This window comes from Labrys neptuniae (assembly GCF_040797145.1).
Classification (GTDB): Bacteria; Pseudomonadota; Alphaproteobacteria; order Rhizobiales; family Labraceae; genus Labrys; species Labrys neptuniae.
On record NZ_JBFNQD010000026.1, the window covers coordinates 1 to 56,065 of the forward strand.

The window sequence follows — 56,065 nt, forward strand, 5'->3', positions numbered from 1 at the left end:
TCGCTCGGGACCCTCCTCAAGCGATCAGCATTGATCAGATAACTTAACAAGCACTTAATCTGCCAAAGTAGTGCTAGTCCCCATGCAGTTTACTTCAGTGGCGGTAAGTTCGCGCACGTTTTTCATTGTAAGCGAACTACATGGAAACTAGACCGCTGCCACGACGATGTGCGCCTGAATCTTGGCGGCAACCTCTCCATGGCCGTGCCGGGCTGCGATCGCGGCTGCCGCATGATCGGTTGCCGCGTCGAGCGTTCCTGCCGCCCTGGCCTCGATTTCGGTGCGAAGCAGGGTTCCGTGGCAATAGGCAAGGGCCGGCAGTCGCGGTGAGGAGGCACGGCTTTGCTCGGCCCTCGTCTCGATCAGCACGCGGGCGAAGCCGGCGCCCTCCAACTCCCTTCGGATCAATCCGGTATCGTGATAGCCATGCGGCGTGCGCGCCAGGAAGCGCGGCGGATCGTCCGGGAAGATCCCCGCCAGGGCCTTCGTCACCTCATCGGCAAAGACATTTTCCTCGATCCGATCCCAGACGTTGAACAGGAAATGGCCGCCGGGTCTGAGCAGCCGCCTTGCTTCGCGATAGGCGGCCGGCCGGTCGGGAAAGAACATCGCGCCGAACTGGCAGCAGACGAGATCGAAGGCCGCATCGTCGAAAGGCAGGGCCAGGGCATCGGCCTGGCGCCAGGTGATGCGGCTGTCGGGAGCCTGCCGCGAAGCGGCGTAGTCGAGCATCGGCTGGTTGAGGTCGGTGACGACATAGTGGGCGTCGGGAGACAGTTTTGGCGCGAGTTCGCGGGTGACGACCCCCGTGCCCGCGGCGATTTCCAGGACCGAAATGGGCGACAGGGACGCGGCCCGTCGCGCCAGGTCGACGGCAAACGCCTCGAAAATCAGCGGCACCATATAGCGGTCGTAGTTTTCCGGAATCGAGCCCGTGAACAGCTTGTCCGCTTCCAACATGGCGATCACCCACCGTCGGTTCGGTTGCGCCAGCTTAGCATGAATGGCGTGTCCCTGCCTGTTTTCGACCGAGCGGCCTTGGGCGTCAGGCCGGTCCCTCCGCCTTGCGCTCGCCGCCGCGCAGGGCCTCCAGCGAGCGCAGCATCTTTCGCTTCAGCGGCGGCGTGATGTTGACGAGGCGCATGGCGGTGCGCTGGCAGGCCAGCAGGATGCGTCCGATCACCGGCTTGTGGATCGCCGAGCGCCCGTCCATCTGCCGGCGTGACCGTTCGACCGCTTCGGCACTGTATCGCCGCATCTCGGCTTCATAGGCGCCGATCGCCGCCACCAGGCCCGAACGGCCCTCCTGCACCGCCTGCAGATGGCGGGTCAGCAGCGCGGCATCGCGCAACGCCGTATTGGCGCCGACCCCGCGTCCCGGGGTCATGGTGTGGATGGCATCACCCAGCAAGGTGACATTGGAAGGCGCCCAGGGTTCGATGGGCACCGAGGTGCGGATGACAACCGGAAACACCGAATTCGGATCGGAAGCGGCCAGCAGCTTGCGCCAGTCCGGATGCCATGTGGCGGTGAGGCGCCGGCTCAGGGCCAGCAGGGCTTCCCCGTTCATCGTGCGCAGGTCTTCGGGAAACTTGTCGGCGGCTGCCCAGATGCCCCAGCTGATATAGTCGCGGCTGTTGTCGAAGCGCAGGCCGGGCCATTGGGCGATCAGGTCGGCATCCGTCGCGCCGATGCCGTGCTTGGGGGCACCAGCCTCGTCCCAGGGAAACTCCATGACATGGAGAATGCCGCCGAAACCCCTTGGGGCCAGGATCAGCGTTACGCCGCGGTGAATCTTGGGGGTGAGAAGTGCCAGGGTTTCCGGCGTGGCGGGCACCTTTCCGCCGATCGAGCGGATCAGCGTGTCGTCCATGCCGGCTTGCGGCAGATATTGCCGGCGGATGCGCGAGTTGGAGCCGTCGGCCGCGACCAGCACGTCGGCGACCGCGCTCGATCCGTCTTCGAAGAAGGCCTCGACCTTGCCGTCCGCCCGCTGCTCGTAGCGGGAAAACATCTTGTCGAAATGGGTGACGTCTTCCAGCCCCGTCAGCAGGACCTGGCGGAGCGTCATGCGGCTGACGGAACGTTCGCCATGCCGGGGATCCCTGGGCGGGCTGGGCTGCAGGCTCAGCAATTCGCCATAATGCTCGCTGAGCATGTTGAACCATTGCGGGGAGATGGCGCAGGTCGCCAGAAAGGTCTCGTACAGCGCCGGCGGCAGGTTGGCGTCGAGCGCGCGGCAGCCATCGGGGTCGATGCCGACCCGGAAGCCCTGCAGCCCGTCCTTGCGGGTGCGGTCGCGTTCGAACACGTTGACGGCGATGCCGGCCCGCTTGAGGCCATGGGCAAGGCAGAGGCCACCGGTGCCGGCGCCGACGATGATGACGCTCAGATTTCGCTTCTCGGGGACATTGGGCATGGTTCCTCCTTTCCCGCGCGGGGCGCCCCGGCGGGTGGCTGGCGGTCGATGAAGGCCGCGCGACATCCGCCTCGAAAGAGGCTGGCCGCGGTTTTCCTTGGGATTATGGGTGGAGCGCCGGGGAGCGGGCTTATCCGGGGCGGGGCGGCTGTTCGCCCTCGAACTGGGCGGCGGCCTTTTCGAGTTCCTCGATCGACCAGGCAAGTCGGCCCGAATGGAGATCGGCGACGACCCCCTCGATCCAGTTTCGCTCCGCGCTCACGATGGCCAGCATATACTGGCTTTCCAGCAGCACGACGCGTGGCAGCCTGGCGAGATAGGTCTCCAGCTCCGCTGCAAGCTCGAATTCACGCCTGCGCAAGGCGGTCAGCCTGGTTTCGAGCAGCGGCACGACTTCCTCCGGCGAAAGCAGGGGAAGGAAGGACATGGCGACCGGGAATTCCGGGAATTCGTTATGAGGTTCGGCCAGCATGGTGCGCAGCCAATCGACGGCAGCCGTCCGCCCGAGCGGGGTTGCTTCATAAATGGTCCGCTCCGGCCGCCCCTCGCTCTTCTCGGTGCTGCCGGGGGCGATCAGGCCTTCGCGTTCGAGCCGCTCGATGGTCTGATAGAGCGAGCCGCGCTGGCGGATATTGATGACCTCCTCCTTGCCGCGCGATTTCAGCAATTGCTGCATGCGATAGGGATGCATGGGCGCTTCGATCAGAAGCGCGAGCACGGCGAGGGCAAGCGGCGAGCGTTTGAAATTTGCCATAGTCATATTATTACTAGCTTTGGTAAGGCTAGTCAATTTATAACTATATGAACATCCAAGAAAGTGGCCTGGAATGCGCAACGCCCCGGCATTGGGGCCGGGGCGTCGAGCAGAAGGGCGGTGGGGTGCCGCGTGCGATCAGTTGGCCGGCAGGCTGACCGAGACGGGAATGGTCTTGATCGTTACCGTCCTGCTGGCAGGCGCCTTCACGGTCACGGCCTTGACGCTCGCAGGCTTGACGGTGGCCGGTTTGGCCGGGGCGGCAGGCATGGAGGAGGAAGCTGGTTTGGAGGCGGAAATCGGTTTGGCTGCGGCGGGCTTGGACGCCGCCGGCTTTGCCGTCTTGGGCGGTGCAACCGGCACCGAGCCGGTACGGTCCACCGGGGTGGGCTGGGCATTGGCGTCCTTGGCCACGAGCTGATCGGCCGGCGTGTCGAAATTGTAGACGTCCGGGCGGAACTGCACGCTGCCGTCGGGGCCGCCCCAGCCCGTCAGGTAGACCCAGGCGACGGGAATCGGCTTGGCCGGCTTGATGGTCTTGGGTTCGCCGGAATCGATCTGGTCCTGGATTGCCTGACCGCTCCAGTCGGAACCTTCCATGATCCAGGCAGCGAGATCCTGTGCGCCGGCGACGCGGATGCAGCCCGAGGACTGGAAGCGAACATCGTTGCGGAAGAGCTCGCGGTGTGAGGTGTCGTGCATGTAGACGGCATCGGAGTTGGGCATGTCGATGCGCAGGAAGCCGAGCGAGTTCCACACCCCGGGATCCTGCTTGGCGAGGAAATCGGAAGCGCGCGCCTTGCTCCAGTCCACGGTGGTCGGATCGATCTCCTGGCGGCCGCGATAGAGCCTGAGATGGTTGGCCTTCAGATAGCCCGGGTCCTTCTGAAGCTTGGGCATGATGTCGGCCTTGAAGATCGACTGCGGCGCGTTCCAGTAGGGCAGGATGTTGACGGCGATGACCCTGGTCTGCAGCGTCGGCGAGGCGCGGTCGGGCCGGCCGACCACGGTGGTGTAGGTGCGCGCCACCACGCCATTGTCGACCGCCTCCAGGGCGGCGGCGGGAATGTTGGAGACGATGTAGCGTTCGCCGAACTTGAACTTGAGGGCGGCCAGGCGGTTGGCGGAGGCGTCGAGCTCGCGCAGCCGCTGCTCCACCGGCACGTTGAGCGCCAGCATGGTGAGGCGGCCGACCGAGCCGGTCTCGCTCAGGCCGTGTCGGGCCTGGAAGTGCTTGAGCGCATCCTGCGTGGCCTGGTCGAACTCGCTGCTGGGCGGCAGGGACGGATCGAGGTCGCGGGTGGCGGTGAGCCGGTCGCGCAGGGCCTTGGCGAACTTGCCCTTGGCGCCGATCCTCAGGCCCGCAGCGGCCGGCGGCAAGGCCTGCCAGCCGCCACTGTCGGCGATCTCCTCATAGGCGGAGATAGCCCGCAAGGTCAGTTCATAGGTGCGCGGGGAATAGTTGGGTTCCTCGTTGGCGAAAGCCGGGATGGTGAAGGCGACGACGAGGGCGGAAGTCAGGGCGCTCAGGCGGCGCAATGTGGCGCCGGACCAGGAAGAAGGGCAGGGGGACGATGTCTCCCGGTCTTGAAACGAATACGAAAGCCAGGAGGAGGTCATGAAATCACTCAAACGCAACTGGAGACACTTTCAGGCCCGCAGACTAGCGCGAGGATAGTGAATCTTTCCTTACGGGAGGTCCCTGGCCCGTTAACGATGATCCGATGGCCGTCATTGCGGGCTCTGCCAATCCGCAGGATTGGCATGGCGAAGCAATCCAGGCTCTGCGCCATGGGAGAAACTGAATTGCTTCGCTGCGCTCGCAATGACGGCGCGCCGTCGATGGGAGTGGCGAGCCGGCGGCATGACGCCGGTGATCGTCCCCGTCAGGGGCAGGCCTGGCGCAGGCGCGCCATCGCCTTGGTCACGCCGTCGAGCGAAAAGACGTAATGGGTCTTGTTGCCCCGGCCCGAGACCGCGTCGACGGTCATGGTGCGCTCCTGCTTCAGCGCGGTGAGGAATTCCGTCTCCCGCGTGCCCGTCCGGCGCAACCAGGCGCCATTGCCGGACGAGATCATGTGGAAGGGCTGGGCCCCCACACTGACCAGGATGTCGGCATTGCCGGCAAGGGCATAGCCGGTCTGCAGGCTTGCCTCGCTGCGGGCTTCCGTCTGCCTGGCGGCACGAATGAAGAAGGAAACATCGCCGTGATTGAGCGATGCTGGCTCCTTGCTGATCGGGCTCGAATAGATGAAACAGTGGTTCCCAGAGTTATCACTATAGGACCACGTGCTCCATTTGCCGAATACACCCAAAGATTTTGGTGATGATGCAAGTACACCTGTGGTCGAAAGAACGAAAATGACCAGCGCGAAAATCGATAGTTGAGTCATGTTTGCATGAATTCCTCGTTTCTTGCCCCCGCACGACAATGTTTGGGCACAGGTGTTAACGAGGAGCTAAGGTATCATTACAATTAGATTACTTTTGAGCGCTCCCATTCATGGCGGTTTCAGTCATGGCGACGAGATCGGGGAAGAAGGCGTCGAAATCGTCGAGAAATCCCTGCTGCTGGCGTTCCAGCGCAGCCTGGAGCCCGACGAATTCCACTGGCCGGCGCAGGCGCTTGCCAAGTTCGGTCATGGCGGTGCTGACGCCTGCCATGGTCTCGTAGTCGCCGAGCCATTGCGTGAGGGAATCGATGCGCCGATAGGCCTTGTCCGGCAAATCCTCGCGCAGCTCGGGCAAGGATGCCCGCACCTCGGCCAGGAAGAGCGGCAGGGGCTGTTCGTGATAGTGCTCCCAGCGCTGGATCAGGCAATGGTCGTAAACGACATCCACGATCACGCCGGAAAAGCGCCTGAAAGTCGGCCACAGGCGTTGCCGGCTGCGCCGCGTGAGGGGATGGGCATCGGTGAAGGCATCGATGCGCCGATGCAGCGCGATGCCGTCACGATAGCGGCCGTCGAACTGTTCGAGTTGCGGCAGTCGCAGCAGGTCCGGCAGGAGATTGCCGACCCGGAACGCCGCATCGGGCGGCGAGAGCAGGAGATGGGCGAGATAGTTCATGCGGATCCGGGGGCGAAACAGATGCCCGTTTGCGCAAGATATGAGGGCCGGCGCGCTGGGACGCAAGACGCGCCGGCCCTCGGGCAGGGTTCCCCTCTGCTTGGGAGAGAAGACGAGGGACGATCCCTGCCTATGCTTTGACCTGTTGGACGGAAGATCGGAGCCGCCCAAGCAGGAAAACGCTGCTTGGGGGCGATAGAGTTGACTTGGGCCTTGTCGGGCTTGCACGACCTTTGTCATTGCCGGGCTTGACCCGGCAATCCAGCCTCGACCCCGGTTGTGCGGGCGGCTTCCGGATAGCCGGGTCAAGCCCGGCTATGACAATTCGGAGTGTTTTTCTCTCTCAGCGAGCCGCCTTCCTGCTTAGGGCCTTATTTGCGATAGCCCGGCGTCAGCAGCACCTTGATCGAGTCGGTGGAGTTGGCGAGCTTGAGGGCCTCGTCCCAGTCGGCCAGGTCATATTGATGGGTGACGATGCCCTTCGAGGTCACCAGCCCCCGCGTCAGCAGGTCGATGGCGATCGGGTAGCAATAGGGGCCGAGATGGGCGCCGCGGATGTCGAGCTCCTTGCGATCGCCGATGATCGACCAGTCCGCCGAGGTCTCCTTGCCGAAGACCGAGAATTCGACGAAGCGCCCGAGCTTGCGGATGATCTGCAGGCCCTGGGTAACGCCCGAGGGATGGCCGGTGGTCTCGATATAGACGTCGCAGCCATAGCCGTCGGTGAGGGAGCGCACGACCTCGTCGACATCCTGCATCTTGGGATTGATGGTGACGTCGGCCCCGAAACCCCTGGCGAGCTCCAGCCGGTCTTCCATCAGGTCGACGACCACCAGTTTCCTGGGCGTCTTCAGCCGGGCGACCTGGGTCATCAGCAGGCCGAGAGGGCCGGCGCCGGCGATCACCACCACGTCGGCAAGCTGGATGTCGCCGCGCTGCACCGTGTGGATGGCGCAGGACAAGGGCTCGATCACCGCGGCATCGGCCAGCGGCATCTCCGCTGGGATCTTGTGCACACGGGCGGTGGAGGGGAACTTCATATATTCGCTCATGCCGCCATCGGCGACTTCACGCTGGAAGCCGAAGATGTTGTGCACCTCGCACATCCAGTAGCTGCCCGAGCGGCAATAGCGGCAGCGGTCGCAGGGCACGATCTGCTCGGCGATCACCATGTCGCCGGCCTTCACGCCGAAATGCTCGGCCGCTCCTGCGCCCAGCTCCTCGACATAGCCGAAGAATTCATGACCGGGGATGACGGGCGGCTTCACATAGGGGTTCTTGCCGCCCCAGAACATGGCGGCGCCCGACCAGCATTTGCAGTCGCTGGCGCAGATGCCGCAGGCGCCGATCTTCACGACCAGCTCGTTCTGGCCGGCCACCGGACGGCCGACTTCCTCGACGCGGTAGTCCTCGGGGCCGTGGCAGACGATGGCCGTCATTCTCGAATTGCTGGCAGGCATGGCGTTCCTCTGGGCTGGGGTATCGATTGTTCGTGGTCGCGGTCTGCTGATGGAACCGCCGTCACGCCGCGAAATTGGCGGTGCGGTTTTCGTTGAACAGGGCGCGGAAACGGCTCGGCGACATGCCCTTCTGCAGGGCGAAATGCCGGTTGAAATTCGACAGGTTGTTGAAGCCGATCCGGAAGCAGATGTCGGTCACAGGGCTCTTCTCGCTCATCAGCAGCTGGCAGGCCAGGTTGATGCGCATGCGGTTGACATAGTGCACGAAGGTCATGCCGGTGTGGCGCTTGAAGGCGCGCGAGAAGCCGCCCGGCGTCATCCCGGCAATGGCGGCGATCGCGCCTTCGCTCATATTACCCTCGAGATGTTCCCCGACATAGGCGAGCGCCCGGTTCATGCCGCCGGACATATAGGCCGAGGGGTCGGGGAGATAGCCTGCGCTGGTGAGGTTCTTGCGGCCCCTGTCGGCGGTGAGCAGGCCGAGCAGCTGCACGAACAGGGCGATGCGCTCCGCCCCATGGGCATTGAGAAGCGCCGTCAGGACCTTGCGGGCAGTTTCGCCGGCCTCGGGCCGGAACAGGAGGCCGCGCCGGCTCTCGTCCAGCAGGGTGGCGACCGGTTCGAGTTCAGGGAACACGCCGATGCAGGATTCGATGAAGGTCTGGGTGAATTGCAGCACGATGCAGCGGCGCGGGATGGTGGTGCCCTCGGGAACGTCGCTGATCCAGTTGTGCGGCAGGTTGGGGCCCGTCATCACCAGATTGCCGGGCACGAAGTCGCCGATGAAATCGCCGACGAAGTAGTGCCCGTTGGTATCGGTGATCAGGTGAATCTCGTATTCGGGATGAAAATGCCAGCGAACCGTACGGAAGGGGTAGCCATGCGCCCAGACGATGAAGGATTCGCCGCTATGGATCTGCACCAGTTCGAGCTGTGGCTCCATCGCCTTCGCCTCCCCTATCCCGGAGCTTGGCATCTTTCTTGTCGAAGCTTGCCCGGTATGAGGAAGCCTACTGCATGGCGGTGGCGCCAGCTACCAGCCATCGATGTGAAGACCGATACTTTTTTGATCGACGATGCCGGCCAACGGCCGAACGCATGCCGGTCCGGCCCCGGCGATCAGGCGTGACGCGACCATGACATCCGCAAAGGTCAAGCGCAAAATCTGCCGTATGATTTGAAATAATTCAAAGCTACCCACTTGCGATTGAAACAAAAAAAAGGTGCTATTCGCCACCGCGTCGTTTTGCCCATGTGAGGGAGAACTGTATGAAACGTTTCGTTATTGCCGCCGCTCTGGTTGCTGTCGGCGCCGCCTCGGCTTTCGCCGGCCCGATCGAGGATCGTCAGGCCTTGATGAAGACCATGGCCAAGAACACCAAGGAACTGGCGGCGGTCGCCAAGGGCGAGACGCCGTTCGACGCGGCCAAGGTCAAGGCGTTGCTGCAGGTCTATATCGACGACTCGGCCAAGCTGCCCACGCTCTTCCCCGATGACAGCAAGACCGGCGGCACCGATCCGACCACCGCCGCGCCGAAGATCTGGGAGGACCAGGCTGGCTTCAAGACTGCAGCCGCCAAGCTCGGCACCGATGCAACCGCTGCTCTCGCCGCCGCCGACCAAGCCAGCTTCGCCAAGGCTTTCGGCACGGTTGCCTCCAATTGCAATGCCTGCCACGGCACCTACCGCATCAAGAAGAACTGAGGTTGGAGCAGACCTGCCGGGATGCTTCACCGAAAATTGATCTCAAGCTGACATTGCCGGGCTCGTCCCGGTAATGTCGTTTTGAGGCGTCTTCGCGGTGGCTGGCGGCTCCGCCACATCACACGACGCCTCGATGACCCGGGGACATGCCGCAACGGGACGGCCGGGTCAAAAGACGATAAGGGCCGGGAATCCTGCGGGCGGGTGCGGACCGGGAATAAAACCGGGGCGGCGGCTGTCGGGCGAGACAGGCCTGGACAATGGCGTTCAAGCCGGAAAAGGGGGCTTTCCCGGATGTCACTCAAGCGAATACTCGGTGGGTTGGTGGTGCTCGGCCTGATCGGGCTGGGCGTATTCTGGTTCGTCACGCAACCCTCGCCCTTGCCGGCCTCCGTTCTCACGGCCGACTACAAGCCGAACCTTGCCAATGGCGAGACCATTTTCAACGTCGGTGGCTGCGTCTCCTGCCACAAGTCGCCCGGCCAGGAAGAGCGGCTCAAGCTCGGCGGTGGCCTGGCTCTGGGCTCACCCTTCGGCACCTTCTACGCCCCCAATATTTCCCCCGATGCCAAGCAGGGTATCGGCGCCTGGAGCGAATTGGAGTTCGTCAACGCCCTGCAGCGCGGCGTCGGGCGCGAGGGCGAGCATCTTTATCCGGCTCTTCCCTTCACCTCCTACGCCAAGCTGAAGCTGGAGGATGTGCGCGATCTCTATGCCTATATGAAGACGCTGCCGGCGGTCGATACCGTCGACAAGCCGCATGCGATCGGCTTTCCCTTCAACATCCGCCGGCTGCTCGGCGGCTGGAAGTTCCTGTTCTTCGACGACAAGCCCTTCAAGCCCGATCCGTCCAAAAGCGCCGAGTGGAATCGCGGCGCCTATCTGGTGCTCGGTCCGGGGCACTGTTCCGAATGTCACAGCCCGCGCAACGCCTTTGGCGGTATTGAAGCGGATAAACGCTTCTCGGGCGGGCCCGATCCGGAAGGCAAGGGCTGGGTGCCCAACATCACCCCCCATGCCGACGGCATCGGCAGCTGGACCGAGGCACAGGTCGCGAGTTTCCTGAAGGATGGCTTCACGCCTGACTACGATTCGGCCGGTGGCAGCATGGCTGAGGTGATCCAGAATACGGGCCATCTCAGCGACGACGACCGCAAGGCGATGGCGGCCTTCCTGGTGACGCTGCCGGCGATCCCGGGCAAGGCGCCGAAGAAGCCCTAGAACATAGTCCCAAGAAGCTGCACGGCTTTTTGGATAGGATTATGCGTTGAAACAAAGGCTTGGAGCCTGATCCGATCGATTGATCGGACCAGGCTCCAAGCAGGTTTTCCGGGGCGGGGCGCTCCTGTCCCGGAGGAATCACGCAGAGCGCGTCAAAACAAAGAGTAAGAGCCAGGCGGCGTTTTTCATAAGCGCGCTTTGCTTCAGGCAGGGACGACACGTGGTGCGAGCGCCGAGAATACTGACGTCGATCAGGGCGGTTCTGACCGGGGCGGGGCTGGTTCTCGCTTCACCGGTGCTGGCTGCCGATTCCTATGCGCTGGTGGTGGGTATCGACGCCTATGACGCGCCGATCAACTCCCTGCACGGCGCCGTCAACGATGCCAAGGATATCGCCCAGGCGCTGACCAAGGCCGGCGTCAAGAAGCTGACCCTGATCACGGACAAGCAGGCGACCAAGCCCAATATCCTGGCCGCCTGGAAGGAGCTGATGGATCAGGCCCAGCCCGGCGACACCTTCTACTTCACCTATGCCGGCCATGGCTCGCGCGAGCCAGGCAAGCCGAACGATCCCGATTCACCCGACGGCTTGAACAACATCCTGGTGATGACGGATTTCGCCCCCAAGCTGCCAGGCGCTCTCAACCGCATCGTCGACAAGGAAATGGCCGTGCTGCTCAAGCAGGCTGCGGCCAGGCAGGTCTATCCCATCGTCGTCATCGATGCCTGCAACTCCGGCACGATGTATCGTTCGGTCACCTTGGGCCTGACCTACAGAGCGACGCCCCAGGCCAAGATCTCGCGCGAAGAATTGCTGGAATTCGCCCCGCCCGTGCCCGACGTCTCCACCAAGATCGCCGCCAACGATCCCTTCACCTTCCTGGCGGGCGTTGCCGACGACAAGCTGGTGCCGGAGGTGGCGATCGACGGCCAGCCGCGCGGCGCCCTGTCCTATGCCTTTTCGCGCGCGCTGGAGGGCAAGGCGGACGCCAATCATGACGGCGTGACCACCGAGAAGGAACTCGTCGCCTTCGTACGCGCTTTCGTGCTGCAGGCGACGCAGAGCCAGCAGGTCTCGCAGTCCTTCCCCGATATTAGCCGCGACATTCCCGTCTTCCGCTCCGTCGCGGCCGGCCCGGCGGGGAGCCAGGACGATATCGTGAAGGCGATCGCCGTTGCCGAACAGGTCGCGGCCAATACCCAGCTCAAGCTCGCCGTGCGCAATGGCAACCTCGCCGAAGCGCCCCCTGGCGCGACGCTGGTGAGCGACGAGGCCGGGGCCGACCTCGTCTATGATGCGGCGGCCGGCACGGTGGAAAAGCGCGTGGCCGGCGTGGTGGCCGAGGGCGTGCAGCCTTCCGGTCTCGGCGGCATCGTCGCCAAATGGCGTGCGATCTCTTTCCTGCAGGCCATGGCGGGGGGCTCGATCCAGCCTTTCGAAGTGGCGGGCGGCTCGCGTACCTTCAACCGCGGCGAAAAGCTGACCGTGGGCCTGGCCGCCTCCAACCACCATTTCATGACACTGTTCAACCTGCCGCCCAACGGCAAGGTCGAATTCCTCTATCCGACCTCCCAGGCCGAACGCGACGAGGATTGGAGCGGCAAGCCGTTCACCCTGCCGCTGCAGGTGCGCGATCCTCCTTTCGGTGCCGAGCATCTGGTCGCCATCCTGTCCGACCAGCCACTGGACCAGCTGCATACCGCCCTGCAGAAATTGTCGAGCCCGCAGGCCGCCCAGGACCTGCCCGACACGCTGAAGAACGCCCTTAGCGGCCAGTCGGTCACGGTCGGCATCGCCAATGTCTTCACCAGCGCGGGGACGCCATGATGCGCTTCATGCGGCACCTCCAGATCGCTACGGGCCTGATCGGTACGGGCTTGGCGGCCCTGGTGACCGCCGGCCCGGCCTTGGCCGACAGGGCCCTGATCGTCGGCATTGACACCTATCGGGAAAGCAAGCTTTCGGCCGAGCTCGGGGGCGGGGCCCGTGCCGATGCCCTGCGCATGCAGGCCCTGCTGACGGGCACGCTCGGCTACGGCCAGGACGACATCCGGCTCCTCGTCGACGATCGGGCCACCACGGCGGCCATTCGCACCGGCCTGCAGGACTGGCTTGGCCGCAGCAAGCCGGGCGAGCGGGTGTTCTTCTATTTCGCCGGCCAGGGCCAGTCCGCCAAGACGGGCGGCGGGCGCGAGGACATTCTTCTGCCGTTCGACGCCACCACGAAGCCGGGCGGTTTCGGCAATGCGCTGAGTCGCAACGAGATCGACCGGCAGCTCGGCAGGCTTGCCGGCCGCCGGATCACGGAAGTGATCGATTCCAGCCATGCCGGCACCGTGACGCGGGCGATCAGCGTGGAAGCCGGCGTCGGGGGGAACCCGGCGGCCCGCTCGCCGCAGCTCGATGGCTCCACCCGTTCGATCGTGGTCGAGCCCGCGCTCGGTGAGGAGCCGGTGGCTGCCCCTGAGCCGGCAGGAGCGGATTTCGTCAAGTGGCAGGCGGTCTCGCCCGCCCAGACCGCCCTGGTCGACGAGGAAGCCGCACCTGCCTATCGCGGCGTCTTCACCACGGCCTTTGCCGATGGCATCGAGAAGGGACTGGCCGACGCCAATGGCAACGGCACCGTCTCGAACCAGGAACTGCTCGACTATGTCAGGGCGCAATCCTCGGCCTATTGCGGGCGTCATCGCGACCGTTGCGAGATGGGCCTGACGCCGATGCTGTCGGGGGAGGGCGCTGCCCTCAAGGTCGCGGCCGACAAGACAGGCAGTGGCGAGGCGCTCAACCAGGGCAAGCCGACGGCAGACAAGATCCTCGATCTCCTGGGCGCCAAGCTGTCGGACAGTGTCACCGTCGAGCAGTTTCCACCTTCACCCGTGCGTTTGGGCACCAAGGACATGCGCTTCAAGGTGACCTCGTCGCAGGACGGCTTCCTGATTCTGCTGTCGATCTCCGACGAGGGCGAGGTGGTGCAGCTCTTCCCCAATGCGATCGCCGCCGCCCACGGCAAGGATGGCCGCATCCATGCCGGCAGCCCGATCATGGTGCCGGATGCCAGCTACGGCATGCGCTTCGATGCGACCTCTGTGACAAAAGGTACAGTCCTGGCGTTGGTTGCGATCGATCCTCTGAAGCTGTCGAAAGGCTTCGTCACGCGCAAGATCGATGTGATCCCGCAGGATGAGGTCAATGAGCAGGTGCTGCCCGAACTTGCCGACAGCCTTGCCAGGCCCGCCAATGCGGACAGTGTCAAGGCCAATGCCAAGGCGGTTGGACGCTCCGTCGCGACCATGCGCTATGAAATCGTGCCGTGAGGAGCTCGCCATGACCTGCAGCCAGAACGACTTTACCGCCGGTCCGATGGTAGCAATCATGCGGCCGAAACCGTCGACCGGCAGGGCGCTGCCCGGTTCGGGCCGCTGGCTCGTCCTTGCCGGGCAGGCGGCAGACGCCGAGGCCAACAAGCAATTCGGATGGCGCGGCTTCGCCGCTCCCTTCCGCCAAATCGTCCCGTGAGGAGACCGTCATGTTTTACCGCAATCCCTTGCGCATCGCCGGCCTGATGGTCGCGGGCGCCCTGTTGACGGTGGGGCTGGCGGCCTCGACCTCGCAGGTCTTTGCCCAGACCAGTACCCAGAATAGCGCCGCTCCCGCGCCTGACGAGACACCGGCACAGGCCAAGCCCGCCGCTCCGGCCGCTGCCGCCCCGGCACAGGCCGAGGCTCCTGCCCCTGCGCCGACCGCAGCCGCGCCCGAGACGCCCAAGCCCGCCCCGGCACCTGCGGCGGCGCCTGCCGCACCGGTGGTGGAGCCCGAGCCCGAACCGGCCACTGCCCCTGCCGTGACCCCTGCGCCGGCTCCTGCGCCCGCCGCCGCTCCAGCAGCCGCTCCTGCAGCCTCTCCTGCACCTGCCGCACCGGCTGCCGCGCCTGCTGCCGCACCGGTTCCAGAGCCGGCACCTGCACCGGCGCCGACCCCGGCTGCGGCTCCCGCCCCCGCGGCACCTGCGCCTGCGCCTGCGCCCGCCCCGGCCGCTGCTGCCGGCATCCCCGCGGACATCAAGGTGCCGAGCGATCCGATCGCCAAGGCCGCCTTCGACGTCCTGGACAAGCATTGCTCGCGCTGCCACCAGAACGGCATGCTCAACCGCGAGAAGCCGGCCAAGAATTTCGGCAATATCCTGCATCTGGACGAGATCGCCGCGGATCCGCATCTCGTTCAGGCCGGCAATCCCGAGGGCTCCAAGCTGTTCCAGCAGGTGCTCAACAAGGAGATGCCGTATGACGTGAACTACGAGTTCGACACCACGAAACCGGAAGTCACGACGGCGGATATCGAGGCGCTGCGCACCTGGATCAAGGCCACCGGCGACCAGGAGGCCGCCGCCTGCACCGGGCGCAAATTCGTCACGTCCGAGGACATCGTCGCCGCGATCTCGGCTGATCTGCAGAAGCAGGACGATCATCGCGTGCGCGGCATGCGCTATTTCACGCTGACCAATCTCTACAATGCCTGCGCCAGCGACGAGGCGATGAACGTCTATCGCCAGGGCCTGGTCAAGCTGATCAACGGCCTCGGCCGGCGCTCCGACGTGGTGAAGCTCGCCACCGTCGACGAGGCCAAGACCATTGTGGCGGTCAATCTCGAGGACCTGGGCTGGCAGGAAAGCGACTGGAACACGGTGCTCGCCAACTATCCCTACGCCGCCAAGCCGGATGTGCGGGCTTACGATTTCATCGCCCAGCAGACCAATACCGAACTGCCCTATGTCCGTGGCGACTGGTTCGCCTTCACCGCGTCCCAGCCCCCGCTCTATGACACGCTGCTGCAACTGCCCAACGACTTCCCCGGCCTGACCGACAAGCTCGGCGTGCCGATGGCGGACAACATCAACAAGTTCATCGCCCAGCGTGCCGGCTTTCAGAAGTCGGGCGTGTCGCAGAACAACCGCCTGATCGAGCGTCATCCCATCAGCACCGGCTATTTCTGGACCTCCTACGACTTCGCCGGTTCGAAGGGCAAGCAGAGCCTCTTCTTGCATCCGCTCGGTCCGGAGCAGGACGGCATCGCCAACGGCTTCCATCATGATGGCGGCGAAAGCATCTTCTCCCTGCCCAACGGCTTCCAGGGCTATTACCTGAACAAATCCAACGGCGAGCGCCTCGACAAGGGACCGACGCAGATCGTGCGCGATCCCTCGCGGCGCGACCTTTCGGTGACCAACGGCATTTCCTGCATGGGCTGCCATGACCAGGGCATGCGCAAGGCCAAGGACGAGGTGCGCAAGGCGGTGACCGCCGACCGTTCCTTCTCCAAGGACATCCGGGATACCGTCGCCTCGCTCTATCCCGACAATGCCAAGATGGATGCGATCATCGAGGACGACTTCCAGCGCTTCAATTCGGCGATGAAGCGGGCCGGGCTCGATCCGACGCTGAAGCTGGCCGGCGTCGAGATGACCAATGCCCTGTTCAAGCGCTATGAGGACGACCTCTCGCTGCGCCGCGCGGCAGCCGAATACGGCTATCCGCCGGAAGAGTTCAAGCAGCGCTTCATCGATGCCGGTCCCGAAGCCATCGCCCTGATGCGGCGCCTGGAGCAGGGCATCGTGCCGCGCGACCAGTTCGAGCAGCTCTTCCTGAAATTCGTGGAAGGCGCCACCGAGGATCGCGTACTCGATACCTCCAAGCTCGAAGGTGCCCAGGCCGTGGCGCCGCCGATCGACAAGCCTGCGTCCGGCGGTTCCTTCGATCTGCAGCTGACCTCGGACAAGAGCGCCTATAACATCGGCGACAAGGCGGTGTTGCAGGTGATCTCCACCCGTGACTGCAACCTTTTCGTGGTGAATGTCGACAAGATGGGCACCGGCACCATCATCTTTCCCAACAAGTTCCAGACCGAAAATGCGGTTCGGGCGGGAGAGCGGGTGGTGCTGGGCGGTTCCGGCTCGAAATTCGCCTTCAAGCTGCGCGATCCCGGCCAGGAGAAGGTGGTGGCTGTCTGCCGCGTGGGCAATGCAACGCGCAGCATCGCCGGCACGACGGTCGATCCGGTGGCCAACAGCTTTGCCTCGATCCCCAATTTCGAGCAGGGCCTGACCCGCCAGATCATCGTCGAAGCCAATGAGGACCGCCAGGAAGCCTCCGGCCTCGACAATGACAGCCGCAAACAGGCCCAGTTCGCCAAGATCCAGCAGGCCCTGGGCAACAAGGTGGCCCCCGGCGCTCCCGACGCCGCCAAGCAGTCGGTCGCGTCCACTGCCATCGTGATCCCGGTGCGGTGAGGGAGGTGAGGATGGGCGTCTCCTTCATCCTGAAGCTCGGCGCCGCCACGGCCATCGGCCTGGCGGCGGCAAGCGCGGCCCTGGCCGATTGCGCCAGCCTGGATGCGCAGGTGAAGGCGGCGATCGGGGCCGGCAAGGCCGATGCCCTGCCGGCGCTGGCGGATGCCATCGCCAAGGATACGACCTGCGACAGTGCCTATGTCGCCAAGGCGCGCCGCTCGATCGCCCTCGCCGTCCTGCTTGGCGGCGAACAGGCGGGGGGAGGCTACAGCCCGCAGGCCGTCGCCAGTGCGGCGGCGATCGCCCGGCCCTGGCAGGTGGCGATGGCGCTGGGCGACGTCAAATATGACGGCAAGGATTATCCGGCCGCGGTGGAGGCCTATGAAGCGGCCATCAACGACATCCGCAACGTCAAGGACGTGCCCAAGGCGCCGCCACGCGAGATCGAGGAATATCTGGCCAAGCGCGCCTATCAGGCCAAGTCGCTTGCGCCCAGCTATATTTCCTCGCGCGGCGTGCGGGGACAGGCCGAGGGCGTGATGGTGCCGACCTTCCGCAATTTCACCGCGGTGTCCGTGCCGGTGCCGATCCGCTTCAACACCAATGAGGCGGTGCTGACGCCTGACGGCGACAAAGCCGTGGACGACCTCTTCAATTTCCTCAAGACCCAGAGCGCCGGCGCGGTGATCCTGACCGGCCATACCGACGAGCGCGGCGATCCCCAATATAATATGGACCTGTCGCGGGCCCGGGCCCGGACCGTGGCCGACGCCCTGCGCCATCGCGGCCTGACCCTGGTGATCCGGGTGGAAGGCCGCGGTGCCCGCGACCCCTTCGCGGCGGACGATCGCTCCAAATACAGCCGCGACGACCTCTATTCCTTCGATCGCCGGGTGGAATATCAGGTGAAGTGACGGAGCGGCGGGGCCTCCATGGGCCCCGCAGCCGGCGCCGGCAGCTCGGTCTTGCATTTGTCCGATTATTTCGCTGTCCACCCCGCCGGTACGCTTGACTTTGGACCGGTGCTCCCGGACCTTTTGCCTCCCTGACGGTTCAGAGGCCGCAGGAGGAGGAAGGGTTTCCAGAGGAGAGCCATATGAAGTTTTCACGTCGCATTGCAGGCGCCGCGTTGACGGGGGCCGCCATGGCCCTAGCGCTGGGGCTTGCCGGCCCGGCATCGGCCCAGAGCCTGAAGAAGGTCGGCATTTCGGTCGGTTCGCTCGGCAATCCCTTCTTCGTCGCCACGATCAAGGGCATTACCGACAAGGCCAAGGCCATCAATCCCAACGCCGAAGTAACGTCGGTTTCCTCCGATTACGACCTCAACAAGCAGTTCACCCAGATCGACAATTTCATCGCCGCCGGTGTGAACGTCATCATGCTCAACGCCGTCGATCCGCAGGCGATCCTGCCGGCCGTGAAGAAGGCACAGGCTGCCGGCATCGTGGTGGCGGCCTTCGACGTCGCCGCGGCTGGCGCCGATGTCACGGTGATGACCGACAACGTCAAGGCTGGCTCCGAAGCCTGCCAGTACATCGTCGACCAGCTCAAGGGCAAAGGCAGTGTCCTGATCGTCAACGGGCCGCAGGTCTCCTCGGTGACCGATCGCGTCAAGGGCTGCAAGGAGGTGTTCGCCAAGAGCCCCGACATCAAGATTCTCTCCGACGACCAGGACGCCAAGGGCTCGCGCGATGGCGGGCTTGCCATCGCCCAGAGCCTGCTCACCCGCTTCCAGAAGGTCGATGCCGTCTTTGCGATCAACGACCCCACTGCCATCGGCGTCGAACTCGCCGCCAAGCAGCTCAACCGCAGCGAATTCTTCATCACCAGCGTCGATGGCGCCCCGGATATCGAGGTCCAGCTCAAGAGCGGCACCTCGATGATCAAGGCCTCTGCGTCGCAGGATCCCTATGCCATGGCCGGCAAGTCGCTGGAACTGGCGGCGGGGATTGTCGATGGCAAGAAGCCGGATCCGAACGTCATCCTGCTCGATCCCGTGCTGATCACCAGCGAGAATCTGGCGAACTACAAGGGCTGGGAAGCCGCTCGCTGAGCGATATCCCGGGAGCGGACATCCTGGCGACAGAACTTCCTGTCGCTCCGTCCGCTCTTCCTTTCCCGAAAACAAGACCCGGGAGCGCCTATCGCGACATGTGGCATGTCGTTGAGATATCCGTTCCCGGACCGGCGCTCTCGTCTCGGCTCCTTGACACCACCGGGTTCGTAACACAGAGTGAAACCGGTTTCACTTAGCAAAGAAGCGGGCATGCGCTTCGATCTCGCCATCCTCACGCCCTATGTCGGTTTCCTCGCCCAGGGGGCGCTGCTGACATTGGAGGCCTGTGTCCTCGCTCTCGCCGGCAGCCTTGTCTGCGGGGCGCTGGTGGCGATCGCGCGCACGTCGGCCTCGCCTTGGTTGCGGCGGGTTGCCTTCGTCTATGTCGACCTTTTCCGCAACATCCCCTTCATCGTGCAGCTTTTCTTCTTCTATTACGGGCTGCCCGAGATCGGCATCTATCTCAACGCCTTCGCCACAGGGGTGATCGCGCTCTCCATCGCCGGCGGCGCTTTCGCCTCCGACGTGATCCGCTCGGGGATTCTCGCCATCGACAGCGGCATCCTGGAGGCGGCGGAAGTGAGCGGCCTGTCGAAGCGCGCCATCTTCACCCGCATCGTCATGCCGATCGCCCTGCGCACCTCGATCCGACCGCTGGGCTCGGTCTTCGTCAATCTGGTCCTGACCTCCTCGATCCTCTCGGTCATCACGCTGAACGAGTTGACCGGCACGGCCAAGATCGTGGCCTCCAACACCTTCCGCCCCTTCGAGGTCTATGCGGCGCTGCTCGTCCTCTATGCTGCCATGACCTACCTCATCTCGCTCGCCATCGGCCTCATCCATCGCCGCCTCAACCGCGACATGATGGAGGCGGTCCGCTGATGCGCTACACCGAATTCACGCCCTACGACCTGGTATTGCTGGTGCAGGGGCTGGGCGTTTCCCTCGGCCTGTTCGCCGGCACCACGCTGGCCGGGCTCGCGCTCGGCGCCTTGCTGGCCGGGCTGCGCTTCTATCGTCTGCCCGGCTTGAACCCCGTCCTGACGGCCGTGACCGAATTGCTGAAGAACTCGCCCGTCCTCGTGCAGCTCTTCCTGGTCTTTTTCGGCCTGCCGGCCTTCCTGAAGATCAACGTCACGCCCGTCACGGCGGCATCGATCACCCTGACCGGCAACACGGCCGCCTTCGTCTATGTGATCGCCACGGCGGCGATCGACGCGGTGGGGCGCGACCAGCTCGAAGCCGCCAGGGTGTTCGGCCTCTCTCGCTGGCAGGTGCTCAAGCATGTGGTGGCGCCCCAGGCCACGGCCTTCGCCATCGGGCCGCTGACCGGGCTCCTGGTCAACCAGCTCCAGGTCACCTCGCTGATCTCGGTGATCGGGGTGATGGACCTCACCAAGGTCGGCAACATCCTCAACCTGCGCACGCTCAAGCCCTTCGTGGTGTGGAGCGTGGTCGGCCTCTTCTACTATGCGGCGGCCAAGACGTTGGCCTGGCTGGGTGCGCGTTACGAGACGAGGCTCAGGGCCCATAGCGCCTGGAGAGGTATCTGACGTGCTGAAAGTCGAGAAAGTCTGCAAGGATTTCGGCGCACATAGGGTGCTCGACGGCGTGGACCTCGCCATCGAGCCGGGGCAGGTCGTCTCCGTGCTCGGCTCGTCCGGTTCGGGCAAGTCCACCCTGATCCGCTGCATCAACGGGTTGGAGAGGCTCGACGCCGGCCGCATCACCATCGACGATTTCGACGTGTCCAGGCCGCGCGACCTCGTCGAGGCGCGCAAGCGTTCGGCGACCGTGTTCCAGCTCTTCAATCTCTATCCGCATCTGACCGTGCTGCAGAACATCACCCTGGCACCGCTGGAAGTGCTGCGCCAGGCTCGGGCGGAAGCCGAGCACCGCGCTATCGTCCTGCTGGAGCAGGTCGGCATGGGCGACAAGGCGGGTGCCTTTCCGGCCCAGCTCTCGGGCGGCCAGCGCCAGCGTGTCGGCATCTGCCGGGCGCTCGCCATGAATCCGCGCTATCTCCTGCTCGACGAGGTGACGAGCGCGCTCGATCCGGAAATGACCGCCGAGGTCCTCACCATTCTGGCCAAGCTCGCCCGCACCGGCACCACCATGCTGTTCGTCACCCATGAGGTGGAATTCGCCCGGCGCATCTCGGATCGCATCGTCTTCCTCGAACATGGAAGGTTGCTGGTCGACCTGCCGACGGAAGCCTTTTTTGCTCCCGAAGTCGGGCGCGACCATCCGCGCATCGCGCAATTCCTTTCGAAAATGCGGAAAGATTAGGCTCCATCATGCTGCTCCTTGCCAATGCCGAAGCCTGGCCTGGATTCCCGCTCGCGGTCGAGATGCTGCGGGCCGGTGCCGATAGCCTCGATGCCATGGTTGCCGGCATCGGGCAGGTCGAGGCGGAACCGCGCGTGCGCAGCGTTGGCTATGGCGGCTGGCCCAACATGCTTGGCGTAATGGAATGCGATGCCGCCGTGATGAACGGCACCACGAGGGAGGTGGGGGCGGTCGGCGCCGTGCCCGATACCATCCCGGTCGCCGCCTTGGCCCAGGCGGTGATGCAACGCCTGCCCCATGTCATGCTGACAGGAGCGGGCGCCCGGCGCTTTGCCAGTGAAATCGGTTTCTCCGTCGATGAGGTGCTGATCGACGATTCCAGGCGCGTCTGGCGCGAACGCCTCGAAGTCGAGCTCGAAGCCGAGCAGCTGGCTCGCTTTCCCGATATACCGCTCGCGCCTTTATCGCATGCGATCACAGATCCGGAGCGAGTGAGGGATACCACCGTCTTTCTCAGCACCGACGCAAGGCGCGGTAGCCACACGGCGACCTCGACCTCGGGCTGGGCCTGGAAATATCCGGGCCGCCTCGGCGACAGCCCCATTCCCGGCGCCGGCTTCTATGCCGACAGCCGCTACGGCGCCGCCGCCTGCACCCATACCGGCGAGATGACCATGCGCTGCGCCACCGCGCGCACCATCGTGCTCGCCCTCAAGCTTGGCCGCTCGCTGCGCGAGGCTGTCGATCTCGCCGTGGAGGAGCTCGCCGAGCTCCGCGAGGGCTTTCTCGGCGGCGTGGTCATCCATGCGGCCGATGCCCAGGGCCGCCACGAGGTTGTCAATTTCCGCTGCGAGGGCGAGATCCGCTACTGGCTGTGGGACGATACCATGGCCGAGCCCGAGCTCCGGCCAGCAAGAACAATCTGACAGAGGGGAGTGCACAATCATGAAGAAGATTCTGTCTGCATTATTGGGATTGGCGATCGCCGCCTGCGCCGCCCTGCCGGCATTTGCCGGCAAGCTCGACGACATCCGTTCGCGCGGCAGCGTGCGCATCGGCGTCTCGCTGGGCGGCGAGCCGATCGGCTTCCGCGATGCCCAGAACAATCCGGTCGGCTACGACGTCGACGTCGCCAATCTTCTCGCCGAGAAACTGGGCGTACCGGTGGAATTCACCGATGTCTCCGGCGACGCCCGCATTTCGATGCTGGTCTCCGGACAGCTCGACATCGTGGTCGCCAATACCTCGGCCACGCTGGAACGGGCGAAGACGGTGAACTTCTCCATTCCCTATAACCGGGCGGGCCTACGCATCCTGGTGCAGGCCGATGCCGGCATCACCAAGCTGGAAGATCTCGGCGGCAAGTCCGTGGTGGTGGGGCGCGGCACCACCGGCGAAAGTTTCCTCAAGAAGGCGGTGCCGACCGCCAATCTCGTCTATGTCGACCAGTTCGCGCCCGATGGCGTGCTGCAGCTCCAGCAAAAGCGCGTGGATGCGGCGATCGAGGATTCATCCCTACTCGACTATCTCGCCACCAAGAATCCCTCGCTGGTCACACTGCCGGGGCTCTATTCCAACGATCCCATCGGCATTGCGGTGGCCAAGGGCGATCCCGAATTCGTGCGCTGGCTCGACATGTTCGTGTCCGACTATATCCAGTCCGGCGCCTATGAGGCCAATTACAAGAAGTGGTGGGGCGAGAAGGCCAATCCGCCCAAGCTGACCCCTCTTTGGTGAGGGGGCGGCTATCACCCCGTCAGGCGTGGCACGTAGCGGGTCGGCACCAGCTCCGGCGCGAACGTGCCTTCGCCGGCCGGCGGTTCGTTGAGCAGGCGCAGCATGCGGGCGACGTAGGCGGCCTTGTCATAGCCGATCGAGGAGATCGGATAGGCTTCGAAATCGAGCAGCGAGAGATTGTCGAAGCCGTAGAGGCGGAAGCGCGCCGGCCGATTGTCTGGAAAATCCGTCCGAAAGACGTCGAGGATGCCCATCGCCATGGCATCGGAGGTGCAGAAAACGGCGTCGGGCTGGCCACCATCGAGCAGACCCGGTGCCAGGGCGTGGCCGGAACGATAGGAATAGTCGCCCTGCCAGGTTCGCAGCAGCTGGATGTCGTGGAACTGGAAGGCTCGGCGATAAAGGCCGATGCGCGCCTGCTCAACCAGGGAACTCGCGCGCCCGGTGACAAGGCTGGCACGCTTCACGCCCTTCGCGGCGGCATCCGCGACAGCCTGGCCGATGCCGACGGCCTCGTCCGGGATGATGGCGGGCGAGCGATGATCGTGGCGTCCGTTGAGCATGATCACCAGATCGGAGCGGAACATGCGCCTCACCGTCGCGGCATCGGCGAAATCGGAGAATACCAGGGCGGCGTCGACATGATAGGCCACGCCCTGGCGCAGGAATTCCTCGACCTTGTCGGTAGAGCCGACCCGCACCAGGATGACCTGCCGGCCGCCCGCCTGGATCTCGGCCAGCAGCAGATCGAACAGATCGAGGTCGGAAAGGTCGTGAATGTGGTTGACCAGGACGGCGACGAGATTGACGGTCTTGGTCGTCAGGCTCTGTGCCAGGAGGTTGACGCGGTAGCCGAGTTCGGCGGCAGCGGCCAGGACGCGGTCGCGCTTGTCACCGGACACCGGCCGCTTGGAGGCGGAGAGTGCGCGCGAGGCGACGGCCCTGGAAACGCCGGCAAGCGCGGCCACGTCGCTGATGGTCGGTGCTGCCTTGCGCCTCATGCGGCCTTATAAGCTCCTCCAAAGCGTTTTGCGATTTGGCGGCGTGGCCAAGAATCGCAAAGACGCGTCGAACCAAAGAGTCAGAGCAACGCAGCGTCGGTGTGTAAACGCGCTTTGCTCCATGGGAGTGCGAAATCATAGCTGACGCCACGCCCTAATACAGGAAACAACGGTTTGGAAGGTCCCTTCTGTCAATGACGATCTGCTTCGACATCGGCGGCTCCGCCATCAAGGCGGCCATCGCCTCGCCGCGAGGCGAGATCAGGCCCTTTGCGCGGGTTGCGACGCCGCTCGGCGATTTCGAGGCCTTCGTAGCGGTGCTTGCGGATCTGAGGCGGCAAGGCGGAGCCGGGGATGTCATCGCCTTGTCCATCACCGGCGTCGTCGATCCCCGCAGCGAGATCATCACCTGTGCCAACATTCCCTGCATCGATGGGCGGCGGCTCGCTCCCGACCTGGCCGAGCGGCTTGGCGTGCCTGTGCACGTCGCCAACGATGCCGATTGCTTTGCCCTCGCCGAAGCCGTGAAGGGGGCCGGGCGCGGGCATCGCATCGTCTTCGGCATCATCATCGGCACCGGCATCGGCGGCGGCCTCGTCATCGACGGGCGGATCCTCGCCGGGGCTGGCGGTTTTGCGGGCGAGTGGGGGCATGGACCGGTCGCGGCGACCGAGGCGGGCGATCCGCCGGTCGCGATTCCACGCTTTGCCTGCGGCTGCGGCCAGAAGGGCTGTGTCGACACGGTGGGGGGCGCGCGCGGCCTCGAGAGGCTGCATCGCCACCTCACCGACGAGGAGCGCGACAGTACCGAGATCATCGCGGCCTGGCGATCCGGCGATGCCGCCGCGGCGCGCACGGTGGCCTGCCAGGTCGATCTCGTCGCCTCCCCCCTGGCCTTGGCCGTCAATATCGTCGGCGCCGATATCGTGCCGGTCGGCGGCGGCCTCGCCAGCGTGCCGGAACTGATATCAAGGCTGGACGAGGCCGTACGCCGCCGAATCCTGCGGCGGACCGCCGGGCCGCTGCTGGTGCCGAGTCTTCTGGCGGCGGAGCCCGGATTGATTGGCGCGGCCCTCTTGGCCCATCAGGGAGAACGCGCATGACGGCCCTGCTCGAAGTCTGCGTTGCCGACGCCTATAGCCTGGAGGCCGCGATCGAGGGTGGCGCCGATCGCATCGAACTGTGCTCGGCGCTCGAGCTTGGCGGATTGACGCCGTCATCAGGCCTGATGCGCTTGGCGGCGCAGGCACCGATCCCTGTCTATGCCATGGTCAGGCCGCGGGCCGGCGACTTCGTCTTCTCGGTCCGGGAAGGCGAACTCATGCTGGCCGATATCGAGGCGGTGGGTGGAGCGGAGCTCGCCGGGGTGGTGCTGGGCGCCTCCTTGCCCGATGGCGGGCTCGACGAGGCCCTGCTGACGCGCTTGCGCGGACAGGCGCGAGAGCTCGGCAGCACGCTGCATCGCGCCTTCGATCTGGTGCCGGACCGGCATGCGGCGCTGGAGACGGCCATCGCGCTCGGCTTCGAGCGCATTCTGACGTCGGGAGGGGCGCTGACCGCATCCGCGGGGCTGGACGAATTGGTGCGCCTGCATCGGGCAGCCGGCGGCCGCATCGGCATCATGCCGGGCTCGGGATTGACGCCGGCCAATATTGCCGCGCTGCTGGCGGCCCTGCCCGTTGTCGAAGTGCACAGCTCCTGTTCGGCTGCCGGGGAACCCTGGAGCGCCGATGCCATTCGCCTCGGCTTTGCGGTGGGCGGGCGGCGCCAGACCCAAGTCGAAATGGTCCGCGCTTTCCGCGCGGCGATGTCGTCGGTCTAAAAAGAAATGGCCGCCCGAAGGCGGCCATTCCAGCGAACGGGATGCGCCGCTTTAGATGATCTGGCGTAGCACCACGAAGAGCACGAAGGACAGGGCCATCGAAGCGGGCAGGGTAAGCACCCAGGCCATGATCAGGTTGCGGACTGTCGACATCTGCAGCCCCGTGCCATTGGCCGCCATGGTGCCGGCGACACCCGACGACAGCACATGGGTGGTGGAGACCGGCAGGCCGAGATAGTCGGCAGCGCCGATCGTCGCGGCCGCGACGATCTCGGCCGAGGCACCCTGGCCATAGGTCAGGTGGGTCTTGCCGATCTTCTCGCCGACAGTCACCACGATGCGCTTCCAGCCCACCATGGTGCCGAGGCCGAGGGCCAGGGCGATGGCGACCTTCACCCAGGTCGGGATGAACTTGGTCGTGTTGTCGGTGGCCACGTGATAGGTCTTGATCGTCTTCAGATCGGCATCCGACACCGGCAGCAGCTTCTTGGAATCGATCAGCTTGAGGGCTTCGCCGATCAGATACATGTCGTTGCGGGTGTTGGAGACCAGTCCCGCGGGCACCGCCGCGGCCGAGCCGTAGGGCGAGAGCTGGGAGGTGGTCTGTTCGATGAAGATCTTCAGGGCCGGCGTCGTCTCGTCGCTCCAGTTGCGCGTGCGCACCGTCTCGGCGACCTTGGCCTTGGCATCGGCAGGAGCAACCGTCACGCCCGGCTTGATGTAGTTGCCCAGCACCGAACCGGCTGCGGTCGACGCAGCCTTGTAGGTCTCGAGATAGTTGATGTCGGGCGTACGATTGAGGGCGAAGGCGGTGGGCACCACGCCGATCAGGATCAGCATGATCAGGCCCATGCCCTTCTGGCCGTCATTGGAGCCATGGAAGAAGCTGACCAGCGTGCAGGTCAGGATCAGCAGGCCACGGATCCAGAGCGGTGGCGGGTTGTTGCCCTTCGGCTCGACATAGAGGGCCTTGTTGCGCACCACGGTTTTCATCAGGAGCAGCAGGGCGCCGGCCAGGAAGAAGCCGAACAGAGGCGAGATCAGCAGCGACAGGCCGATATTCTTGGCCTGGGACCAGTCGACGCCGCTGGTGGCGGAGCCCGCCGGCGCCAGGAACTGGTTGGCGAGGCCGACGCCGATGATCGAACCGACCATGGTGTGCGAGCTGGAGGCCGGCAAGCCGAAATACCAGGTGCCGAGGTTCCAGACGATGGCGGCGATCAGAAGTGCGAACACCATCGCCAGGCCCGCACTCGAACCGACCTGCATGATCAGTTCCACCGGCAGCAGCGAGATGATGCCGAAGGCTACCGCACCGCTCGCCGTGAGCACGCCGAGGAAGTTGAAGAAGCCCGACCAGATCACCGCGAATTCAGCGGGAAGCGAATGGGTGTAGATCACCGTCGCCACCGCATTGGCGGTATCGTGGAAGCCGTTGACGAATTCGAAGCCGAGCGCAATCAGCAAGGCGAGGCCGAGCAGGATCCAGGGCACGGCCACCGCGCCGGTAAGATCGGCGACCAGCGCGTAGCAGACATAGCCCAGGCCCCCGAGCAGGATCAGGGCGATCACGATATTGGGCAGGTTGCCGAGAGAGCTTGGCCTGTCGAGCGGATGACCGCTTCTTTGGCCCGATGTAACGTCCGTCATCTCCAAAACACCCCCGTGTTTCCATGGTCTGGCGACCCTTAGGCGGGGTTCGTGAAGCTTAGATGACAAAATGTTAATCTGGCGCCGCGGGTACGGAAGAAGAGGGGCCCATCAGGCCTCTTTCGCGGGGGGAAACACCTGCCGGCGCCAGAGCAGCTGTACGGCCCGGTCGAAATCGGCAGTGGCCTTGTCGAAGGCGCCGAGCTGGCGATGCACGATGCTGCGCTTGAAGAGGGCATCGGCATGGCCGGAGTCGAGCGCGATCACCCTGTCATAATCGGCGATCGCCTGGGGAAAGGCCCGTTTGTGGTGATAGGCGAGAGCCCGTTCGTACAAGGTGTCGACGGCGTCGGGCTTGCGATCGATGGTCTGGCTGAACTCGGCGATGACCCTGTCGAGGTCCCGGTCATCGGACCTTGCCGGGCCGGCATCGGCTGGCGTGGTTTCGGATTCGGACATGCTGACGGAACGCCCTTGCATCTCGGTGGCACCTACCGGGAGTACGGCGAAGCCCTCCTTCATCCGCCGCAGGGTCCCGAGTCACGCTCGAAAAAATCTGAGTGTATATGAACAGCAACGTTAGGGAATGTCCATGACGTTGCGTTAGAGGGCCGAGGACGAAATTTGCAGCTTGAACGCTCTCAGTTCCGTAGGCGCTCGAGGGCCAGCTTGCGTCCCGCGATGGCTTGCGGCAGGCCGGGCTTGAGCTGCAGGGCACGATCGTAGTCGGCCAGCGCACGTTCGAAATCGCCACGTTTGCGATAGGCGCCTGCCCGGTTGAGAAAGGCCAGCGCATTGCTGCCGTCGAGCCCGATGGCCCTGTCGAGATCGGCGATGGCACGCTCGACGTCGTCGGCATTGGCGTAGGCGGTGCCGCGATTGTAGAGCGCCTGCGCATTGTTCGGTGCCAGGCCGACCGCCAGGCTGTAGTCGGCGATCGCCTTGTCGAGCGCGCCCATATGGTGATGGGCCGCACCCCGGCCGAGCAGGGCCGCGACATTGTTGGGCCTCAGGCGCAGGGCCGCGTCATAGTCGGCCACGGCGCCGCTGTAATCGCGGCGATGGTCCTTGGCGATGGCCCGGTTGAAGAAGGCGGACCAGTCCCGGCCGTCGAGCCCGATGGCCCTGTCGAGATCGGCGATGGCGCCGGCATCGTCGCCCATGAGGCCGTGGACGGCACCGCGCAGGCGCAGCGCTTTGGCATGGCGCGGATTGAACTTCAGCGCACGGTCATAGTCGGCGATGGCGAGATCGAACTCCCGGCGGCTGGCCCGCGCATAGCCCCGCGAGGTCAGGGCCAGCACATGCTTGGGATTGAGCCGGATCACGCTGTCATAGGCGAGGATGGCCTGTTCGAGATCGCCCTGGCGTCCATAGAGCCCGGCAAGGGCGTAGAATCCGTCGGGATTGCGTGGATCGAGCAGCGTGGCCTGGCGCAGATCCTCCAGAGCCCGGGCCGGCTGCTTCTTCGCGGCATAGGCACTGCCGCGCGCGATCAGGGCGACAGCCCTGGCCGCGTCGTTGACGCCGCTGAGATCCACGATCGAGGTGCAGGCGATGATGACGCGATCAGGCGCACCCTGGCGGCAGGCCTTCCAGTCGAGAGGGCTGGCGGGACCGTGTGGATGAAGCGCCAGGAAGGCCGGGACCAGGGCTTTGAGAGGCAGCATCGTGAAGTCGCGATGAGGCGATAAACGTGGTTCCCATCTATAGGCTCGATCGTCTGCGGGGCAAATGGTTGCAAGCGGGCATTGGCCCTTGTTTTGTGCGGTCCTCGGGGGAGGGAAGGGCAGGCAGGAACGCCCACAATTGCCAGAAAGGCGTTTTGCTTGGCTCGAATGTTCATGCGATACGGCGTTTGTTTGCTTTTTCCTTGACTTTGCGCTGCAAAAAGCGCAGCAACCGCGTGTAACGACCGCTCGGGGGTTCGCGCGGCGCGCTGGTTTTTGGCTTTTTGAGAAGCAGCGCCTCATCCCCGGCCGTCCCCAACAACATTCCGCTGCTCCCATCCGCGCGTGGGTCGCGATATCGCCGTACCGTTTCATCATGCCATTGCGGCTGAAGACGGGCTGTGATCGCGGACCCGGACGGTGGCCGCGCTGCCGTCCGATCGACGAGCGTGGCATGAAGGATTTGATGTGACTTCCGAAGTAACTTTTGCAGCGCTCGGCCTTGCCGAGCCGCTTTTGCGTGCGCTTGACGCCGCCGACTACCAGAACCCCACCCCGATCCAGCACAAGGCGATTCCCGCTCTCCTCGAAGGGCGCGACATGATGGGCCTGGCGCAGACAGGCACCGGCAAGACGGCCGCCTTTGCGCTGCCGATCCTGCAGCGCCTGTCGAAGTCGCGCCATGGCGCCGGCCCCAAGGGCGTGCGCGCCCTCATCCTGGCGCCGACGCGTGAGCTCGCCATCCAGATCGACGAGAGCTTCCGCACCTATGGCGTGCATATGGGCTTTCGCATTGCCGTGATCTTCGGCGGCGTCAGCCAGGGCCCGCAGGTCAAGGCGCTCGCCGACGGCGTCGACATCCTGGTCGCCACGCCCGGCCGCCTGCTCGACCTGCAGCAGCAGCGCAAGGTCCGCCTCGACAAGGTGGAGATCCTGGTGCTGGACGAGGCCGACCGCATGCTCGATATGGGCTTCTCGCGCGACGTGCTCAAGATCGTCGACGAGACGCCGCTGGAGCGCCAGTCCCTGCTGTTCTCGGCCACCATGCCGAAGACGATCAAGAAGCTCGGCGAGGAGATTCTCCTCAACCCGGTGCATGTGGAAGTGACGCCGGAAGTGGTGACGGTCGACAAGATCGACCAGCATGTCTACCACGTGCCGGCCTCGGTGAAGCGCTCGCTGCTCCTGCACCTGCTCAATGATCCGGCGATGAGCCGCGTCATCGTCTTCACCCGCACCAAGCACGGCGCCAACCGCGTTTCGGGCCATCTCGACAAGGCCGGCATTCCCTCGGCGGCGATCCACGGCAACAAGTCGCAGAATGCCCGCCAGAAGGCGCTGGAGGATTTCCGTTCGGGTTCCACGCGCATCCTGGTGGCGACCGACATCGCCGCCCGCGGCATCGATGTCGACGACATCACCCATGTCATCAATTTCGAGATGCCGGTGGATGCGGAAAGCTATGTGCACCGTATCGGCCGCACCGCCCGCGCCGGGCGCAGCGGCATCGCTTATTCGTTCTGCGATCCCAATGAGCGCGACGAGCTCAAGGCGATCGAACGCCTGACCAAGAAGCCGCTGATGGTGGCCGCTCCGGTGCAGGGGCTCGAAGCCGATCAGAAGCACGGCGAACGTGGTCCCCGCCACCCGCATCAGGGCAAGCCGAACGGCAAGCCCCGGAACAACAACGGGCAGCAGGAAAAGTCTCATTCGGGCCAGCCGCGTTCGGGGCGTTCGCGCCGTCCGGGTGGCCGCAACAATCAGCGTCGCGCCGCCTGAGGGCGCGGCCTTTTCATTCCCTCAATAGGACCTGCACATGGCAAAAGAAGAACTGATGGAATTTGAAGGCGAGGTTTCCGAAGTGTTGCCGGACGCCCGTTTCCGCGTGAAGCTCGACAATGGCCACGAGATGATCGCCTACACGGCCGGCAAGATGAAGAAGAACCGCATCAAGACCATCGAGGGCGACCGCGTCACCGTCGAGATGTCGCCCTACGACCTCGACAAGGGACGTATCATCTTCCGCCACAAGGACGAGCGTGCGTCGTCCGGGCCCCGTCCGCCGCAGCGCGGTGGCGGCAATATGCGCCGCCGCTGATCGGGAAGGCGGGTCTTCGGGCCCGCCCGCTCAGGCGCCTTCAGCCTGGGAGCACCGGGTTGGTGTGCCGGTCTCCTCAGCTCCATGTGATGGAGCGAGACCGGCCGGCTTCCCGCGCTCAATATCGCTCATTCGACAATTTGGGCTTGCCACCCCCCGCCCTTCTTCCGCATCGATGGCACAGCCTCGAATCCGGAAGATCCAATATGAGCCAAGACGATCCGCGCAAAGACGAACTCGACCTGCGCCGCGCCATCATCGACAAATGCCGCTGGATGAATGCCAACGGCCTCAACCAAGGCACCTCCGGCAATATTTCGGCCCGCTGCGGCGACCGCATGCTGATCACGCCTTCGGCCATCCCCTATCACGAGATGGAGCCGGAGATGATCGCCGCCATGCCCTTCGAGGGCGAGTATGGCGCCTGGGAAGGGCCGCTGAAACCCTCGGTGGAATGGCGCTTCCATTTCGATATCCTCAAGGGCCGCCCGGATGCTGGGGCCGTGGTGCATACCCACGCCACCTGGTCCACCATCCTCGCCATTGCCCATAAGCCGATCCCGGCCATCCACTACATGATCGCGGCCTTTGGCGGGCCCGACATACGCTGCGCGCCCTATGCCCGCTACGGCTCGGAGGAATTGTCGCGCTTCGCCCTCGAGGCCCTGGAGGGCCGCAATGGCTGCCTGCTCGCCAATCACGGCATGATCGCCGTCGGCTCCAGCCTCGACAAGGCAATGTGGCTGGCCCATGAGCTCGAAACCCTGGCCAAGCAATATTACCACGCCCTTCAGATCGGCGGCGCGAACATCCTGCCCGACAGCGAGATCGCGCAGGTGGTCGAGGGCTTCAAGAGCTACGGCCTGCAGGACAAGAAGCCATAGACTTCGCAGCCTCTGGAAGCGCCGGCGGGGTGCGTTCGGAAGAACGAAACCCTGCCCTGCGATGCCCGGGGCTCACCAGGTCGGCACATAGGCGCCCTTATATTTGGCCAGGACGAAGTCCCGGACCTCGGGCGAGCGATAGGATTGCGCCAGGAGCGGCACCCAGGGCTTGTCCTTGTCCGCGGCACGCACGGCAATCAGATTGGTGTATTGCGGCTTGAGTTCTTCCAGGATCAAGGCCTGCCTGGTCGGGTCGAGGCCCGCGGTGACGGCATAATTGGCATTGACGGCTGCGGCATCGACATCGTCGAGGGAGCGCGGCGTCTGGGCGGCGTCGACCTCCAGGAAGTGCAATTGCTTGGGATTGGCGGTGATGTCGGCGACGATCGGCTTGTAACCGACGCCGTCCCTGAGGCTGATCACGCCCTTGTCGCGGAGCAGGAGAAGGGTGCGGCCGCCATTGGTCGGGTCGTTCTGGATGGCGATGGTGGCGCCGTCGGGCACCTCGCTCCAGGCTTTGTGCCGGCGCGAATAGACACCCAGGCGCGAATTGATGATCGGGGCGATGCCGACGATCTTGTAGCCGCGGTCGGCGATCTGGTTGTCGAGATAGGGCTGGTTCTGGAAGGCATTGGCCTCGATTTCCCCGGCGTCGAGCGCCGCATTGGGCACGACATAGTCGGAGAATTCGATCACCTCGATGTCCAGGCCGAGCTTGGCGGCGACGGGCTTGGCCGCTTCCAGGGTTTCGGCCATCGGTCCGGGCGTGGCGCCGACTCGGATGCGTGTCGATGAGGCGAGGGCGGCTGCCGGCGCGGCGAGCAGGGAAGCGGCAGCCAGCGTCAGGACGGAGCGGCGGTTCAGGGAAGAGGGCATCGATCGGTCTCATTGAGGAATGGGTCGATGCGATGGTAGGGAAATTAACTCATTAAATCCATAAAAATTATATACTATATGACTGCATTATTCCCCAATTCATTGAGAATCGATCCGAAGTTGGTGCAACCAGCCTTCTCTACGAAGTGGGCTTTGCATTGCATTTCTGAAAGAAATGCATGGGGTGGCCTCGCAAAGCGAGGTCGGAGGGGGCGGGCAACGCAATAGTCATTGAAGGCTCGCACAACGGTCGCGCAAGCTCGTTGTGCGGTGAGTGCTGCCCGCCACATCATCCGACCCGGCTCCGCCGGGCTACCTTCCCCAGTTGCGCTGGAGAAGGTAGATCGCGCCTCTTCCTGCGCGGGCGAAACCTGATCCTCAGAGGATGAACTGGCTGAGATCGGTGTTTTTGGCGAGGTCACCCACCGTCTTCTGCACATAGTCGGCGTCGATCGTCACTTTCTCGCCGCCCTTGTCGGGCGCGGTGAAGGAGATCTCGTCGAGGATGCGTTCCATCACCGTCTGCAGCCGGCGCGCGCCGATATTCTCGACGGTGGCGTTCACCTGCACTGCGATGGCGGCGATGGCATCGATCGCCTCGGGCGTGAAGCTGAGCTCAAGGTTCTCGGTGCCCATCAGCGCCACATATTGCTTGATCAGGCTGGCTTCCGTGTCGGTGAGGATGCGGCGGAAGTCGTCCTGGGTCAGCGCCTGCAATTCGACACGAATCGGCAGGCGACCCTGCAACTCGGGCAGGAGGTCGGAAGGCTTGGCGACATGGAAGGCGCCCGAGGCGATGAAGAGGATGTGGTCGGTGCGAACGGCGCCGTGCTTGGTCGACACGGTGGTACCTTCGATCAGCGGCAGGAGGTCGCGCTGCACGCCCTCGCGACTGACATCGGCGCCACCGCGGTTCTCACGGGCGCAGATCTTGTCGATCTCGTCGAGGAAGACGATGCCGTTGTTCTCGACCTGGCGGATGGCTTCCTGCACGATCTGGTCCTGGTCGAGCAGGTTGTCGGCCTCCTCCTGGATCAGCTGGTCATAGCTGTCGCGGACCGTGGTGCGCTTGGTCTTGGTGCGCCCCGAAAAGGCCTTGCCGAAGATGTCGCCGATCGAGACGACGCCCATCTGGCCCTGCGGCAGACCAGGCAGCTCGAAGGACGGCGAGGAAGTGTCCTTCATCTCGATCTCGATTTCCTTGTCGTCGAGCTCGCCGGCGCGCAGTTTCTTCTGGAAACTATCGCGGGTCGCCGGGCTCGCCGTCGCGCCGACTAGGGCGTTGAGCACGCGCTGTTCGGCGGCCAGATGCGCCTTGGCCTGGACTTCCTTGCGCTTTTCGGCCTTCACCAGTGCTATGCCGATATCGATGAGATCGCGTACGATCTGTTCGACGTCGCGCCCGACATAACCGACCTCGGTGAACTTCGTCGCCTCGACCTTCAGAAAGGGCGCGTTGGCGAGCTTGGCGAGACGGCGCGAAATCTCGGTCTTGCCGACGCCGGTCGGCCCGATCATCAGGATGTTCTTGGGCATCACCTCTTCGCGCAGCGTCTCGTCAAGCTGCAGGCGGCGCCAGCGATTGCGCAGGGCAATGGCGACGGCGCGCTTGGCGTCGTGCTGGCCGACGATGTGGCGGTCGAGTTCTGAGACGATTTCGCGGGGGGAGAAATTGGACATAGGCACTCGGGAGGAAGGGTAAAGCTGCTACATAATGGCTGAAACGCGAAAATCCAGCATCGAGAATTGAAGCCGACCCCGCAATTGCGCGAAGCGAATGGCGCGAGGGCGGTATGATGATAACGCAACTTCTGTCCCGGGGCATATTGGTCTGAAGATTTGTGAGGGATGATGGGCTCTTTGCCTTGACAGGAGTCTTGTCCCACCGTCAGGATGCCGCCGCCTGTGGGGACCGTCTGCACCGATGGTGGGTCGGCTCCGGCAGGCTTTCTAAGTGTTCGCAACGGTCCGAAAGAGGCCGAAAAGGCAGAAATGCCGCCCTTGGTGGCGGTGATCGGGCTCATCATCCTTTTGCTTGGGGGAAACGTCGTGGCGTCAGTCGACTTCGTCAATGTCAGGAAATCATTCGGGACCCACCCCGTCATCAAGGGCGTGGACATCGAGATTGCCGATGGCGAGTTCGTGATCCTGGTCGGCCCCTCGGGCTGCGGGAAGTCCACGCTCCTTCGCATGCTGGCGGGCCTGGAGAACATCTCGGACGGTGAGATCCGCATCGGCAAGGACGTGGTCAACAACCTGCCGCCCAAAGAGCGCGACATCGCCATGGTGTTCCAGAATTACGCGCTCTATCCGCATATGAGCGTGGCCGACAATATGGGCTTCTCGCTCAAGCTGAAGGGCGCCAGCAAGGCCGACATCGAAAAGCGCGTGAAGCCGGCTGCCGAAATCCTCGGCCTTTCCAAGCTGCTCGACCGTTATCCGCGTCAATTGTCCGGTGGCCAGCGCCAGCGCGTTGCCATGGGCCGGGCGATCGTGCGTGACCCGCAGGTCTTCCTGTTCGACGAGCCGCTCTCCAATCTCGACGCCAAGCTGCGCGTCGCCATGCGCGCCGAGATCAAGGAACTGCATCAGCGCCTGAAGACGACCACGGTTTACGTCACCCATGACCAGATCGAGGCCATGACCATGGCCGACAAGATCGTGGTGATGCATGACGGCATCGTCGAGCAGATCGGTGCTCCGCTCGATCTCTACGACCAGCCGGCCAATCTGTTCGTGGCCGGTTTCATCGGCTCGCCGGCGATGAACTTCATCAAGGGCAAGCTCGATCCCGCCGATTCCAGCCGCTTCATTGCCGAGGATGGCAGCGTGCTGCCGGCGCGGGCGCCGCGCCAGGCGACCGACAAGCCGCTGATCTACGGCCTCAGGCCCGAAAGCCTGCGCATCAGCGGCACCGGCATTCCGCTGACCGTCGTGGTCACCGAGCCGACGGGGTCCGAGACCCACATGACGGCCAAGCTTGCCGGCACGGATGTGACCTGCGTCTTCCATGAGCGCGTGGCGGCCCAGCCCGGTGAGACCGTGCAGGTCGCCATCGACGTCGGTTCGACCCATTTGTTCGACTCCGCAAGCGGGCAGCGCCTGGAGCCGGCCGCCTGATTGGCCCCAGGCCTTGCGGGACTGAGTGCATCGCCGGCCGGCGCGGGATCTTTCCGTGCCGAGGCCGGTGGTATTTTCCGGGATGCCGCGGCCTGGAAGCTCGCCTGTGCGCCCGGCATTCCAACCAAAAATAAACGGCGATCCTGAGGGAGGATTTCGATGACGATCAACAGACGCGATCTGCTTGCCGCTTCCGCCGGCTTCGCCGCGGCCGCCGGCCTCGGCCAGTTCGGCCTGGCGCCAGCCTTCGCCCAGGGCGCCGAGCCCAGCTACAAGCCCGAAGAGGGCGCGAGCCTGCGCGTGCTGCGCTGGACCCCCTTCGTGCAGGGCGACGAGGACGCCTGGCTCGCCAACACCAAGAAGTTCACCGAGGCAACCGGCGTGCAGGTCCGCGTCGACAAGGAAAGCTGGGAGGACATCCGTCCGAAGGCGGCGGTCGCCGCCAATGTCGGCTCGGGGCCGGACATCGTGCTGTGCTGGTTCGACGATGCCCATCAATATCCCGACAAGCTGACCGACCTCACCGAGCTCGGCACCTATCTCGGCGGCAAATATGGCGGCTGGTATGACGGCCTGAAAGGCTATGCCACGCGCGAGGGCAAGTTCATCGCCCTGCCGCTGGCGGCAATCGGCAACGCCATCTGCTACCGTGACAGCCATATGAAGGCGGCCGGCTTCAGCGAGTTTCCCAAGGATACCGCCGGCTTCCTCGAATTGTGCAAGGCGCTCAAGGCCAAGGGGACGCCTGCCGGCTTCCCCCATGGCAAGGCCGTCGGCGACGGCAACAACTATGCCCATTGGCTGCTGTGGAGCCATGGCGGCAAGATGGTCGACGAGAGCGGCAAGGTCACCATCAACTCGCCCGAGACCATCGCCTCGATCAAATATGCCAAGTCGCTCTACGAAACCTTCATTCCCGGCACCGAGAGCTGGCTGGACATCAACAACAACCGGGCCTTCCTCGCCGGCCAGGTCTCGCTGACCGCCAATGGCGTCTCGCTCTATTACGCCGCCAAGAAGGACGCCAAGCTCAAGGAACTGGCCGCCGATATCCGCACCGTCAACTTCCCGGTCGGTCCCGTCGGGCAGAAGATCGAACTGCACCAGACCACGTCGGCCCTGCTGTTCAAGCATTCCAAATATCCCGAGGCGGCCAAGGCCTATCTGAAGTTCATGTATGAGGAACCTCAGATGAATGCCTGGATCGGCGGATCCAGCGCCTATTGCTGCCAGGCTCTGAAGGCGTTTGCCGCCAATCCGGTCTGGAAGGCCGACCCGATCCATGAGCCCTATTCGCATGCCTCCGAAACGCTGCGGCCCAATGGCTATGCCGGTCCCCTCGGCTATGCCTCCGCCGGCGTGATGGCCGATTACGTGCTGGTCGACATGTATGCGGTCGCGGTGACCGGCCAGATGTCGCCGGAGGACGCGGCGGCCCAGGCCGAGAAGCGCGCCAATCGCTATTATCGGGTGTGAGGTCGCCAGGAGCAGTATCGTGGTGCTTGTACCCCTCATCCGGCTGCCGCCACCTCTAGCCAACTCCAAGGGAGTTGGCGACACCCGCAAGGGGAGAAGGGACTGGATCCTGAGAGGTTGGGTCGACCAAGCAACCTTCACTACGGCTCGACGCTCCCAAAACAATCCCCTTCTCCCCTTGCGGGAGAAGGTCCCGGCAGGGGGATGAGGGGTAAAGCCTCCTTCCTCCTTCCCTCCCACCAAGGCACCTCATGAGCATCGCGACATCGAGACCACGGCCGCGACCTTCCGCCGTCGCCAGGCTGGCGCAGAGCAAGGGCATGCTTGGCACGCTCTTCATGCTGCCGGCCGCGGTGTTCCTGATCTGCCTGCTGGCCTACCCGCTGGGCCTGGGCGTCTGGCTCGGCTTCACCGATACCAAGATCGGGCGCGAGGGCATTTTCATCGGGCTGGAGAACTACGAGTTCCTCTGGGCCGATTCGGTGTTCTGGCTGTCGGTGTTCAACACCATCGTCTACACGGTCGTCGCCTCGGCCCTGAAATTCGGCCTCGGCCTCTGGCTCGCTCTGCTGCTCAACCAGCATCTGCCTTTCAAGTCACTGTTCCGGGCGATCGTGCTGCTGCCCTGGGTCGTACCCACCGTGCTGTCGGCGCTGGCCTTCTGGTGGATCTATGATTCGCAGTTTTCGATCATTTCCTGGTCGTTGATGCAGCTCGGCCTGATCCAGCAGCCGATCAATTTCCTCGGCGATCCCATCAATGCCCGCATCTCGGTGATCGTCGCCAATGTCTGGCGCGGCATTCCCTTCGTCGCCATCTCGCTGCTAGCCGGCCTGCAGACCATTTCTCCTTCGCTGCAGGAAGCGGCCTCGCTCGACGGCGCCACCAGCTGGCAGCGCTTCCGCCATGTCACGCTGCCGCTGCTGACGCCGATCATCGCGGTGGTGATGACCTTCTCGGTGCTGTTCACCTTCACCGATTTCCAGCTCATCTATGTGCTGACCAAGGGCGGACCGGTGAACGCCACCCATCTGATGGCGACGCTTTCCTTCCAGCGCGGCATTCCCGGCGGCCAGCTCGGCGAAGGCGCGGCCATCGCCGTGGCCATGGTGCCCTTCCTGCTGGCGGCGATCCTGTTCAGCTTCTTCGGCCTGCAGCGCCGGCGCTGGCAGCAGGGCGGCGGGGAATAGCGGAGGCATGACGATGAGCTCGAACCAAGCTGCCGCCCCGCTCGCCGACCACGTCGAGGGCATGGGCTATCTCTCCAGCCTGCCGCGGCGGGTGGTGACCGTCTACCTGCCGCTGCTGGTCTTCGTCATCGTGCTGCTGTTCCCGTTCTACTGGATGGCGATCACCACGGTGAAGCCCAACGACCAGCTGACCGACTATGCCAATTACAGCCCGTTCTGGGTGGTGGGTCCCACCCTCGAACATATCCGCTATCTCCTGTTCGAAACGTCCTATCCAGGCTGGCTGCTCAACACGATCTATGTCTCGGTGGGCGCGACGGCGCTGGCGCTTGTCGCTTCCGTCCTCGCCGCCTATGCGATCGAGCGCATCCGCTTCAGGGGATCGCGGATCGTCGGCCTCCTGATCTTCCTGGCCTATCTGGTGCCGCCCTCGATCCTGTTCATCCCGCTCGCCTTCATCGTCTTCAAGCTCGGCATCTACGACACCAAGCTCGCTCTGATCGTCACCTATCCGACCTTCCTGATCCCCTTCTGCACCTGGCTGCTGATGGGCTATTTCCGCTCGATTCCCTACGAGCTGGAGGAAAGCGCGCTGGTGGATGGAGCCTCGCGCTGGCAGATCCTGGTCAGGGTCATCCTGCCGCTGGCGGTGCCGGGCCTGATCTCGGCCGGCATCTTCGCCTTCACCCTGTCGTGGAACGAGTTCATCTACGCACTGACCTTCATCCAGTCGTCGGAGAACAAGACCGTGCCGGTGGGCGTGCTGACCGAACTGGTGCGCGGCGACATCTTCGAATGGGGATCCCTCATGGCCGGGGCGCTGTTCGGCTCCCTGCCGGTGGTGATCCTCTATTCCTTCTTCGTCGACTATTACGTGTCGTCGATGACGGGGGCAGTGAAGGAGTAACCGGTTCGCATCGCGACCGCTTTTCCCTGGGACCGCCAGTATCCTGCTGGCTCTTGGAAACGCGGCCCTTGTTGGGAACAAGGAGCCAGCAGGATGCTGGCGGTCCCAGAGAGCGGCGATCGACCAGGCGGTGGTCACGCCGTCTCAGCGCCGGTTGCGCCGGTCCTCATACATCTGTTCGAGCGGGTCGATGAAAGATCCGCCGAACAGCGCATAGGCGACGACGAAATAGACGAATTTGGCAAGGGTGAAGAAGCCGATCCATTGCAGCAGCACGAAGGGCGCGCTCACCGCGACGAGGCCGAAGCAGATCAGCGCGCTGGCGACGAGGCATGCCAGCAGCACCACCAGATGCATCAGCAATTGTGTCGCGCTGTCATAGGCGCTGAGATCGAATCTACCCTTCATGCCGCCTCCGGTTCAGGACCGGGATTCCCTGCTATTTGTCCTGGGCGAATTTGTAGGCAGCCGCTTCCGGCGCCTTGCCGCTGATGCAGGCCTTGAACTTGGCGACCTCTTCGGGTCCGAAAGTGCCGAGGCCCTGCGCCTGGCATTCCGAACTCGCCTGGCTGTATTCGGCTTCCAGCTTGACGCAGCGCTCGCGCTGCGGCGAGCCGGGCCTGACGCCCCTGCGGCTGCAGGTATCGCCGGCAATGCCCTGGGAGGCCTTGCGCCGCATGCAGTCCGTCATCGCCGTGCCCGCCTTCACCCCCTCGGCCTGGCAGGCCTTTTCGAGCGGATTGGTGGTCGGAAATTCGGGTTGCTTCTCCGCCGCGCAGCCCGCGAGGGCGAAGGCGGCGAAGACGATGGGAAGGCTGATCCGGAAGGAGAGCATGCGCGGGCGGCTTTCTGCCTGTGGTGACTCTCGCCCTCTTATCAGAGATCGATGCTTTCGATCACCAGATTATGGTTGGTATAGACGCAGATATCCGCCGCGATGTTCATCGCCTTCTTGACGATCGCCTCGGCATCATAGTCGGTGTCAACCAGCGCCCTGGCGGCGGCCAGGGCATAATTGCCGCCCGAGCCGATCGCCATCACGCCGCCTTCGGGCTCCAGCACGTCGCCGGTGCCTGTCAGCACCAGCCCGGCCGACTTGTCGGCCACCAGCATCATCGCCTCGAGCCGCCGCAGATAGCGGTCGGTGCGCCAGTCCTTGGCGAGTTCGACGCAGGCCCGCGTCAGCTGGGTGGGATATTGCTCGAGCTTGGCTTCCAGCCGCTCGAACAGCGTGAAGGCATCGGCCGTGGCGCCGGCGAAGCCGGCGATGACGTCGCCCTTGCCAAGCCGGCGGACCTTGCGGGCATTGCCCTTGATCACGGTCTGGCCGAGGCTGACCTGCCCATCGCCGCCGATCACCACGCGCCCGCCCTTGCGGACCATCAGGATGGTGGTGGCATGGAAGGGAGAGCGGGGACCGCTGTCAGGACTGGCGGAAGGGGGGAACGTCATGGGAACCTCACTGAAGCGTTTCGCGCTTTGGCGGGATCGCCAAGAATCGCAAAGACGCGTCGAACCAAAAAGTTAGAGCAAACAAGCATTCGCACTTGGACGCGTTTTTGCTCCAGACATGTTCTCTATCTAGGAGGTCGCACGCAAAAGGCAAAGGGCAGAGAGGCGAGAGCGATGCGGTTCACTTGAGCGGCGTCCAGATTTGCACGATCTTTGGCATTGCCGGGCTCGACCCGGCAATCCAGCGCCTTGCGCCCGTGGCTCCTCGATAGCCGGGTCAAGCCCGGCTATGACAAACCGGAGTGCTCTCCCCTGAACGAACCGCATTTGGGAGGGCGAGAGGCCCCTTTATCCCTTTACCCAACTCGTCTATCGATCGAGTATGAACAGCATCTTCGCCGGCCTTTCCACCACCATCTTCGAGACGATGTCGCGGCTTGCCCGCGAGCATGATGCCGTCAATCTCGGCCAGGGCTTTCCGGATGATGCCGGCCCGCTCGATGTGCGCGAGAAGGCGGCCGAGGCCGTGATGACGGGCTGGAACCAGTATCCGCCTATGCTCGGCCTGCCTGAGCTGCGCCGTGCCGTCGCCGAGCATTATGCCCGTTTCCAGGGCGTGGCGCTCGATCCCGACAGCGAAGTGATGGTCACGTCCGGCGCCACCGAGGCGATCGCCGATGCGCTGATGGCGCTGATCGAGCCGGGAGACGAGGTGGTGTTGTTCCAGCCGATGTACGATGCCTATTTGCCGCTGGTGCGCCGGGCGGGCGGGGTACCGCGCTTCGTCACGCTGCAGCCCCCGCATTGGCGCCTGACACGGGAGGCGCTCGACGCGGCCTGCTCCGCACGCACCAAGGTCGTTCTATTCAACAACCCGCTCAATCCGGCCGCCATTGCCTTCCGCGACGAGGATCTGGCCCTGCTGGCGGAATATTGCGTCCATTACAACGCCATCGCCGTCTGCGACGAGGTCTGGGAGCATGTGCTGTTCGACGGTCGCACCCACCGGCCGCTGATCGGCTTTCCCGGCATGCGCGAGCGCACGGTGAAGATCGGCTCGGCCGGCAAGATCTTCTCGCTCACCGGCTGGAAGGTCGGCTTCGTCATGGCCGCCGCGCCGATCCTCAAGGTGATCGCCAAGGCGCACCAGTTCTTCACCTTCACCACCCCGCCCAATCTGCAGGCTGCCGTCGCCTATGGCCTCGGCAAGGAGGGGAGCTATTTCACCGGCATGCGGGCGGACCTGCAGCGCTCGCGCGACCTCTTCGCGGCGGGGCTGGCCGAGCTCGGCTTCGCCACCCTGCCGAGCGAGGCGAGCTACTTCCTCAACATCGACCTGCCTGCTAGCGGTATCGAGGAGGACGATGTCAGCTTCTGCCAGCGCCTGGTCGTCGAGCACAAGGTCGCCGCCATTCCGGTCTCGGCTTTCTATGCCCAGGATGCGGTAATGACGGTGGTTCGCTTCTGCTTCGCCAAGCGGGACGAGACCCTGGCAGCCGCGCTCGCCAATCTGAAGGGCGTGGCACGCCGGGGGTGATCGGGAGGGTGGTTCTGCCCTCAATCGCGCCGGCGCGCACCCAGCCGGGCCAGGAAGGCAAGCGAGACACTGGTGAGGCCCAACGCCATCAGCCACCAGGGCTGCCAGGCGGCGAGGCCTGCAAACATCATCACCAAAGCCGAGGCCGAGACGGCGAGGGCGGCAGGGGCCGAACGATCGTCGTCGCGGTTCATGCCCATCAGCGTCAGCCAGAGGGCAAGCGCCGCAAGCGCCACGCCGACGAGCCCAAGTTCCAGCCAGATCTGCAACGCGGCATTGTGAGGCGAGGCCAGGAGCTGGCCACCGACGCCGCGGGTCAGCGAGGAACTCGAATCGTATCCGAAGCCGGCTAAGAGATGATTGGGGAGGGCGTAGGTCACGTCGCGCCAGAGCGCCACCAGGTGATCACCCTCCGCCGGCAGCAGGAAGCCGCCCCAGCGCGCCATCATCCAGCCTGCCAGCGGTGCAAGCACCAGGAGGACCAGGGCCGAGATGGCCACGGCCAGAGCGGCGGCCCGCCGGCGCCAGAGGGCCAGGGTCATCACCACGATGCCGGCGATGAAGGCGGCGAAGATCACCAGATCATGCACCAGCCAGAGCGCCAGGATCATCACCAGACAGATCAGCAGGGCCTGCCAGCTCCGGCCGCGGGCCAGGACTGCGCCCACCGCCGGCCAGGCGAGCAGGGCCATGAGCATGGCCGCGCGCGTGCTTTCGGCATCCTCGGTCCCGGTCTCGCCAAGCCCCTGCAGCGGCGACCCCGGCAGGTATTCGAGGATCAGGGTCACGCTGGCGATGGCGACGCCGATCGGGATGAGGTTGGCGTCGCTGAAGCGCACCCGCGGCTTCAGGCAGGAAATCGTGACGGCAAACAGGAGCACGATGCCCAATATCCCCGGCAGCCGGCCGGCGGCCGAAGCGGGGCGGGGCGTCCACCAGATGCTGATGGCGGCCCAGACCAGCAAGGCGAGCAGCGCCAGGGTACGGGGTGAGGTCAGCGCGCCTTGCAGGCGGCGCAGCGCCGTCGGCAGACGATTGTCGAGCGCCGCGGCCAGGATCAGCAGGGCGGTGGCGATCGGCACGATGATCGCCACGGCATGGCGCGAGAACATGGCAAAAAAAGGCGCGAAAATCACCAGCAGGAACAAGCCCAGCCGGGTCAGGAGGCCCGACACCGCGAGTGCGGGGTCGAGCGGAGCTTCATAGGCGCGCCGTTCCATCGCCTCGTCCTCAATCGTCGAGAGCTAGCTATGGCCGAAGGCAGGCGAGGCGTCGATGACGAAAAAGTCACACTATGGTTAAAATCGTCCCGCGGCCTGCACGCTGCAATGCCACATTGGACGTAGTCCCTCATCCCTCACCACCTCCTTCCAGGAGAGAGGGCGCGATGATTGCCGGAGTTGCAGGCCGGGTCCGCCATTGCGCTTGCTCCCTGGATGCGTCACATCGGCGCGATGCGCGTGTTCGACCAGCCCCTGCCCATCGACGATGCCCTGCCAGCCCTCAGGCAAGCCCTGCAGGCGGGTTCCAATGCCGTCCTCGTTGCGCCGCCCGGCGCCGGCAAGACCACGCGCGTGCCCCTGGCCCTCATCGACGAGGCCTGGACGAAAGGGGGCAAGATCATCGTGCTGGAGCCTCGCCGCCTCGCCGCCCGTGCCGCCGCCGCCCGCATGGCCGCCACGCTGGGCGAGCCGGTCGGCGCCACCGTGGGCCTGCGCGTACGCCTAGAATCGCGCATATCGGCCAGGACCCGCATCGAGGTGGTGACCGAAGGCGTGTTTGCCCGCATGATTCTGGACGACCCCTCGCTCGACGGCGTGGCAGCCGTGCTGTTCGACGAGTTCCACGAGCGCTCGCTCGATGCCGACCAGGGCCTGGCCTTCGCGCTCGATGCCCAGGCCGGGCTGCGCGAGGACCTGCGCATCCTGCCGATGTCGGCTACGATCGACGGTGCGCGCGTCGCCGCGCTTCTGGGCGATGCGCCGGTGATCGAGAGCGCGGGCCGTGCCTTTCCTGTGGCCACGCACTATCTCGGCCGCGATCCGCGCCAGCGGCTGGATGACGCAGTTGCCGATGCGGTGATGCGGGCCCTGCGGGCGGAGACCGGCTCGATGCTGGTCTTCCTGCCCGGCCAAAGCGAGATCACCCGCACGGCCCGGCTCCTGGCCGAGCGCAATCTCGGGGATGGCGTCGACATCGCCCCCCTGTTCGGCGCCATGGAAGCGCGCGACCAGGACCGTGCCGTAGCACCGGCGCCGCCCGGGCGTCGAAAGGTGGTGCTGTCAACCTCGATCGCCGAGACCAGCCTCACCATCGAGGGGGTGCGCGTGGTCATCGATGCAGGCCTCGCCCGCGTGCCGCGCTATGAACCCGATCTCGGCCTGACCCGGCTCGAAACCGTCAGGGTATCGCGGGCGAGCGCCGACCAGCGGCGCGGCCGTGCCGGGCGTACCGAGCCCGGCGCCTGCTACCGGTTGTGGGAGGAGGCGGCCACAGGCGCTTTCGAGGCTTTCGCCAAGCCGGAGATCCTGGCGGCCGATCTCAGCCCGTTGCTGCTCGATTGCGCCGCCTGGGGCGTCGGCGACCCCCTGGCGCTCGCCTGGCTCGATCCACCGCCTGCTCCCGCGCTCAAGGAAGCAAGGACGCTGCTGACGGCAATCGAGGCGCTGGACGGCGATGGCCGGCTCACCGACATGGGGCGTCATCTCTCCAGCCTGGCGCTGCCGCCGCGGCTGGCCCGCATGATCGTGGCTGCGGTGCCCGCCGGCGAGGCCATGCTGGCCGCCGAGATCGCTGCCATCCTGTCGGAGCGAGGCCTCGGCGGCGATAGCACCGACCTCGTCGAGCGCATCGAGCGCTTTCGGCGTGACCGCGGCGGGCGGGCGCAGGACATGCGCCGCCTGGCCGGAAATTGGGCCAGGACGGCCGGCAAGGAAGCCGGAGGCGGCAAGGGCAGTCGGGACCTGGGCGGCGACGGCGATCCGGCCCGGGCCGGTGCGATTCTCGCCTTGGCCTATCCCGACCGCGTCGCCGTGGCGCGTGGCCAGCCCGGCAGCTTCACCATGGAGAATGGGCGCGCCGCGCGCCTGGAACCGCATGATCGGCTCGCCCGTGAACCGACGCTCGCCATTGCCGAGATTGCCGGCAGCGCCGGTTCGAGCCGCATCCTGCTGGCGGCCCCGATCGGCGCCGAGGAGATCGCTGCCCTGTCCGGCATCAGTGAAAGCGTGAGCGTGGGCTATGATGCCGCCAGTGCCAGTCTCAAGGCGCGCGCTGTCAGGCGCTATCGCCGGCTGGTGCTGCAGGAGGGCACGGCGCCGCTGGCCCTTGGCGCCGATGCCGCCGCCATGCTTGCCCGCGGACTCGCCCAAGGCGGCATCGGCCGGCTGCCGTGGAGCAAGGCCCAGCGCCAGTTGCGCGACCGCATCGCCTTCCTAAGGGCCAGCGGCTCGCCGGACTGGCCCGATCTCTCCGACCGGGCCTTGGCCGAAACGGCCGAAACCTGGCTCGCTCCTGTTATCGAAGGGGTGCGAGGGCTTTCAGGCATCACGGCAGAGCATCTGGAGAATGGCCTTGCGGGCCTGCTGCCCTGGCACGAACGCAGAAGGCTCGACGTCGAAGCGCCGCCCTTTTTCGAGGCGCCGACCGGTTCACATCTTGCCATCGACTACGAGGCGGAGGGCGGTCCTGCCATTTCGGTCCGCGTGCAGGAATTGTTCGGTCTTGCCAACCATCCCAGCATCGCCGGCGGCCGGGTGCCGCTTACCATCAACCTGCTTTCGCCGGCACATCGGCCCGTGCAGGTGACAAAGGACCTGCCGGGCTTCTGGAGGGGGTCCTATGCCGCCGTGCGGGTGGAGATGAAGGGGCGCTATCCCCGCCATCCCTGGCCGGAGGACCCGGCCGTAGCCATGCCCACCACGCGGGCGAAACCGCGCGGCACCTGAGGGATCTTTCTTCTGCGTGATCGGCCGCGGCAGGTGGAATCGCGATCAGGATTTGGTGTTGTCGCTATGAGCCGCTCGCAGGGCTTCGGCGAGGGCGCGGGTCGCCTGCGTCCGCGGCATCGAGACGATACGGATGTCCGGCCGGGCTGCCTCTTCGTCGGTAGGATCGGGGCGGCACGGAAGATGATCCAAAATTCGATGCAATAGTGCCAGAATGGACATGTCGATAACCTCGAATTTTATAATATTGATCTAAGTATTAATTTTGAAAGTGGCTAAAATCAGAGTGCCGAAATTCAAGAATGTTAACCAAATATAACACAAGGCCGGCGATTTTATGATCGCATTGAGTCGCTGGCCGAGGCGAATGTATGAATATCAGGTGCAGAGTTGCTTTTTCATGAACGTTGCAGAGAAAAAGCCGGTGTGCGCCAGTGAAGGTTCCGGCTTCTTGATCGTCGGTCCTAGCGCTTGCGCACGAATTCCGTGCGCAGGACGAGGCCCTTGATGGCATCGTGGCGGCAGTCGATTTCCTCGTCATTGTCCGTCAGTCGGATCGACTTGATGACCGTGCCCTGCTTCAGGGTCTGATTGGCCCCCTTCACCTTGAGGTCCTTGATGAGGACCACGGAATCACCATCGGCAAGGATGTTGCCGGCGGCATCGCGCACCACGAACTGATCGGCCTTGGCCATAGCCGTCATCTCCGAAGCCGGCCGCCATTCGCCGGTCGCCTCGTCATAGACATAGTCGTCGTTCTGGTCGGCCACTTCCTGCACCTTTGGTTATGGAGTCATCCCGCGCCGAACTCGAACAGCCGTCACGGACAGATCCATTTCACGAGCCGGGCCGAGGCCACCTACATCACCGCGATCGATAGAGCGAGGCAAATCCTTGGCGTCTCCGGATTACGGCCCACCATCCTTGGCATAAGGGCGCGCGCCGCTATTTATATGGATCGGACGACCGGTCCTGAAAAGGGACGGTCACGTCGATGGAGGGATCGATCCCCGGCTTCGTCATGCCGTCGTCTTATTCTCCGCGACTTCTTGCGAGTCCTGATTGACTTCCCGGACGCCATCCCCCATAAGCACCGGCGAATTTGGCGTCGCCCATCGGGCCCGGACGCACCCAGGGCGAAGGCCGGGGCGCGTTTTTGGTGTTCGGGGGAGCGCTTTCCCAGTCAACTCGATCGGCATCCGGCCGCGACCGCGGAGAACGACCCGTGAAACGTACTTATCAACCGTCCAAGCTTGTCCGCAAGCGTCGCCATGGCTTCCGTGCCCGCCTGGGCACCAAGGCGGGCCGCAAGGTTCTGGCCGCTCGTCGCGCCCACGGCCGCAAGCGCCTGTCGGCCTGACCTGATCGGGTTGGCGCAGTGATTCCGCATCATTGCGCCCGAGCTTTTTGCTCAAGAGCCTCCGAGCCCTCATCGATGCAGCGTCTGCTCAAGCGTCGGGACTTCCTGTTCGTCCGCGAAGGCCGCAGGGCACATGCTGCAACGCTATCCTTGCAGGCACGCCGCCGCGAAAGCGCCGGTGCAGTCGAGGCCGAGCCATCGGCGCCTGAGGATCTGGAGCCGCGTGTCGGCTTTACCGTAACCAAGAAGGAAGGTTGCGCCGTCGAGCGCAATCGGATCCGCCGGCGCTTGCGCGAGGCGGTGCGGCTGTCTGGCGCGCTTCACGCGCGCGACGGCTATGATTATGTCGTGCTCGGGCGGCGCTCCGCCCTCGACGCATCTTTTGCGACGATCGTTGATGAAATGGTAACGGCGTTCGGCCGTGTGCATGGCGAGCGCCAAGGCGCCCGCAAGCCACGCCGTTCGGCCGATGAGGCTGTGCGATGAAGAATGTTGACACCAAGAACGTCGTTCTGGCGGTCGTCCTGACGCTGCTCGTCGTCGTCGTGTGGGAATATTTCATCGGCCAGCCCATGCAGCGGCGCCAGCAGGAAGAGGCGCGGCTGCAGCAGCAAGTCCAGCAGGCGCTGCAGCAGCAACAGCAGCAGGCGGCCGCTACGCCCGCCCCCGGCGTTCCCGGCGGCGCGGCGGGACAGAAGCAGTTCTCCAGCCGTGAAGAGGCGGTGGCGGCACGCACGCAGCGCGTCGCGATCGACGCCCAGCGCCTGATCGGCTCGATCAACCTGGTCGGTGGCCTGATCGACGACGTGGCCTTGCGCGGCTATCGGGAGACGCTCGACCCCAATTCCCCCAATGTGGATCTCTTCTCACCGTTCGGCACTCCGGTGAAGCCGGCCGATCACAAGGCCAACCTGGAAAATCGCGGGCCCTATTTGACGGTCTTTGGCTGGCAGGAAAAGCCGGGTTCCGCTGCTGCGACCAAGCTCAACCTGCCCGGTTTGAAGACGGTCTGGACGGCCAAATCTCAGGCGCCGCTGTCGGCCGCCAGCCCGGTCGAACTGCAATGGGACAATGGGCAAGGGCTGATTTTCCACCGCACCATCTCGATCGACGAGGACCGCGGCCAGAGTGGTTCGCTGTTCCCGTCGGCCGGCGAGACGCTGCCCGCCGACAAGCTCGACCTGCCTCGCCAGAACCTGCCCAAGGATCAGCAGGCCAATGTCGCCAAGCCGATCGGCGGCTTCATGTTCACCATCAAGGACAGCGTCGAGAACAAGGGCACGGCGCCGGTGGAGATCGCGCCCCAGGCCTATATTCTGCGCGTCGGCACGCCGGGGACCCAGGGCACCTACGTCCTGCATGAGGGGCCGATCGGCCGTTTCTCCGGCTCCCAAAAGGAACTGTCCTACAAGGATCTGGCACCCGACGCCAAGCAGGAGCCTTTTGCCGATGTCACGGGATGGCTCGGCTTTACGGACAAGTACTGGGCCAACGCGCTGATTCCCGACCCTTCGGCCCGTTTCACCGCCCATTTCGGCGGCCAGGATTTCGGCGGCACGCCGGCCTATCTCGCCCAGATCGACCGGCCGGCCGTGACGATTGCGCCGGGCGCCAGCACGGAGGTGAGCACCAATCTGTTCTCCGGCGCCAAGGAAGTCGCGACCCTCTCCTATTACGACGAGAAGCTGAAGACGGATAACATCGCCTATCTGATCGACTGGGGCTATCTGTGGTTCATCACCAAGCCCTTGTTCCGCCTGATCGAGATCCTCTTCCATCTCATCGGCAATTTCGGCCTCGCCATTCTCGGCACCACCGTCATCCTCAAGGCCTTCTTCTTCCCGCTCGCCAACCGCTCCTATGAGTCGATGTCGCGCATGAAGAAGTTCCAGCCTGAAATGCAGAAGATCAAGGACGAGTTCCCTGACGACCGCATGAAGCAGCAGCAGGCGATGATGGCGCTCTACAAGGAGCACAAGATCAACCCGCTGTCAGGCTGCCTGCCGATGCTCCTGCAGATCCCGGTGTTCTTCGCGCTCTACAAGGTGCTGTTCGTCACCATCGAAATGCGCCAGGCACCGTTCTATGGCTGGATCCACGATCTGTCGGCGCCCGATCCGACCACTTTGTTCAACCTGTTCGGCTTGATTCCGTGGACACCGCCCTCCGTCCTGATGGTCGGCTTCTGGGTGGTGGTGATGGGCATCACCATGTTCATCCAGATGCAGCTCAACCCCGCACCGCCGGATCCGACCCAGGCTGCCATGTTCCGCTGGATGCCGCTGATCTTCACCTACATGCTCGCCGCCTTCCCGGCCGGTCTGGTGATCTATTATTGCTGGAACAACACGCTCTCGATCCTGCAACAGGCCTTCATCATGAAGAAGAACGGCGTGAAGATCGAATTGTGGGACAATCTCAGGGCGATGTTCGGCCGCAAGCCTTCATCGGCGGCAAGTTGATGCCTGACGCCTCCGACTACATGGCGGCGGGCAAGAAACTCTTTGCCTCGACGTGGGATTTCCGCCACGCCGCCAATACGCTGGAGGCCTTGCCGCCGCCCGACGGGGTCGAGATCGCCCTCGCCGGGCGCTCCAATGTCGGCAAGTCGAGCCTGATCAACGCCCTGACCAACCGCAACGCCCTGGCCCGCACCTCGCACACGCCGGGGCGTACGCAGGAACTGATCTTCTTTTCGTCGAACGCGCCCCTGACCCTGGTCGATATGCCGGGCTATGGCTATGCCAAGGTCAGCGAGTCCAAGGTCAAGGCCTGGACCCGGCTGATCCATGACTATCTGCGCGGCCGCGTGAACCTTGCCAGGGTCTTCGTGCTGATCGATGCCCGGCATGGCCTCAAGACCACCGACGATGCCGTCCTGAAGACGCTGGACCTGTCGGCCGTGGTCTACCAGATCGTGCTGACCAAGGCCGACGAGGTGAAGAAGGCCGAACTGGAGCGCCGTATCGCCGAGACGAAGGAAAAGATCGCGCGCCGGCCCGCGGCCTTTCCGGAACTGATCGTCACCTCCAGCCGCGAAGGCACCGGCATGGAGGAACTGCGCGCCACCATCGCCCAGATCCTGGCCGAGCGCGGCGGCCTGTCGCTGTGATCGCCGACCGTCTCCTCACCGTGCTGGGCTGCCTGTTCGGGGCCGTCGGCATCGGCCTGATGGCGCTCGCCGCGCATGGTAGATGGCCCGACATCAACTATGCCGCCATCATGGTGCTCGCCCACGCGCCGGCCTTGATCGCCATCGTTGCTGCCCTTCGTGCCGGCCTGCTTCATGCCCTGCTGGCCCGTCCCGCCGCTTTCCTTCTCGCGGCAGCCGTGGCCCTGTTCTCGGCCGATGTCGCGCTGAACGCCATGACCGGCCAGCGCCTGTTCCCGATGGCGGCGCCCATCGGGGGGACCAGCTCGATGGCGGCCTGGCTGCTGGTCGGCGTGTCGGCGCTGGTGGCGAAGACGCGGTAGGGCGGTTGGAGCGCGGACATCCTGTCCGCTCTTGAGACCACTGCGCCTGCAGGAAGGGAAGAGCGGACAGGATGTCCGCGCTCCGGCTTTCCTCACCTTATCGGCAGGACATTCGTATATTTCACCTGCGCCAGGGCGAAGCTCGATTCGATCGAGGCGAGGCCGTCGAGGCGGGTCAGCTTTTCCTTGATGAAGCGCTCATAGGCGGCGAGGTCGGCGCAGACGACGCGCAAGAGATAGTCGCGTGTGCCGGTCATCAGATAGCATTCCAGTACCTCCGGCCAGGGCGCGATGGCGGCGGCGAAGCGGTCGAGGTCCTCCTCGCGCTGGCGTTCCAGCTTGATCGAGATGAACACGCTGACCGGCAGCCCGACCTCCTTCTGCTCGACCACGGCGACATAGCCGCGGATGACGCCGCTTTCCTCCAGCTGCCGCACGCGGCGCAGGCAGGGCGAATGCGACAGGCCGACCTGCTCGGCCAGGGCCTGCACCGTCATGCGGCCATCCTCCTGCAGCAGGCGAAGGATCTTGTTGTCGATGGCGTCAAGCGCAGTCATTGTCTCATCCTGCGCAATTTATGCGCATTTTCGATCCTGAATGGCGATACTCTCTAAAGAGATGAGTTTCGGCCTTCAAGATCAACCAAAATCACCTCGTGACTTTTGCTATAACAGGCGGGTTCACCTGGAATCCCGTCATGGCCGATCCCCGTCTCCCCTTTCTCGCTGCCCTCGAACGCAAGGCCCTGTGGCTGTCCTCCTGGATGATCCACAATGCCAATCATCTCCGGGCCAAGGAGGACGGGCTCAAGATCGGCGGCCACCAGGCGTCTTCGGCCTCGCTGGCGACGATCATGACGGCGCTCTATGGCGCGGTGCTCAGGCCCCAGGATCGCGTCGCGGTGAAGCCGCACGCCTCCCCGGTCTTCCATGCGCTCAACTATCTCTTCGGCCTGCAGAGCCTCGAAAAGCTGCAGAATTTCCGCGGCTTCAAGGGAGCCCAGAGCTATCCCTCCCGCACCAAGGATGTCGACGACGTCGATTTCTCCACCGGCTCCGTGGGGCTGGGCGTGGCCCAGACGCTGTTCTCGGCCCTGGTGCAGGACTATGTGAAGGCCAAGGGCTGGGGGGAGTGGCCGGAAGGGCGGATGATCTCCCTGGTCGGCGATGCCGAGATGGACGAGGGCAACATCTTCGAGGCCCTGCTGGAGGGCTGGAAGCAGGGCGTGCGCAATGTCTGGTGGATCGTCGACTACAACCGCCAGTCGCTCGATGCCGTGGTGCGCGAGGGCCTGTGGCAGCGCTTCGAGTCGATCTTCCGCAATTTCGGCTGGGACGTCGTCATCCTCAAATATGGCCGCCTGCTGGAGGCCGCCTTCGCCGAGCCGGGCGGCGAAGTGCTGCGGCACTGGATCGACAACTGCCCCAACCAGCTCTATGCGGCGCTGTGCTACCAGGGTGGTGCGGCCGAGGGAGGCAAAGTCTGGCGTCGCCACCTCAACGATGCCATAGGCGACCAAGGCGAGGTCAGCAGGTTGATCGAGGCCCGCTCCGACGCCGAACTCGCGGCGCTGATGACCAATCTCGCCGGCCATGACATGCCCAGCCTCATCGACGCCTTCGAGGCGGCGGCCCGCCATGACCGGCCGACCTGCTTCATCGCCTATACGGTGAAGGGCTTCGGCCTGCCGTTCCAGGGCCACAAGGACAACCATGCCGGCCTGATGACGCCGGCCCAGATGGAGGCCTGGCAGCAGGCCATGGCCATCCGCCCCGGGCATGAATGGGACAAGTTCGAGGGGCTCGACCTGACGCCGGAGGCGATGCAGGCGGCGCTCGACCGGGTGCCTTTCGTGCAGAAGGGCAGGCGGCGCCTCGCTGCCGCCAAGGTCGAGGTGCCCGCGACGCTGCCCTATCGGGCCTCGGCCTCGATGTCGACCCAGCAGGGCTTCGGCATCATCCTCAACGACCTTGCCGCGACCGATCTGCCGGTCGCCGAGCGCATCGTCACCACGGCGCCCGATGTCACCGTCTCCACCAATCTCGGCGGCTGGGTCAACCGGCGCGGCCTGTTCGCCCGCGAGGAATTGGCCGACGTCTTCAGGAAGGAGAAGATCCCCTCGACCTTTGCCTGGGACTTCTCGCCTGGGGGGCAGCATATCGAACTCGGCATCGCCGAAATGAACCTTTTCATCCTGCTCTCGGCGCTGGGCCTGTCCCATTCCATCAATGGCGAAAGGCTCCTGCCGATCGGCACGCTCTATGATCCCTTCATCCAGCGCGGCCTCGATGCCCTCAATTATGCCTGCTACCAGGATGCCCGCTTCATGGTGGTGGCGACGCCCTCGGGCATCACGCTGGCGCCGGAGGGCGGGGCGCACCAGTCGATCGCCACGCCGCTGATCGGCCTGGCCCAGGACGGCCTCGCCGCCTTCGAGCCTGCCTTCGTCGACGAACTCGCCGTGATCATGCGCTTTGCCTTCGACTATATGCAGCGGGACGGCGAGGGCGACCGTGACGAGACAACCTGGCTGCGCGACGAGACCGGCGGCTCGGTCTATCTGCGCCTGTCGACCCGCACCATCGACCAGCCGCAGCGCACGATGTCGCCGGCGCTGGCGGCCGACATCGTCAACGGCGCCTATTGGCTGCGCCCGCCCGGCCCCAATGCCGAGATCGTGGTGGCGGCCATGGGCGCCGTGGTGCCCGAAGCGGTCGAGGCCATCGGCCTGATGAGCGAAGACCGCCGTGATGCCGGCCTGCTGGTCATCACCTCCGCCGACCGGCTCAATGCCGGCTGGACGGCCGCCGAACGCGCCCGCCAGCGCGGCAATGCCGGGGCCAGGAGCCATATCGAGCGCCTGCTCGGCCCCCTCTCGCGCGATTGCGGCCTCGTTACCGTGCTGGACGGCCATCCGGCCACCCTGGCCTGGCTCGGCAGCGTGCGCGGCCAGCGAGTGACTTCGCTCGGCGTCGAGCATTTCGGCCAGACCGGCAGCATCCAGGAGCTCTATCGCCATCACGGCCTCGACGCCAATGCCATCCTGCATGCCGCCCAGGCCCTGTCGCCGGGGCGGCCGATCCGCAACCGCAGGGAACTCGCGCCGGCGGAGTAGGCGCTGCTTACCCTCCCCCTCCAGGGGAGGGTAGAGAAGCCCGTCGCGTCTCCTCCCCGGGGATTGCCACGAATCCCCAGCCTTGCGAGATTGAAGCTCTCGCAAGGGTAGCCCGATGTCCTCCTCCGTCCTGCGCGTCGCCACCTTCAACACCCAGTTGCTGGCGAGGCCCGGCGTGCGCTTTCACGAGCAGCCGCCCTACTCACCCGAAGAATATGAAGCCAAGACCGCTTTCATCGGCGGGCTGCTCGAACGCGGCCAGGTCGATCTCGCCGGCTTCCAGGAAGTATTCCACGAGGAAGCCCTGCGCGAGGCGGTCTGGAAGGCGCCGCGTCTTCAGGGGGCAACCGTCAATGCGCCGCTCGCCGATGACGACGGACCCAAGACCCCGGATGGAGCACTCAATGCGCCGCGGGTCGGGCTGGCGAGCCGGCTCCCCGTGCTCAAGGTCGAATCGATCGCAGCCTTTCCACCCGGCCTCGGCCAGGGCTTTGCCGTCAGGCGCGACGAGAACGGGCGCCAGCAGGCCGTCCCGGTCGGCATCAGCTTCTTCGAGCGTCCGGTCCTGCGGGCCGAGGTGCTGCTGCCCGACAGCGTACCGCTGACCGTCTATGTGGTGCACCTCAAGTCGCGTCGGCCCGTGGTGCTGGAGGATGAGGACCGGCGTGATCCGGCCGTGCGGGCACTCGCCGTAGTGCGGGCGCTGCTGCAGCGCGGCGCCGAGGCCGCGGCGCTGAGAGTGATGCTGTCGCGGGAGATGGCAGGGCGGGGCACCGAACCCCGCCCGGTGATGGTGCTGGGCGATCTCAATGACGAACTCACCAGCGTGACCACCGAACTCATCCGCGGCGAGCAGCCGCTGCCCGAGAGCCTGAAGCCGCTGATGGCCGATCCCGGCGACTGGCAGCGCAAGAACCGCCGCCTGTGGGACCTGCATCTCTATGCCGCCTCCGACCAGCAGGCCATGCACATCAAGGGAACCACACTCTATACCCACATCCATTTCGGCGATTATCAGGTGCTGGACCACATCCTGTTCAGCCAGGAGTTCCACAACCGCAATCCGCACCGGATCGGCGATTTCCGCTATCTGCAGGTCTATAACGACCATGTCGTCGACACGCATATGACCGACATGACCCGCAATGTCCGCACCGCCAGCGATCACGGCGTGCCGGTGGCGGAATTCAACCTGCTCACGGCTGCTTCACGCAAAGTGCTGCAAAATGGCACCAGCAGTGCAGGTAATGTGCCTTCCGGCACCGCCAATGCTTAACTTTTCGCTAAGACTTCCGTAACATCATGGTTACGAAATCGTTTCACAGGCCGAATCGTGACGGGAAAGATCCTCATCGTTCTGCATCAGGAACATTCATCGCCCGGGCGGATCGGGCGCTTTCTGATCGAACGCGGCTATGAACTCGATATCAGGCGCCCTCGTTTCGACGATCCTCTGCCAGAGACCATGCGCGACCATGCCGGGGCCGTGATTT

53 protein-coding genes (1 of these 53 cut by a window edge) are annotated in these 56,065 nt (G+C 64.7%); 32 read left to right on the forward strand and 21 right to left on the reverse strand.

The genetic code is table 11. The features are described from left to right. Nucleotides 1-147: 147 nt before the first annotated feature. The 8 genes from ABXS05_RS32770 to ABXS05_RS32805 all read right to left on the reverse strand — a co-directional run bounded on the left by ABXS05_RS32770 (nt 148) and on the right by ABXS05_RS32805 (nt 8,645). Entirely contained in the window at nt 148-960 is an 813-nt protein-coding gene (locus ABXS05_RS32770; protein WP_367626790.1) for a class I SAM-dependent methyltransferase, read from the reverse strand. An 85-nt stretch (nt 961-1,045) separates the two neighbouring features. Further along, complete coding sequence (locus ABXS05_RS32775; RefSeq protein WP_367626791.1) at nt 1,046-2,419, reverse strand: FAD-dependent oxidoreductase; 1,374 nt, start codon at nt 2,417-2,419, stop codon at nt 1,046-1,048. Nucleotides 2,420-2,549: 130 nt separating this feature from the next. Continuing rightward, on the reverse strand, nt 2,550-3,173 hold the full coding sequence (locus ABXS05_RS32780) for a PadR family transcriptional regulator (RefSeq protein ID WP_367626792.1): 624 nt from the start codon (nt 3,171-3,173) through the stop codon (nt 2,550-2,552). A 138-nt stretch (nt 3,174-3,311) separates the two neighbouring features. Continuing rightward, a complete protein-coding gene (locus ABXS05_RS32785; protein WP_367626793.1) occupies nt 3,312-4,793 on the reverse strand; it encodes a L,D-transpeptidase family protein in 1,482 nt (493 codons plus the stop codon). 266 nt (nt 4,794-5,059) lie between these two features. Further along, nucleotides 5,060-5,488 carry an invasion associated locus B family protein gene (locus ABXS05_RS32790; protein ID WP_311944270.1) on the reverse strand — a complete coding sequence of 143 codons (429 nt, stop codon included), beginning with the start codon at nt 5,486-5,488 and terminating at the stop codon, nt 5,060-5,062. A 166-nt stretch (nt 5,489-5,654) separates the two neighbouring features. Next, nucleotides 5,655-6,242: an acyl carrier protein phosphodiesterase gene (locus ABXS05_RS32795; RefSeq protein WP_367626794.1), complete on the reverse strand. Its 588-nt coding sequence runs from the start codon at nt 6,240-6,242 to the stop codon at nt 5,655-5,657. A gap of 371 nt (nt 6,243-6,613) precedes the next feature. Then, nucleotides 6,614-7,702, reverse strand: a complete 1,089-nt coding sequence (locus ABXS05_RS32800; RefSeq protein WP_311944267.1) for an alcohol dehydrogenase catalytic domain-containing protein — start codon at nt 7,700-7,702, stop codon at nt 6,614-6,616. A gap of 61 nt (nt 7,703-7,763) precedes the next feature. Beyond that, the gene (locus ABXS05_RS32805) at nt 7,764-8,645 is read right to left on the reverse strand and encodes an AraC family transcriptional regulator (protein WP_311944266.1); all 882 of its coding nucleotides are present in this window, start codon (nt 8,643-8,645) and stop codon (nt 7,764-7,766) included. Between the two features lie 326 nt (nt 8,646-8,971). Between ABXS05_RS32805 and ABXS05_RS32810 the strand changes: the two genes are divergently transcribed. The 13 genes from ABXS05_RS32810 to ABXS05_RS32870 all read left to right on the forward strand — a co-directional run bounded on the left by ABXS05_RS32810 (nt 8,972) and on the right by ABXS05_RS32870 (nt 22,993). After that, nucleotides 8,972-9,406: a c-type cytochrome gene (locus ABXS05_RS32810; protein ID WP_311944265.1), complete on the forward strand. Its 435-nt coding sequence runs from the start codon at nt 8,972-8,974 to the stop codon at nt 9,404-9,406. Between the two features lie 294 nt (nt 9,407-9,700). Continuing rightward, nucleotides 9,701-10,627 (forward strand): c-type cytochrome, encoded by a 927-nt coding sequence (locus ABXS05_RS32815; RefSeq protein ID WP_311944263.1) that lies wholly within the window; start codon nt 9,701-9,703, stop codon nt 10,625-10,627. Nucleotides 10,628-10,847: 220 nt separating this feature from the next. Next, the gene (locus tag ABXS05_RS32820; RefSeq protein ID WP_367626795.1) at nt 10,848-12,455 is read left to right on the forward strand and encodes a caspase family protein; all 1,608 of its coding nucleotides are present in this window, start codon (nt 10,848-10,850) and stop codon (nt 12,453-12,455) included. Between the two features lie 8 nt (nt 12,456-12,463). Beyond that, nucleotides 12,464-13,942, forward strand: coding sequence for a caspase family protein (locus ABXS05_RS32825; RefSeq protein WP_367626796.1), 1,479 nt, complete (start codon nt 12,464-12,466; stop codon nt 13,940-13,942). A 10-nt stretch (nt 13,943-13,952) separates the two neighbouring features. After that, nucleotides 13,953-14,144: a hypothetical protein gene (locus ABXS05_RS32830; RefSeq protein ID WP_367626797.1), complete on the forward strand. Its 192-nt coding sequence runs from the start codon at nt 13,953-13,955 to the stop codon at nt 14,142-14,144. Nucleotides 14,145-14,154: 10 nt separating this feature from the next. Continuing rightward, nucleotides 14,155-16,911, forward strand: a complete 2,757-nt coding sequence (locus tag ABXS05_RS32835) for a DUF4384 domain-containing protein (protein ID WP_367626799.1) — start codon at nt 14,155-14,157, stop codon at nt 16,909-16,911. Nucleotides 16,912-16,922: 11 nt separating this feature from the next. Beyond that, on the forward strand, nt 16,923-17,825 hold the full coding sequence (locus ABXS05_RS32840; protein WP_367626800.1) for an OmpA family protein: 903 nt from the start codon (nt 16,923-16,925) through the stop codon (nt 17,823-17,825). Nucleotides 17,826-18,007: 182 nt separating this feature from the next. Then, nucleotides 18,008-18,964: an ABC transporter substrate-binding protein gene (locus tag ABXS05_RS32845; protein WP_311944118.1), complete on the forward strand. Its 957-nt coding sequence runs from the start codon at nt 18,008-18,010 to the stop codon at nt 18,962-18,964. Nucleotides 18,965-19,177: 213 nt separating this feature from the next. Beyond that, nucleotides 19,178-19,849: an amino acid ABC transporter permease gene (locus ABXS05_RS32850; RefSeq protein ID WP_311944123.1), complete on the forward strand. Its 672-nt coding sequence runs from the start codon at nt 19,178-19,180 to the stop codon at nt 19,847-19,849. After that, complete coding sequence (locus ABXS05_RS32855) at nt 19,849-20,520, forward strand: amino acid ABC transporter permease (protein ID WP_311944124.1); 672 nt, start codon at nt 19,849-19,851, stop codon at nt 20,518-20,520. Before ABXS05_RS32850 ends, ABXS05_RS32855 begins: the two co-directional genes overlap by 1 nt. Before the next feature lies 1 nt (nt 20,521). After that, nucleotides 20,522-21,256 carry an amino acid ABC transporter ATP-binding protein gene (locus ABXS05_RS32860; protein WP_367626801.1) on the forward strand — a complete coding sequence of 245 codons (735 nt, stop codon included), beginning with the start codon at nt 20,522-20,524 and terminating at the stop codon, nt 21,254-21,256. An 8-nt stretch (nt 21,257-21,264) separates the two neighbouring features. Beyond that, nucleotides 21,265-22,182, forward strand: a complete 918-nt coding sequence (locus tag ABXS05_RS32865; protein ID WP_367626802.1) for an isoaspartyl peptidase/L-asparaginase — start codon at nt 21,265-21,267, stop codon at nt 22,180-22,182. 19 nt (nt 22,183-22,201) lie between these two features. Beyond that, nucleotides 22,202-22,993 carry a transporter substrate-binding domain-containing protein gene (locus ABXS05_RS32870; RefSeq protein WP_367626803.1) on the forward strand — a complete coding sequence of 264 codons (792 nt, stop codon included), beginning with the start codon at nt 22,202-22,204 and terminating at the stop codon, nt 22,991-22,993. An 11-nt stretch (nt 22,994-23,004) separates the two neighbouring features. On the opposite strand, the gene ABXS05_RS32875 is transcribed toward ABXS05_RS32870, so the two are convergent. After that, the gene (locus ABXS05_RS32875) at nt 23,005-23,994 is read right to left on the reverse strand and encodes a LacI family DNA-binding transcriptional regulator (protein ID WP_367626804.1); all 990 of its coding nucleotides are present in this window, start codon (nt 23,992-23,994) and stop codon (nt 23,005-23,007) included. A 194-nt stretch (nt 23,995-24,188) separates the two neighbouring features. On the opposite strand from ABXS05_RS32875, the gene ABXS05_RS32880 reads away from it, so the two are divergent. Then, complete coding sequence (locus tag ABXS05_RS32880; RefSeq protein ID WP_367626805.1) at nt 24,189-25,097, forward strand: ROK family protein; 909 nt, start codon at nt 24,189-24,191, stop codon at nt 25,095-25,097. Beyond that, nucleotides 25,094-25,816 (forward strand): copper homeostasis protein CutC, encoded by a 723-nt coding sequence (locus tag ABXS05_RS32885; RefSeq protein ID WP_367626806.1) that lies wholly within the window; start codon nt 25,094-25,096, stop codon nt 25,814-25,816. The genes ABXS05_RS32880 and ABXS05_RS32885 overlap by 4 nt, the downstream gene beginning before the upstream one ends. A 51-nt stretch (nt 25,817-25,867) precedes the next feature. Here ABXS05_RS32885 and ABXS05_RS32890 read toward each other — a convergent pair whose 3' ends face one another. The 4 genes from ABXS05_RS32890 to ABXS05_RS32905 all read right to left on the reverse strand — a co-directional run bounded on the left by ABXS05_RS32890 (nt 25,868) and on the right by ABXS05_RS32905 (nt 29,461). After that, complete coding sequence (locus ABXS05_RS32890) at nt 25,868-27,466, reverse strand: inorganic phosphate transporter (RefSeq protein ID WP_367626807.1); 1,599 nt, start codon at nt 27,464-27,466, stop codon at nt 25,868-25,870. A gap of 111 nt (nt 27,467-27,577) precedes the next feature. Further along, nucleotides 27,578-27,925, reverse strand: a complete 348-nt coding sequence (locus tag ABXS05_RS32895; RefSeq protein ID WP_367626808.1) for a tetratricopeptide repeat protein — start codon at nt 27,923-27,925, stop codon at nt 27,578-27,580. A gap of 182 nt (nt 27,926-28,107) precedes the next feature. Continuing rightward, entirely contained in the window at nt 28,108-29,136 is a 1,029-nt protein-coding gene (locus ABXS05_RS32900) for a tetratricopeptide repeat protein (RefSeq protein ID WP_367626809.1), read from the reverse strand. 172 nt (nt 29,137-29,308) lie between these two features. Beyond that, a complete protein-coding gene (locus ABXS05_RS32905) occupies nt 29,309-29,461 on the reverse strand; it encodes a hypothetical protein (protein ID WP_311944146.1) in 153 nt (50 codons plus the stop codon). Between the two features lie 143 nt (nt 29,462-29,604). Between ABXS05_RS32905 and ABXS05_RS32910 the strand changes: the two genes are divergently transcribed. The 3 genes from ABXS05_RS32910 (at nt 29,605) to ABXS05_RS32920 (ending at nt 32,118) form a co-directional block, all read left to right on the forward strand. Beyond that, entirely contained in the window at nt 29,605-30,915 is a 1,311-nt protein-coding gene (locus tag ABXS05_RS32910) for a DEAD/DEAH box helicase (protein ID WP_311944148.1), read from the forward strand. A 37-nt stretch (nt 30,916-30,952) separates the two neighbouring features. Then, entirely contained in the window at nt 30,953-31,234 is a 282-nt protein-coding gene (infA, locus tag ABXS05_RS32915; protein WP_068294521.1) for a translation initiation factor IF-1, read from the forward strand. A 206-nt stretch (nt 31,235-31,440) separates the two neighbouring features. Further along, complete coding sequence (locus ABXS05_RS32920; protein ID WP_311944150.1) at nt 31,441-32,118, forward strand: class II aldolase/adducin family protein; 678 nt, start codon at nt 31,441-31,443, stop codon at nt 32,116-32,118. 72 nt (nt 32,119-32,190) lie between these two features. On the opposite strand, the gene ABXS05_RS32925 is transcribed toward ABXS05_RS32920, so the two are convergent. After that, nucleotides 32,191-32,994, reverse strand: a complete 804-nt coding sequence (locus ABXS05_RS32925) for a MetQ/NlpA family ABC transporter substrate-binding protein (RefSeq protein WP_311944152.1) — start codon at nt 32,992-32,994, stop codon at nt 32,191-32,193. 378 nt (nt 32,995-33,372) lie between these two features. Beyond that, nucleotides 33,373-34,674, reverse strand: coding sequence for an ATP-dependent protease ATPase subunit HslU (hslU, locus tag ABXS05_RS32930; protein ID WP_367626810.1), 1,302 nt, complete (start codon nt 34,672-34,674; stop codon nt 33,373-33,375). 369 nt (nt 34,675-35,043) lie between these two features. Here hslU and ABXS05_RS32935 point away from each other — a divergent pair, with 369 nt between their 5' ends. From ABXS05_RS32935 to ABXS05_RS32950, 4 genes are all read left to right on the forward strand, one after another. Next, nucleotides 35,044-36,114, forward strand: coding sequence for an ABC transporter ATP-binding protein (locus tag ABXS05_RS32935; RefSeq protein ID WP_311944155.1), 1,071 nt, complete (start codon nt 35,044-35,046; stop codon nt 36,112-36,114). Nucleotides 36,115-36,273: 159 nt separating this feature from the next. Next, complete coding sequence (locus tag ABXS05_RS32940; protein WP_311944156.1) at nt 36,274-37,590, forward strand: ABC transporter substrate-binding protein; 1,317 nt, start codon at nt 36,274-36,276, stop codon at nt 37,588-37,590. Nucleotides 37,591-37,841: 251 nt separating this feature from the next. Next, on the forward strand, nt 37,842-38,780 hold the full coding sequence (locus ABXS05_RS32945) for a carbohydrate ABC transporter permease (protein WP_367626811.1): 939 nt from the start codon (nt 37,842-37,844) through the stop codon (nt 38,778-38,780). Between the two features lie 7 nt (nt 38,781-38,787). Beyond that, the gene (locus tag ABXS05_RS32950; RefSeq protein WP_367626812.1) at nt 38,788-39,687 is read left to right on the forward strand and encodes a carbohydrate ABC transporter permease; all 900 of its coding nucleotides are present in this window, start codon (nt 38,788-38,790) and stop codon (nt 39,685-39,687) included. A gap of 144 nt (nt 39,688-39,831) precedes the next feature. On the opposite strand, the gene ABXS05_RS32955 is transcribed toward ABXS05_RS32950, so the two are convergent. From ABXS05_RS32955 to hslV, 3 genes are read right to left on the reverse strand one after another with little or no spacing between them, the layout of a single operon-like run. Beyond that, nucleotides 39,832-40,095 (reverse strand): hypothetical protein, encoded by a 264-nt coding sequence (locus tag ABXS05_RS32955; RefSeq protein ID WP_367626813.1) that lies wholly within the window; start codon nt 40,093-40,095, stop codon nt 39,832-39,834. 31 nt (nt 40,096-40,126) lie between these two features. Then, nucleotides 40,127-40,522: a hypothetical protein gene (locus ABXS05_RS32960; protein ID WP_311944161.1), complete on the reverse strand. Its 396-nt coding sequence runs from the start codon at nt 40,520-40,522 to the stop codon at nt 40,127-40,129. Nucleotides 40,523-40,563: 41 nt separating this feature from the next. Next, nucleotides 40,564-41,139, reverse strand: a complete 576-nt coding sequence (gene hslV / locus ABXS05_RS32965) for an ATP-dependent protease subunit HslV (protein WP_311944162.1) — start codon at nt 41,137-41,139, stop codon at nt 40,564-40,566. Nucleotides 41,140-41,521: 382 nt separating this feature from the next. On the opposite strand from hslV, the gene ABXS05_RS32970 reads away from it, so the two are divergent. Beyond that, entirely contained in the window at nt 41,522-42,676 is a 1,155-nt protein-coding gene (locus ABXS05_RS32970) for an aminotransferase (RefSeq protein WP_367626814.1), read from the forward strand. Between the two features lie 20 nt (nt 42,677-42,696). Here the strand turns inward: ABXS05_RS32970 and ABXS05_RS32975 are convergent, their stop codons facing one another. Beyond that, on the reverse strand, nt 42,697-43,896 hold the full coding sequence (locus ABXS05_RS32975; protein ID WP_311944165.1) for a hypothetical protein: 1,200 nt from the start codon (nt 43,894-43,896) through the stop codon (nt 42,697-42,699). A 234-nt stretch (nt 43,897-44,130) separates the two neighbouring features. On the opposite strand from ABXS05_RS32975, the gene hrpB reads away from it, so the two are divergent. Further along, nucleotides 44,131-46,623, forward strand: a complete 2,493-nt coding sequence (gene hrpB / locus ABXS05_RS32980) for an ATP-dependent helicase HrpB (protein WP_367626823.1) — start codon at nt 44,131-44,133, stop codon at nt 46,621-46,623. Nucleotides 46,624-47,087: 464 nt separating this feature from the next. On the opposite strand, the gene ABXS05_RS32985 is transcribed toward hrpB, so the two are convergent. Beyond that, nucleotides 47,088-47,393, reverse strand: a complete 306-nt coding sequence (locus ABXS05_RS32985; RefSeq protein WP_311944167.1) for a zinc ribbon domain-containing protein YjdM — start codon at nt 47,391-47,393, stop codon at nt 47,088-47,090. Nucleotides 47,394-47,848: 455 nt separating this feature from the next. Here ABXS05_RS32985 and rpmH point away from each other — a divergent pair, with 455 nt between their 5' ends. The 5 genes from rpmH to ABXS05_RS33010 all read left to right on the forward strand — a co-directional run bounded on the left by rpmH (nt 47,849) and on the right by ABXS05_RS33010 (nt 51,457). After that, nucleotides 47,849-47,983 (forward strand): 50S ribosomal protein L34, encoded by a 135-nt coding sequence (gene rpmH, locus ABXS05_RS32990; protein WP_082980037.1) that lies wholly within the window; start codon nt 47,849-47,851, stop codon nt 47,981-47,983. Between the two features lie 75 nt (nt 47,984-48,058). Next, complete coding sequence (gene rnpA / locus ABXS05_RS32995) at nt 48,059-48,469, forward strand: ribonuclease P protein component (protein WP_311944171.1); 411 nt, start codon at nt 48,059-48,061, stop codon at nt 48,467-48,469. After that, complete coding sequence (gene yidC, locus ABXS05_RS33000; RefSeq protein ID WP_367626815.1) at nt 48,466-50,445, forward strand: membrane protein insertase YidC; 1,980 nt, start codon at nt 48,466-48,468, stop codon at nt 50,443-50,445. Before rnpA ends, yidC begins: the two co-directional genes overlap by 4 nt. Next, nucleotides 50,445-51,095 (forward strand): ribosome biogenesis GTP-binding protein YihA/YsxC, encoded by a 651-nt coding sequence (yihA, locus tag ABXS05_RS33005; RefSeq protein ID WP_367626816.1) that lies wholly within the window; start codon nt 50,445-50,447, stop codon nt 51,093-51,095. Before yidC ends, yihA begins: the two co-directional genes overlap by 1 nt. After that, nucleotides 51,092-51,457, forward strand: a complete 366-nt coding sequence (locus tag ABXS05_RS33010; protein ID WP_311944176.1) for a DUF423 domain-containing protein — start codon at nt 51,092-51,094, stop codon at nt 51,455-51,457. Before yihA ends, ABXS05_RS33010 begins: the two co-directional genes overlap by 4 nt. A gap of 92 nt (nt 51,458-51,549) precedes the next feature. On the opposite strand, the gene ABXS05_RS33015 is transcribed toward ABXS05_RS33010, so the two are convergent. Next, nucleotides 51,550-52,014, reverse strand: a complete 465-nt coding sequence (locus ABXS05_RS33015; protein WP_149253666.1) for an Lrp/AsnC family transcriptional regulator — start codon at nt 52,012-52,014, stop codon at nt 51,550-51,552. 140 nt (nt 52,015-52,154) lie between these two features. Between ABXS05_RS33015 and ABXS05_RS33020 the strand changes: the two genes are divergently transcribed. The 3 genes from ABXS05_RS33020 to ABXS05_RS33030 all read left to right on the forward strand — a co-directional run. Beyond that, nucleotides 52,155-54,572: a thiamine pyrophosphate-binding protein gene (locus ABXS05_RS33020; protein WP_367626817.1), complete on the forward strand. Its 2,418-nt coding sequence runs from the start codon at nt 52,155-52,157 to the stop codon at nt 54,570-54,572. 115 nt (nt 54,573-54,687) lie between these two features. Then, nucleotides 54,688-55,848 carry an endonuclease/exonuclease/phosphatase family protein gene (locus ABXS05_RS33025; protein ID WP_311944180.1) on the forward strand — a complete coding sequence of 387 codons (1,161 nt, stop codon included), beginning with the start codon at nt 54,688-54,690 and terminating at the stop codon, nt 55,846-55,848. Nucleotides 55,849-55,905: 57 nt separating this feature from the next. After that, nucleotides 55,906-56,065 carry the start of a glutamine amidotransferase gene (locus tag ABXS05_RS33030; RefSeq protein WP_367626818.1) on the forward strand. The gene runs 548 nt beyond the window's last position, so the window shows 160 of its 708 coding nt (coding positions 1-160); its start codon is at nt 55,906-55,908; the stop codon falls past the right edge of the window.

What these genes read in the sequence shown, in the direction of transcription:
- ABXS05_RS32770 (WP_367626790.1), bottom strand. Translation starts at nt 960, where the DNA reads ATGTTGGAAGCGGACAAGCTGTTCACGGGCTCGATTCCGGAAAACTAC.
- ABXS05_RS32775 (WP_367626791.1), bottom strand. Translation starts at nt 2,419, where the DNA reads ATGCCCAATGTCCCCGAGAAGCGAAATCTGAGCGTCATCATCGTCGGC.
- ABXS05_RS32780 (WP_367626792.1), bottom strand. Translation starts at nt 3,173, where the DNA reads ATGGCAAATTTCAAACGCTCGCCGCTTGCCCTCGCCGTGCTCGCGCTT.
- ABXS05_RS32785 (WP_367626793.1), bottom strand. Translation starts at nt 4,793, where the DNA reads ATGACCTCCTCCTGGCTTTCGTATTCGTTTCAAGACCGGGAGACATCG.
- ABXS05_RS32795 (WP_367626794.1), bottom strand. Translation starts at nt 6,242, where the DNA reads ATGAACTATCTCGCCCATCTCCTGCTCTCGCCGCCCGATGCGGCGTTC.
- ABXS05_RS32800 (WP_311944267.1), bottom strand. Translation starts at nt 7,702, where the DNA reads ATGCCTGCCAGCAATTCGAGAATGACGGCCATCGTCTGCCACGGCCCC.
- ABXS05_RS32805 (WP_311944266.1), bottom strand. Translation starts at nt 8,645, where the DNA reads ATGGAGCCACAGCTCGAACTGGTGCAGATCCATAGCGGCGAATCCTTC.
- ABXS05_RS32810 (WP_311944265.1), top strand. Translation starts at nt 8,972, where the DNA reads ATGAAACGTTTCGTTATTGCCGCCGCTCTGGTTGCTGTCGGCGCCGCC.
- ABXS05_RS32815 (WP_311944263.1), top strand. Translation starts at nt 9,701, where the DNA reads ATGTCACTCAAGCGAATACTCGGTGGGTTGGTGGTGCTCGGCCTGATC.
- ABXS05_RS32825 (WP_367626796.1), top strand. Translation starts at nt 12,464, where the DNA reads ATGCGGCACCTCCAGATCGCTACGGGCCTGATCGGTACGGGCTTGGCG.
- ABXS05_RS32830 (WP_367626797.1), top strand. Translation starts at nt 13,953, where the DNA reads ATGACCTGCAGCCAGAACGACTTTACCGCCGGTCCGATGGTAGCAATC.
- ABXS05_RS32835 (WP_367626799.1), top strand. Translation starts at nt 14,155, where the DNA reads ATGTTTTACCGCAATCCCTTGCGCATCGCCGGCCTGATGGTCGCGGGC.
- ABXS05_RS32840 (WP_367626800.1), top strand. Translation starts at nt 16,923, where the DNA reads ATGGGCGTCTCCTTCATCCTGAAGCTCGGCGCCGCCACGGCCATCGGC.
- ABXS05_RS32845 (WP_311944118.1), top strand. Translation starts at nt 18,008, where the DNA reads ATGAAGTTTTCACGTCGCATTGCAGGCGCCGCGTTGACGGGGGCCGCC.
- ABXS05_RS32850 (WP_311944123.1), top strand. Translation starts at nt 19,178, where the DNA reads ATGCGCTTCGATCTCGCCATCCTCACGCCCTATGTCGGTTTCCTCGCC.
- ABXS05_RS32855 (WP_311944124.1), top strand. Translation starts at nt 19,849, where the DNA reads ATGCGCTACACCGAATTCACGCCCTACGACCTGGTATTGCTGGTGCAG.
- ABXS05_RS32865 (WP_367626802.1), top strand. Translation starts at nt 21,265, where the DNA reads ATGCTGCTCCTTGCCAATGCCGAAGCCTGGCCTGGATTCCCGCTCGCG.
- ABXS05_RS32870 (WP_367626803.1), top strand. Translation starts at nt 22,202, where the DNA reads ATGAAGAAGATTCTGTCTGCATTATTGGGATTGGCGATCGCCGCCTGC.
- ABXS05_RS32875 (WP_367626804.1), bottom strand. Translation starts at nt 23,994, where the DNA reads ATGAGGCGCAAGGCAGCACCGACCATCAGCGACGTGGCCGCGCTTGCC.
- ABXS05_RS32880 (WP_367626805.1), top strand. Translation starts at nt 24,189, where the DNA reads ATGACGATCTGCTTCGACATCGGCGGCTCCGCCATCAAGGCGGCCATC.
- ABXS05_RS32885 (WP_367626806.1), top strand. Translation starts at nt 25,094, where the DNA reads ATGACGGCCCTGCTCGAAGTCTGCGTTGCCGACGCCTATAGCCTGGAG.
- ABXS05_RS32890 (WP_367626807.1), bottom strand. Translation starts at nt 27,466, where the DNA reads ATGACGGACGTTACATCGGGCCAAAGAAGCGGTCATCCGCTCGACAGG.
- ABXS05_RS32895 (WP_367626808.1), bottom strand. Translation starts at nt 27,925, where the DNA reads ATGTCCGAATCCGAAACCACGCCAGCCGATGCCGGCCCGGCAAGGTCC.
- ABXS05_RS32900 (WP_367626809.1), bottom strand. Translation starts at nt 29,136, where the DNA reads ATGCTGCCTCTCAAAGCCCTGGTCCCGGCCTTCCTGGCGCTTCATCCA.
- ABXS05_RS32905 (WP_311944146.1), bottom strand. Translation starts at nt 29,461, where the DNA reads ATGTTGTTGGGGACGGCCGGGGATGAGGCGCTGCTTCTCAAAAAGCCA.
- infA (WP_068294521.1), top strand. Translation starts at nt 30,953, where the DNA reads ATGGCAAAAGAAGAACTGATGGAATTTGAAGGCGAGGTTTCCGAAGTG.
- ABXS05_RS32920 (WP_311944150.1), top strand. Translation starts at nt 31,441, where the DNA reads ATGAGCCAAGACGATCCGCGCAAAGACGAACTCGACCTGCGCCGCGCC.
- ABXS05_RS32925 (WP_311944152.1), bottom strand. Translation starts at nt 32,994, where the DNA reads ATGCCCTCTTCCCTGAACCGCCGCTCCGTCCTGACGCTGGCTGCCGCT.
- hslU (WP_367626810.1), bottom strand. Translation starts at nt 34,674, where the DNA reads ATGTCCAATTTCTCCCCCCGCGAAATCGTCTCAGAACTCGACCGCCAC.
- ABXS05_RS32940 (WP_311944156.1), top strand. Translation starts at nt 36,274, where the DNA reads ATGACGATCAACAGACGCGATCTGCTTGCCGCTTCCGCCGGCTTCGCC.
- ABXS05_RS32945 (WP_367626811.1), top strand. Translation starts at nt 37,842, where the DNA reads ATGAGCATCGCGACATCGAGACCACGGCCGCGACCTTCCGCCGTCGCC.
- ABXS05_RS32950 (WP_367626812.1), top strand. Translation starts at nt 38,788, where the DNA reads ATGACGATGAGCTCGAACCAAGCTGCCGCCCCGCTCGCCGACCACGTC.
- ABXS05_RS32955 (WP_367626813.1), bottom strand. Translation starts at nt 40,095, where the DNA reads ATGAAGGGTAGATTCGATCTCAGCGCCTATGACAGCGCGACACAATTG.
- ABXS05_RS32960 (WP_311944161.1), bottom strand. Translation starts at nt 40,522, where the DNA reads ATGCTCTCCTTCCGGATCAGCCTTCCCATCGTCTTCGCCGCCTTCGCC.
- hslV (WP_311944162.1), bottom strand. Translation starts at nt 41,139, where the DNA reads ATGACGTTCCCCCCTTCCGCCAGTCCTGACAGCGGTCCCCGCTCTCCC.
- ABXS05_RS32970 (WP_367626814.1), top strand. Translation starts at nt 41,522, where the DNA reads ATGAACAGCATCTTCGCCGGCCTTTCCACCACCATCTTCGAGACGATG.
- ABXS05_RS32975 (WP_311944165.1), bottom strand. Translation starts at nt 43,896, where the DNA reads ATGGAACGGCGCGCCTATGAAGCTCCGCTCGACCCCGCACTCGCGGTG.
- hrpB (WP_367626823.1), top strand. Translation starts at nt 44,131, where the DNA reads ATGCGCGTGTTCGACCAGCCCCTGCCCATCGACGATGCCCTGCCAGCC.
- rnpA (WP_311944171.1), top strand. Translation starts at nt 48,059, where the DNA reads ATGCAGCGTCTGCTCAAGCGTCGGGACTTCCTGTTCGTCCGCGAAGGC.
- yidC (WP_367626815.1), top strand. Translation starts at nt 48,466, where the DNA reads ATGAAGAATGTTGACACCAAGAACGTCGTTCTGGCGGTCGTCCTGACG.
- yihA (WP_367626816.1), top strand. Translation starts at nt 50,445, where the DNA reads ATGCCTGACGCCTCCGACTACATGGCGGCGGGCAAGAAACTCTTTGCC.
- ABXS05_RS33015 (WP_149253666.1), bottom strand. Translation starts at nt 52,014, where the DNA reads ATGACTGCGCTTGACGCCATCGACAACAAGATCCTTCGCCTGCTGCAG.
- ABXS05_RS33020 (WP_367626817.1), top strand. Translation starts at nt 52,155, where the DNA reads ATGGCCGATCCCCGTCTCCCCTTTCTCGCTGCCCTCGAACGCAAGGCC.
- ABXS05_RS33025 (WP_311944180.1), top strand. Translation starts at nt 54,688, where the DNA reads ATGTCCTCCTCCGTCCTGCGCGTCGCCACCTTCAACACCCAGTTGCTG.